Source organism: Massilia eburnea (assembly GCF_009720745.1).
Classification (GTDB): domain Bacteria; phylum Pseudomonadota; class Gammaproteobacteria; order Burkholderiales; family Burkholderiaceae_D; genus Rugamonas; species Rugamonas eburnea.
This window is the reverse complement of the sequence record NZ_WNKX01000033.1, coordinates 1-47377: the sequence shown is the minus strand read 5'-3', so window position 1 is coordinate 47377 and position 47377 is coordinate 1. Positions and strand designations below refer to the sequence as shown.

Sequence of the window (47377 nt, the reverse complement as noted above, 5' to 3'; positions counted from 1 at the left end):
GGCGCCGCGGCGGCCGCGCCCAGGACGCTGTGCCGCGTGGCGCCCGCTGTTGCAGCCGGCCGCGGGTCGACCTGGTTGCGCAGGACCAGCGACAGCGTGCCCACGCTGCGCGCCAGGTCCAGCCTTTCGGCCTGGTCGGGCGTGACTTCCAGCGTGACGGCGTTCACCACGCGCGGCTTGGTGTCGTCGCGCGCCACTTCCTGCGCCACGGCCAGCACCAGGATGCGTTCCAGCACGATCTTGGACAAGGCCGGTTCGCCGGCGCTATTTCCCTGTCCCGGCGCATGCACCAGGATGTCGACGAAGTTGCCCGGCAAGGCAAAGCCGGCCACCCCGACCACATCGTTGACGCGCACGGTGATGGCGCGCTTGCCTTCCGCGATCAGGGCCGACAGGCCGCCCAGGGTGCCGGCCGGCGCCAGCTTGGACGCCGTCACAGGTTCGCCGCGCTGCACGCTGGTTTTCAGCACCCGGCCGGCCAGCGGCGCCAGCTCGCGCAGCGCGCCCGCCGGCAAGTGGCTGCCAGGCCAGTCGGCCAGCGCCAGCATGTCCGGCGCCAGTCGCTGGCCCAGGCCGACATCGGCCGCCGCTACCGCAATGCGCACGGTGGACGGCGCCGATTGGCGCGCCAGCCAGCGCGATGCCAGCAGCACGGCCGCCAGGCCCAGTACTGCCGCCAGGCCCAGCATCAGCAAGCTGCGCCGGCCTTTCATGCGGCACCATCGGCGAAGATGCTGGACCAGGCCTGGTCCAGCGTGGCCGGATTCAGGCTTGGCACGGTGCCGGCGAAGCCCGCGAATTCCGCCACCCGCGCCACGATCTCGCGCGGCAGGCTGGCCAGCAGCGGCTGGCCGCTGCCGCGGTGCAGTTCGCCCACCAGGTAGGCCAGCGCGCCCTCGTCGGCATCGATGCCGCGGGCACGGCATTGCTGGCGCAGCAGGCTGCGGTAGCTCGCTTCCGGCAGCGGGCCCAGCGCCACCTTGTAGCCGATGCGGCGCAGCGCAGCGCCATCGAGCAGCGTGTGCGGCGCCATATTGGTGGCAAAGGCCAGCGCCGCCTGGCAAGGAACGCTGAAGGCATGGCCGCCCGGCAACGCCAGCTGGTCGGTACCGGTGTCCAGCAATTGCGACAGCCGGTTCAGCAGGGCGTTGGCCGGCAGGCGCTGGCGTCCCAGGTCATCGATGATCAGCAGGCCATGGCTTGCCTTCAGCTGCGGCGGCGCCAGGTAGCAGCCGCCGGCAGGGTCATGGCGCAAGTCCAGCATGGCGCTTTCCAGCTCAGCCCCCAGCTGCACCATGGGACGTTGGCACAGCAGCCAGCGCGTGTCGCCGCCGCGCGCGCCGGACAGGCGGCCCGGCAAAGACGGCGGCGCCAGGTGCACCGCCGCGTCATACAGCTGGATGATGGCGCTGCCCACCGCCACGGCATACGGCACGGCCACCTGGCCCTGCAGCAGGCGCCCCAGCTTGCGCGCCAGGGTGCTCTTGCCGCTGCCGGACGGACCGTACAGGCAGACCGCACGGCCGGCGTGCATGGCCGCGCCGACCAGCTCATGGATGCGCGGCGGCAGGCAATCGTCGGAAAATACCGCAGCCACGTCGGAGGCCAGCACCGGCGGCAACTGCAGCGCCTGCCGCTGCAACTGGGCGCGCCAGGCTTCCAGCGGCACCGGCGCCGGGCCGATATACGGTGCGCGCTGCAGCCATTCGGTGGCGCGCTGGCGGCCGATGCCCGTCAACTGGTACTGCACATCGACGTCCGAATCGCCGCGCCATGCCACTTCCACCACCTGATCGCGCTGCAGGCCATCAAGCACTTCGCGCAGCACATTGATCGACAGGCGCAGGCGGCCGGTCAGCACCGACAGATGGCATTTGCCCGCGCCCAGGAAAGTCTTGCCGGCCAGTTGCGCCAGCATGGCCGGCTCCAGCCCGGTGTCCTGCACGCTGCGCGGCGGGGCGGGCAACAAAGGCTGCTCATCGTCTGCAAAATCGATCATGGTGACCTCCTTGTTGGAAACGATGATAGCCATGGGTTTCCAGATGGATATTGAGGCGGAGCAAATGTCAGCGATGCGCCAACGCAACGCTAGCAATCGTGCCGGCGGCGATCGCCACCGCATACGGCATGCCGTCAGCCTTGCCGCCGCGCCAGCGCGCCAGCTGCAGGCAAACCAGGGCCAATACCCCGCCCGCCATGGCGCTCAGCAAGGCGACCTGCAATGCCTGCCACGGTCCGACAAAGCTGCCGGCCATCGCCAGCAGCTTGACGTCGCCGCCCGCCATCCCGCCCAGCGCATACAGGGGCAGGAACAGCAGCAGGCCAATGCTGGCGCCGGCCAGGCCTTGCGCCAGCAAGGCGCCGGCACCGCCGAGCCGCCAATGGAGCGCCAGCGCGAGCAGCATGCCTGTCAGCACCAGCACGTTAGGGACGCGGCGCCAGGCCAGGTCGGAAGCCGCCGCCTGGAAAACCAGGCACAGCAAGATGATCTCGAGTCCGCTCATGGTGAAATGGCCAGCGGCCCGGCCGCCACCGGACCGCCGGCCGCCCGCTTAGCCCTGCAAGGCAGTCTTGACCGCGTCGAACACGGTCTCGAGCGCCCCCTTGACGGGGGTCAAGGCGGTCGCCACCGCCACTGCAATCACGGAAGCGATCAAGCCATACTCGATGGCTGTCACGCCTCGCTCATCCCGGATGAAACGCCTTACTGCCGAAAGTGCTGTCATGATGGATCTCCTTGGCTAGGAAAAGTCTGATGCCTGTGCAGCGCATCATTGGCTTTACTATAGGAGCCATTCCTACGGGCAAGTTGACATTGCGCAAGCTTTCCGCACAGAACTTTTCCTCGCTGTGCCGTGTTCTATGTCAAACTGGCGTTACGGGAAGTGTGTTGCAATGAGGTCGCGTTTTACATGAAATTGCGCAAAGTTAATTGCCGAGAAAACAAAAAAGATTTATGCTGATCAGCTATCCTTAAGAAAGCCCCTTTGCTTTGCCACTGAGCGCCTAGTTATCGGACACTCACATGGATTCCCTACTGAAACATATGGTGGACATGACCGGCCACCGCGATCACACGATGCTCGACATCTCGGTGATCTCGGCGGTAGCGGAATTGGCGTCCGCCACGCAGGCACGTGTGCTGAGCATCGTCAATGTACGAGGCCAGCTGTACGTGCGTCCGCGCGCCGTGATCGAGCGCGGCCGTCCTGCGCGCATGGAAGAGTATGCGGACCTGGCAATGCCCGGCGATCCGGTCAGCATGTTCCCCGCCCTGGCGCGCTGCCTGGCCCACCATGAATCGAGCGCCGACTACATGTCGCCCGATGGTGAGCACACACTCTGGCTGCCGATCTGGATGGGCGACAAGGCGGATACCTGCCTGGAAATCATCAATCCCACCCCTTATACCAGCGATACCATCCACATCATTGGTGGCATCGTCAGCGTGTACCGGAATTTCCAGAACCTGCTGGACTACAGCGAACGCGATTCGCTGACCGGCCTGCTGAACCGCAAGACTTTCGACGACCAGCTGGCCAAGATGCTGCAAGCGACCATTGAGCACGACATGCTGGCCGTGCCGCCCGATGGCCTGGAGCGCCGCTCCCCCCACGAGCAGGAAAAGCAATGGCTGGCCGTGGTCGACGTCGACCATTTCAAGGCCGTCAACGACAAATTCGGCCACCTGTATGGCGACGAAGTGCTGATCCTGATCGCCAACCTGCTGCAATCGTCCTTCCGCGCCCAGGACCGTGTGTTCCGTTTCGGCGGCGAAGAATTCGTAGTGCTGCTGCGCTCGTCCACGCTGGAAAATGCCAAGAAGATCATCGAACGCTTCCGCATGAACGTGGAACAGCACGAATTCCCGCAAGTGGGACGGGTCACGGTGAGCGTCGGCTTCGTCAGCATCAGCGCCTATGAAGCGCCGGTGATCATCCTCGGCCGCGCCGACCAGGCGCTGTACTACGCCAAGAGCCACGGCCGCAATATGGCCTGCCACTACGACGAACTGGTCAGCGGCGGCCAGCTGCAGACCGTCGAGTCCAACGATACCGCCGAATTCTTCTGAGTCCTTGGCTGTCCTTTTGGATGAACATTGTTTAACAATGTTATCCTAGGGCATTATGGAACTTCGTCAACTGCGTTACTTCGTCGCCATCGTCGACCATGGATCACTGTCGCGTGCGGCACTCGTATTGCATGTGGCCCAGCCAGCTCTTACCCAGCAGCTGCGCCAGCTGGAGGAAGAACTGGGCGCACAGCTGCTGCATCGCAGCGCGCAAGGCGTGGTCAGTACCGATGCCGGCAAGGTGTTTTACGACCACGCCCAGGCCATCCTGAAGCAGGTTGCCGATGCCCGCTCCGCGGTGACCCACTCCGCCCGGCCTTCCGGCAGCGTGACCATGGGCCTGCCGCACAGTATTTCGGGCGCACTCGCGCTGCCGCTGCTGACCGCCGCACGCGAGCAATATCCCGACATTACGCTGCAGTTGACCGAAGAACTGACCGGGAACCTGGCAGAACAGCTCAAAAGCGGCCGCGTCAACCTGGCCGTGCTGTTTGACGACGGCCAACTGACCCCGTTTGCCACCACCCCGCTGGCCGAAGAAGAACTGCGCTTCATCTGCCGCCACGACGCGATCTGGTTCAGCGACCGCAACACCGTATCGCTGCAACAAGCCCTGAACACCACGCTGATCCTGCCCGGCCTGCAGCACGGCGTGCGGCCACGCATTGAAGCCATGGCGCGTGCCGCCGGCCTGGTGATCGGCAACGTCATCGAAATCAACTCGATCGCGATTCTGAAGTCCGCCATCATGGCCGGCATGGGCGCGACGATATTGCCGGTCGCCCCCGTGCTGCCGGAAATCGAGCATGGCCAGATGCGCAGCGTGCGCATCAACAGCCCCGCCATCAGCCGCACCGTCGTGCTGTGCGCCTCGCGCAACATCCCCCTGACTAATGCCGCCAACGCCATCGCCGCCTTGACCCAGCAAGTCGCCGCCGACCTCTGCCGCGCCGGAACCTGGCCCGGCGCCCGCCTCCTCTCCACCTGACCGGTTGAGCCCGTGTCCCACCTTGGGGTCACACCCGAAATGAGACACGGCCTCAGCCATCACAGTAGAGGCCGTGTCCCGTTTCGGGTGTGACCCCAGGGTGGGACACGGGCTGGGCAGTCGGGCGGTCATCACTTTTTCTTATACCCCCATCCCCAAACCGTATTTCCGTATACGTAAAGTAAAACGTAGACTTCGAGCTTGAAAAGGCCTGCACATCCGCAGGCGTTGTGACTTAGGCAAGGACGCGCTTACCCGGCGCTCACCAATGCCAGGCACGCACCGAATCATGAATTTTGGAGACAGCCACCATGCCAGACGGCAGCAACTCGCCCGTACTCAACGACGTCAGCCTCGACGACAAATACACTTCCACCACCGGTAAAGTCTTCCTGTCCGGCATCCAGGCGCTGGTGCGCTTGCCAATGATGCAACAGATGCGCGATGCGCGCGATGGCCTGAATACCGGCGGTTTCATCTCCGGCTACCGCGGTTCGCCGCTGGGCGGCCTGGACGAAACCCTGTGGAAGGCGCAGAAGCACCTGGAAAAGCACAATGTGCAGTTCGTACCCGGCGTGAACGAGGACCTGGCGGCGACCGCCGTCTGGGGTTCGCAGCAGGTTGACCTGATCGGCCCGGCCAAGTATGACGGCGTGTTCGCCATGTGGTACGGCAAGGGCCCGGGCGTGGACCGTTGCGGCGACGTCTTCAAGCACATGAACCATGCCGGTACGTCGAAGAACGGCGGCATCCTGCTGGTGGCCGGCGACGACCACGGCGCTTACTCTTCTACCCTGCCGCACCAGTCGGACCACATCTTCTCCGCCTGCATGATCCCGGTCCTGTATCCATGCAATGTGCAGGAATACATCGACCTCGGTATCCACGGCTGGGCCATGTCGCGCTTCTCCGGCTGCGCCGTTGCCTTCAAGGCGCTGGCTGACACCGTGGAGTCGAGCGCTTCGATCGACGCCGATCCGTTCCGGGTCGAAGTGAAGATCCCGCAGGACTTCGTGATGCCGGAAGGCGGCCTGAATGCCCGCCTGTCGTCGATTCCCCTGGGCCAGCAAGCGCGCAACCAGGAAGCGCTGATGCAGGACTATAAGATCTACGCGGCCCTGGCTTACGCCCGCGAAAACAAGCTGAATCACACCACCATCGATTCCAAGGACGCCAAACTGGGCATCATCGCCTCCGGCAAATCCTACCTGGACGTGCTGGAAGCGCTGGAAGAACTGGGCATCGATGAAGCCATGGCCGCCAAGGTTGGCCTGCGCCTGTTCAAAGTCTCGATGCCATGGCCGCTGGAGCCGGACTCGGTGCGCGAATTCGCGCAAGGCCTGGATGAAATCCTGGTGGTGGAGGAAAAGCGCCAGTTTGTCGAGTACCAGTTGAAGGAACAGCTGTACAACTGGCGCGACGACGTGCGTCCTCACATCATCGGCAAGTTCGACGACAAGGGCGAGTGGGTTGCGCCGCGCGGCGAATGGCTGCTGCCGCCGAAGGCTGACTTCTCCGTGTCGCAGGTGGCGCGCGTGATCGCGGGCCGCGTGGCCCGCTACATCGCAGACACCAATATCCAGGACCAGATCAAGGCCCGCCTGGCCTTCCTGGAAGCCAAGGATGCAGTGCTGAAGAAGGCGATCGAAACGCCGTTCCGTCCGGCTTTCTACTGCTCCGGCTGCCCGCACAACACGTCGACCAAGGTGCCTGAAGGCTCCTTCGCGCTGGCCGGCATCGGCTGCCACGTGATGGCGACCTCGATCTACCCTGAAATGAACAAGCTGACCACCCATATGGGCGGCGAAGGCACGCCTTGGATCGGCCAGGCTGCATTCAGCAAAGTGCCGCACGTGTTCCAGAACCTGGGCGACGGTACCTACTTCCACTCCGGCTACCTGGCGATCCGCGCGGCCGTTGCTGCGAAGGTCAACATCACCTACAAGATCCTGTACAACGACGCCGTGGCGATGACCGGCGGCCAGCCAGTCGACGGCACCGTCTCCGTGCCGATGATCGCGCAGCAGATGGCGGCCGAAGGCATCAAGCGCATCGCACTGGTGACTGAAGACCTGTCGCGCTACACCGACCGTTCCGCCCTGCCTAACATCGTTTCCCTGCACGACCGCAAGGAGATGGATGCCGTACAGCGCGAAATGCGTGAACTGCCTGGCTGCACCGTGATCATTTACGACCAGACCTGCGCCGCCGAGAAGCGCCGCCGCCGCAAGAAGGGCGAGTTCCCTGACCCTGCAAAACGCATGGTCATCAACGAAGCAGTGTGCGAAGGCTGCGGCGATTGCGGCATCCAGTCCAACTGCGTCTCGATCCTGCCGAAGGAGACTGAATTCGGCCGCAAGCGCACCATCGACCAATCGAGCTGCAACAAGGACTTCTCCTGCACCAAGGGTTTCTGCCCATCCTTCGTCACCGTTGAAGGCGGCACGCTGAAGAAGACCAAGACCGGCACCGCGAAGACCGACGACTGGGGCGATATCCCGGCGCCGGTGCTGCCAAGCATTGAGCAGCCATACAACATCCTGATCAACGGCATCGGCGGCACCGGCGTGATTACCGTCGGCGCGTTGATGGGCATGGCCGCGCACCTGGAAGGCAAAGGCGCTTCCGTGCTGGACATGACCGGCATGTCGCAGAAGAACGGCTCCGTGACTTCCCACGTCAAAGTGGCGAAGACCCCGGCCCACCTGCGTGCGCAGCGTATCGCCACCGGCGAAGCAGACCTGATCCTGGGCTGCGACATGCTGACTTCGGGTGCTTACGACGCCGTGTCGAAGATGCGCCCAGGCCGTACTTTCGCCATCGTCAACCAGCACGAGCAGCCGCCAGGCACCTTTGCGCAGAACGCCGACTGGCAGTACCCGGCTGAAAGCGTGGAAGCGCTGATCACCGAATCCGTCGGCGGCGCCCAGTCGGTGGACTTCATCAACGCCACCAGGCTGGCGACCGCGCTGATGGGCGATTCGATTGCCTCCAACCTGTTCATGATGGGTTACGCCTGGCAGAAGGGCCGCATCCCACTGAGCGAAGCCGCGCTGCTGCGCGCGATCGAGCTGAATGGTGTGGCTGTTGAATCGAACAAGCGCTCCTTCCAGTGGGGCCGCCGCGCCGCTGTGGACTTCAAGCGCGTCGAGAAGACTGCGACACCGACCCAAGCTGTCGTGGTGCAGATGCCACAGTCGCTGGAGACCGTGATCAAGAAGCGCGTGGAATTCCTGACCGGCTACCAGGATGCTGCGTATGCCGCCTCCTACGAGGCGCTGGTGGCCGAAGTGCGCGCCAAGGAAACCTCGCTGGGCCTGGGCAACAAGCTGTCGACGGCGATTGCCAAATCGCTGTTCAAGCTGATGTCCTATAAAGATGAATATGAAGTAGCGCGCCTGTACACGGACGGCCGGTTCGTTGAGCAGCTGAAGACCCAGTTTGAAGGTGACTTCTCGCTGAAATTCAACCTGGCGCCGCCGCTGTTCGCAAAGAAGGATGCCAAGGGCCACCTGGTCAAGGCGGAATACGGTTCGTGGATGTGGAAGGCGTTCCAGCTGCTGGCCAAGTTCAAGGGCCTGCGCGGCGGTGCGTTCGATATCTTCGGCTACACCGAGGAGCGTAAGATGGAACGCGCGCTGATCACCGAGTACCGCGCCGTTGTGGCTGAGCTGATGGCTGGGTTGTCGGCTGGCAACCACGAGCAGGCGGTGGCGATTGCTGCCCTGCCGGAGAAGATCCGCGGCTTTGGCCATGTGAAGGAAAAGGCTGTGGCCGAGTACAAGATGGCTAAGGGCAAGATGATGGCGGCGTTTAAGAGCGGCGCTCACGCGCAGGCTGCCTAAACCCGGTAAACCTGGGTCAGACCCGAGGGTCTGACCCTGTCTACTGAGCCGGTAATGGATGGGTCTGACCCTTGGGTCTGACCCTGGTTTACCGGGTTTAAGAATTGCTTGACTTGACGTTAACGTAAACGTCATATAATCAAAAATCCTCCGTTCCAAGGAACAAAACATGAACGACATCGCCAACGCCAAGAAACTGTCCGCCGAGCCGGAGCAGGCCAAGACCGCGAACAAAGTCCGCTTTGTCACCGCCGCGTCCCTGTTCGACGGCCACGACGCCTCGATCAACATCATGCGCCGCATCCTGCAATCGCAGGGCGCCGAAGTGATCCACCTGGGTCACAACCGCTCGGTGGACGAAGTGGTCACCGCGGCCCTGACCGAAGACGTGCAAGGCATCGCCATCTCCTCCTACCAGGGCGGCCACGTCGAATACTTCAAATACATGATCGACCTGCTGCGCCAGCGCGGCGGTTCGCACATCAAGGTCTTTGGCGGCGGCGGCGGCGTGATCGTCCCGAGCGAAATCGCCGACCTGCACGACTACGGCGTGACCCGCATCTTCTCCCCTGAAGACGGCCAGCGTATGGGGCTGGTCGGCATGATCCAGTGGATGGTGCAGCAATGCGACGTCGACCTGTCCACCTACTCGCCGACCCAGCTGGACGCTATCCGTCAAGGCGACATCGAACAGCGCCACCGCCCGCTGGCCCAGCTGATCACCGCGCTGGAAAACGGCAAGGCCTCCGACAAGCTGCGCGCCGAACTGACCGCTGCGGCGAAAACCATGACTGCCCCGACCCTGGGCATCACCGGCACCGGCGGCGCAGGCAAGTCCTCGCTGACCGATGAACTGATCCGCCGCATCCGCCTGGACCAGGGCGATGCGCTGAACATCGCCGTCATCTCGATCGACCCGTCGCGCCGCAAGTCCGGCGGCGCGCTGCTGGGCGACCGTATCCGCATGAACGCGATCAACCCCTGGAACGGCAAGACGCGCGTCTTCATGCGCTCGCTGGCGACCCGTGAAGCCGGTTCCGAAATTTCCCAGGCGTTGCCTGACGTGATCGCAGCCTGCAAAGTAGCGGGCTTCGACATGGTAATCGTGGAAACCTCCGGCATCGGCCAGGGCGACGCCGCGATCGTGCCGCACGTCGATGTCTCCATGTATGTGATGACGCCGGAATTCGGCGCCGCATCGCAGCTTGAAAAGATCGACATGCTAGACTTCGCCGACTTCATCGCGATCAACAAATTCGACCGCAAGGGCGCGCAGGATGCGCTGCGCGACGTGGCAAAGCAGTACCAGCGCAACCGCGAACTGTGGACCAAGCGTCCGGAAGAAATGCCGGTATTCGGTACCCAGGCTTCCCGCTTCAATGACGACGGCGTAACCGCGCTGTATCAAGGCCTGCTGCCGAAGCTGGCCGAAAAGGGCCTGAACACCAAGCCAGGCCTGCTGGGCAAGACCGATGTGCGCTTCAGCTCCGGCAAGAACGTGATCGTGCCGCCGGCACGCGCGCGCTACCTGGCCGAGATCTCCGACACCGTGCGCGGCTATCACAAGAAAGCACAAGCACAAGCCAAGCTGGCGCGCGAGCGCCAGCAGCTGCAGGAATCCAAGCGCATGATGGCGGTCGCCGGCAAATCGGTTGCCGACTTCGATGACTTGATCATCGAGCGCGACCACGCCATGGACGGCGCTTCCAAAAAGCTGCTGGCCCAGTGGCCGGACATGCAGGCTGCCTACGCGGGCGACGAATACGTCGTGAAAATCCGCGACAAGGAAATCCGTACCGGCCTGGTACAGCACACCCTGTCCGGCACCAAGATCCGCAAGGTCTCGCTGCCGAAGTACGAAGACCACGGCGAGCTGCTGCGCTGGCTGATGCTGGAAAACGTCCCCGGCTCCTACCCGTTCACCGCGGGCGTGTTCGCGTTCAAGCGTGAAGGCGAAGATCCAACCCGTATGTTTGCGGGCGAAGGCGATGCATTCCGTACCAACCGCCGCTTCAAGCTGGTTTCCACCGGCATGGATGCGAAACGCCTGTCGACTGCATTCGACTCCGTCACCCTGTACGGCGCTGATCCTGCGATCCGTCCCGACATCTACGGCAAGATCGGCAACTCCGGCGTGTCCATCGCGACCCTGGACGACATGAAAGTGCTGTACGACGGCTTCGACCTGTGCAACCCGAGCACTTCGGTCTCGATGACCATCAACGGCCCGGCGCCTGCGATCCTGGCGATGTTCATGAACACAGCCATCGACCAGCAGATCGCCAAGTTCGTCGAAGAGAACAAGCGCCAGCCGTCCGAAGACGAGTACCAGAAGATCAAGGACTGGGTGCTGATGAACGTGCGCGGCACCGTGCAGGCCGACATCCTGAAGGAAGACCAGGGCCAGAACACCTGCATCTTCTCGACCGAGTTCTCGCTGAAGGTGATGGGCGACATCCAGGAATATTTCGTGCACCACCAGGTGCGCAATTTCTACTCGGTGTCGATTTCGGGCTACCACATCGCGGAAGCGGGCGCGAACCCGATCTCGCAGCTGGCCTTCACGCTGTCCAACGGCTTCACTTTCGTGGAAGCCTACCTGGCGCGCGGCATGCACATCGACGATTTCGCACCGAACCTGTCGTTCTTCTTCTCCAACGGCATGGACCCGGAATACACGGTCCTGGGCCGCGTGGCACGCCGCCTGTGGGCAGTGGCCATGAAAGAGAAATACGGCGCCAACGACCGCTCGCAGAAGCTGAAGTACCACATCCAGACTTCCGGTCGCTCGCTGCACGCACAGGAAATCGACTTCAACGACATCCGCACCACGCTTCAGGCGCTGATCGCGATTTACGACAACTGCAACTCGCTGCACACCAACGCCTACGACGAAGCGATCACCACGCCGACCGACGAATCCGTCCGCCGCGCACTGGCGATCCAGCTGATCATCAACCGCGAATGGGGCCTGGCGAAGAACGAAAACCCGAACCAGGGCGCCTTCATCATCGAAGAACTGACCGACCTGGTGGAAGAAGCCGTCCTGCAGGAATTCGAACGCATCGCCGAACGCGGCGGCGTGCTGGGCGCGATGGAAACCGGCTACCAGCGCGGCAAGATTCAAGAGGAATCGCTGCTGTACGAGCACAAGAAGCACGACGGCTCGCTGCCTATCATCGGCGTGAACACTTTCCGTAACCCGAAAGGTTCGGAAGCCCCGGCCACCATCGAACTGGCGCGTTCCACCGACGATGAAAAGCAATCGCAGCTGACCCGCCTGGCGGACTTCCACGCCCGCAACGCGGATGCAGCACCAGCCGCCCTGGCCGCACTGCAAAAGGCCGCCATCGACAACGAAAACGTGTTCGCCAAGCTGATGGACGCAGCCCGCGTCTGCTCCTTGGGCCAGATCACGACCGCGCTGTTCGAAGTCGGCGGCCAATACCGCCGCAACATGTAATCGAAGGAAGGTGTCAGGCCCCGTGGGTCTGACACCGGTTTACCGGTTTAATGGAAGAACAGGTAAATCAGCAGCAGCACAATCCCCGGCACCCCCAACAGCCAAGCCAAGAAATACTTTCCCATAGCAGCCTCCTGTAATGAATAGGTCTACAGGCTACAGGCTAGAGCCCGCACTGCAGGCCGTCAGTTATCCAAAGCACCAATCCGCGATATTATTTACTGTTTAATAATATCGAAAGGCTTGGCAATGGCAGTAGTCTTAGGTCCCATCCTGAAGTTCTGCGGGTGCAGCAATGGAAAATGGAGCGTCAGCGCGCTGGCCGTCTGGTCAGGCGACGACGCCCCCCAGTCAATGCCGCAATACTGCCTGGCGCCACTGCCGAGGCATCCCAACTGGCGATCACCTCGCGCCGCTTGCGCACCCGCCTGCACAAACGCGCCCTGCACACAGTCGAGCGCTGGCAATTCGACATCGACCAGCACGCGACGCGCGAGCTGCAGGTCCAATACAGCGTCGACGGACAGCCCTACTCCTTCACCGTCCCGGCCCGCGGCAACGCCCCTACCTGCGCCTATACCTCCTGCAACGGCTTCTCCGACTACAAGAAGATGAAGGACATCCCGCAGGATCCGGTCTGGAACAAGATGCGCGACAACCACGCACAGCGCCCCTACCACCTGCTGCTGATGGGGGGCGACCAGATCTACAGCGACGCCATGTGGACCACTACCGCCCTGCACGACTGGGCCGCCGCACCGAATGACAAAAAGCTTGCCAACAAACCGGTCACCAAGGCCCTGCAAACCGACATCGACGACTTCTTCTTCGGAAACTACCTGAAGGTCTGGGCCTATCCGCACGTGGCGCGCATGCTGGCCACCATCCCCACCGTGATGATGTGGGATGACCACGACATCATCGATGGCTGGGGTTCCTACCCGGACAAATTCCAGCAATCGCCCGTTTTCAAGGCGATCTTCAATGTGGCGCGCGACTACTTCCTGCTGTTCCAGCAGCACTGCGCTTCGGAAGCGGAGGTGCCGATGCGATTGCCGATGCAGCCGGCCTTCACGCAAGCTGCGCGCTTTGGCGATTACGGCCTGCTGGCTCTGGACCTGCGCAGCGAGCGCACGCCCGACGTGGTAATGGGCGAGCAATCCTGGCAGGCCGCCTACGCCTGGCTGGATGCCCAGAACGATTGCAAGCACCTCCTGATCATGTCCAGCATCCCCGTGGTGCATCCCGACTTCAGCACGCTGGAAATGCTGCTGTGCGCCCTGCCCGGCCAGCAGGAGCTGGAAGACGACCTGAAAGACCACTGGCTAAGCCGCACCCACCAATGGGAGCGCCTGCGCCTGATCCACCGCCTGCAGGAATGGTCGCAGCGCACCGGCGGCCGCGTGACCATCCTTTCCGGCGACGTGCACGTCGGCGCGATCGGCGCCATTGAATCGAATCAGAAGCACTACGCTGGGAAGCCAATCACCATCCACCAGCTGACCTCCTCCGGCGTGGTGCACCCGCCGCCACCGGCAATGGCGCTGTTCTATCTCGAACACGTGGGCGACAAGGTGGAGCAGCTGGAAGGCGGCATCACGACTGCGATGTACAAATTCCCCGGCACCTCGCACCGCTACATCGGCGCCCGTAATTACCTGAGCCTGGAACCCGACCGCGCCGAGGACGGCCGCTCCCGCAACCGCCTGTGGGCCAACTGGCACGTCGAAAACGAAGCGCAGCCCTATCGCCAGGCTATCCTGCCTTTAGCGGACTAGCGCGCGGCAGGCCCCATGGTCGCGCCGGACAGCAACTCCGGCTGCCACAGCTCTTGCAGGCTGGCGGCGGGTTTGCCATTGATCAGGGCGAGCAGCATGTCGGCCATTTTTGCACCGGCGGCGCGGGCGTTGGGCTGGTCGATGGTGGTGACGTCGATGTCCGCCAGGGTGTCGGCCATGCTGCCCCAGACGATGAGGGAAACCTCGCGGCCAATGGCAATACCCGCATCGAGAAGAGCGCGCACGGCGCCGACGCCGGACAGGTGGTTGTCGACCACGATCGCGCTTGGACGCGGGGATGCAGCCAGCAATGCTTGCACTGCGCTGTATCCGGCGCGGCGGTCGATGCAGTCGTCGACCAGGTAGCGCGGGTCGACGGCAAGGCCGGCGCTGGACATCGCTGCAAAGAAGCTGGCGCGGCGCTGCGTGGCGAAGTTCATGGCCAACGGTGCGCTGATCATGGCGATGCGCTGGTGGCCCAGCGACAGCAAGCGCTCCACCGCCATCCGGATGCCGGCCTGGTTGTCATAGTCGAACCACGCATAGGGCGCGTCGAGCTGGGTGCGGCCATGGGCAATGAAGGGGAAACCGACGCGCGCCAGGTATGCAATGCGCTCGTCATGCACCTGCGTGCGGCTTACCACCAGTCCGTCGACTCGGCGCCCGCGCACCATCTGTTCATATGACGGCATTTCGTTGGCCTGCGACACCGGGGCGATGATGAAGTTCATGCGCTGCCGCTCCAGCGCTTCCGACATGCCGCCCACTACTTCCAGGAACATGGCGTCGCCGAGGTCGGCCGGCAGCAGCGGATAAATCGTGCCGAGCACATTGCTGCGTCCCACCGCCAGGCTGCGCGCCATGGGATTGGCTTCGTAACCCGCCTCGCGCGCAGCGCGCAACACGCGCTCGCGCGTCAACTCACTGACTTCGGGATAGCCGTTCAGCGCGCGGCTGACGGTTGTCTTCGACATGCCGAGTTTGTCGGCGAGGTTCTTCAGATTCATTGCGAAATTATAGCTGGTGCCTCCAGGCCGCCGTCACTTCCGTCCACCGCACGTTTGAAGAAGTACAGCGTGACCAGCACGATCGCAATCGGCACCAGCGTCAAATAAAACGCAAAGTGCCCGCTGAAGGCGCCGAACACATAGCCGGTGATCAGCGAGCCCGTGGTTCCGCCCAGCGCCGAGAAGATCACCAGCAGGCCGGTCATGGCCGAATGCTGGTGCTTGGGCAAAGAGCTGAGCATCACCGAATTGATGCCCGGGTAGACCGGCGCCATGAACAGGCCAATCAGCGGGAACAGGAAGGCCGCCAGAGGCGCGTCGCGCCATCCCGCTCCTGGAGCGACAACCACATCATGCGTCATTGGCAAAGCGATCAGGACCACCGCCCCCATGCCGAGCAAACAGGCGTTCATCACTGGATACCAGTTCAGGCGCCGCATCAGCACACCCGCCGACAGGCGGCCCGCCGCCAGGCAGGCGGCGAAGATGCTCGTGACCTGCACGCTCATTGCGGCAGGCAGGTGCAGGATCTCGTTATTGAAGGTCGGCAGCCAGGTGCCTACGCTCTGTTCGATCAGCACATACAGGAAGGCAGTCAGCACGAATACGCACACCAGCGGCTTGAAGAACAACTTGAGCATGGCCGCGAATTCCTGGGGCAAGCTGCGCGCTTCCGGCGGCGCCGCCAGCCGCTCATCAAACGGCGTGGCGAGCAGCAGCACAAAAGTCAGCGCGCACAGGCCTGCCAGCACCCAATAGACGTGCAGCCAGCTTTGCGAGCGCGGATCGGCCGAATCGATGAAGAAGCTGAATACCCAATAGGCGCACAGCACACCCACCATGAAGAAACCTTCCAGGGTATTCATGATCCCTGCGTGCTGGCGGCGGTCGGCGGCGACCAGGCCAAGCGTGGAGTAGACCGACACCTTGACCAGCGCGAATGAGATGCCGACGCACAGGAACAGCACCTTGGTGGTGGCAAACGATGGCAATAGCGGCATCGCCAGCGCGGCGCCGGTCACGATGGCGAGCCCGGTCAGCATCGCCTTCTTGTACCCGATGCGCGGCAGGAAGCTCGCCACCAGGAAGGACACCACGGCAATCGGCAAATCCTTGAAGCCTTCCAGCACGCTGGCGGCGGATTTGCTGACACCGTAGTTGTTGATGACCTGCAGGATCACCGTGCCAACGCTGTTGAGCAGGATGGCGAAGGTGAAATAGATCAGGAACAGGACCCAGATGATGCGCCGGTTTTGCATAGTGTCTCCATCATATTTTTGAATTGTTCCAGCCCCGGGATCACCGTGTCCGCCTGCCACAGGGTGGCCGGCTGGCCTACTCCAATGGCAAACATGCCGGCCGCCTTGATGGCGGTGACGCCGGCAGCGGCGTCCTCCACGCCAACGCAATCGGCCGGGTCTACGCCCAGTTCCGACGCGGCGCGCAGGAAGATTTCGGGATCGGGCTTGCCGCGCGCGATCGTCGCCGCGTCTACGACATAGTCGAATTTGTCAGTGATGCCGAGGCTTTCCAGCACCGTGAAGGCGTTTTTGCTGACCGACGCAAGGCCCACCTTCAAGCCCTGCGCACGGCACCAGTCCAGCGCAGCCACCGCACCGGGCAGCAGGTCGGCTGGCGACATTTCGGCGATCAGCGTCTTATAGTGCGCGTTCTTGCTGTCGGCCAGCGCCAGCTTCTCGGCGTCGCTATAGCTGCGCGATGCACCGGCCAGTATCAGTTCCAGTGAGCCCATGCGGTCGATGCCCTTCAGGTTTTCATTGAAGGCTTCGTCGAAATGCACGTCCTGTGATTGCGCCAGTTTTTGCCAGGCGAGGAAATGGTAGTGGGCGGTATCGGTAATCACGCCATCGAGGTCGAAGATAACGGCTTTCATGCGAACTCCTTGACCGGCGCTGCCGGGCTGACGGTGACGGGTGTGCCACGGTGCTGGAAGGCCAGCGCTTCGCCGCGCAGCAGCGTGTACTGCGTTCCGGCCGCGCTGACGCGGACCTGCAGCAGGCTGCCGTGCAGGTGGATGCGGAACTGGTAGTGCTGCCACTGCTTCGGCAGCGTCGGTGCGAAGCGTACTTCTCCGTTCACCACGCGCATGCCGCCGAAACCGTAGGCCACGCCGAGCCAGGTGCCGGCCATGGCGGCGGTGTGTACGCCGTAGTGCGTGTTGCCGTGCGTGTCGTCCAGGTCCAGGCGCGCGGTTTCCATGAAGTAGTCGTAGGCCTTGTCCTGGTAGCCCACTTCCGAAGCGATGATGCTGAAGATGCAGGAGGACAGCGAGGAGTCGTGCGTCGTTACCGCCTCGTAGTAATCGAAGTCGCGCTTCTTGTCTTCCAGCGTGAACTGCTCGCTCAGCAGCAGAAGCGCGAGCACCACGTCAGCCTGTTTGCACACCTGGTGGCGGTAAATGACCATCGGGTGATAGTTAAGCAGGAGCGGGTATTTGTCGTCCGGCGTACCGGCAAAATCCCACACTTTCTTGTCGAGGAAGCTGTCGTCTTGCGGGTGGATGCCAAGCGTTGCGTCGTAGGGCAGCAACATTGCAGCGGCGGCGCGGCGGAATTCTTCCAGCTCGCCGTCGGCCAGCGCCACCGCGGCCGAGATGCGCGCCCATTCCAGCGGCTGTTCGCGGGCGATGCGCTCGGCTACCGAAGCGGCGAACTGCATATGCAGCTTGGCCATCGCGTTGGTGTAGTAGTTATTATTCACCAGCGCCGTGTATTCATCCGGTCCCGTCACCTCGTTGATCACGAAGGCGCCGGCGCGGTTATAGCTGCCGATCCCAAGCCAGATACGCGCGGTTTCAAGCAGGATCTCGGCGCCGTATTGCAGCAGGTAGGCATCGTCGCCCGTTGCGTCCATGTACTGCTTGATCGAATAGGCCACGTCGGCGTTGATGTGGTACTGCGCGGTGCCGGCCGGGAAGTAGGCCGAGCATTCTTCGCCGGCGATGGTGCGCCACGGGTAGAGCGCACCCTTGGCGTGCGCCATCTGGCGCGCACGTTCGCGCGCGGCGGGCAGGCCGGCATAGCGGTATTCCAGCAACTTGCGTGCGATCTCGGGCTTGTTGTACAGGAAGAAGGGGAAGATGTAGATCTCCGTATCCCAGAAATAATGGCCTTCGTAGCCTTCGCCCGTCACGCCTTTGGCGGAGATATTGGTCTTGCCGTCGCGGCCCACCGATTGCAGCAGGTGGAACTGGTTGAAGCGGATCCCTTGCTGGAGCGCGTCGTCGCCCGCTACTTCCACGTCGGCTTGCGCCCAGAAGTCTGCCAGGTAAGTCTCCTGCTGGGCGGCCAGCTGGTCGAAGCCCAGGCCGCGCGCCGCTTCAAGTTCGGCGCGGGCGCGCGTCAGCAGTTCGTCGGCCGCGTAATCGCGCGAACTGTAATAGCAGCCGTACTTCACCAGGCGCACCGGCTGGCCTGCCTGTACGGGCACGGTGTAGGACTGCACCAGGCGGTAACCGTCCTGGCCAAGCTCCTGCGTGTGCGCGGCATCCAGCACTTGGGTTGCGGCGCTGACCAGCGTGAAACCGCTGTTGTGGGTGCGTTGCTGCAGGGCCGCGAAGTGCGGCGCCAGCTCGGTGCCTTCCAGCTTCAGCGCAGGACCGGTCGTGGCCGATCCCACGCGCGGATCGTCGCCCGCTTGCTGGTTGCGCACTTCGCCATCCACGGTGCAATCAAACCGCAGCACGGCGTCGGAGCCCAAAGGCGTCGCAGTGAATTCAATCGCGAACAGGTGCTTGCTGGCGAAGCTGACCAGGCGGCGGCTGCGCAGCTGCACGCGGCGGCCCGACGGCGCTTGCCACACAACGTCGCGTTCGAGCAGGCCGGTGCGGAAGTCCAGGCGGCGCGCATAGCTCTCCACCCGGCCTTGCAGCAGGTCGAAGCGCTCGTCGCCCAGCCACAGTGCGATGCCCTTTGCATTCGGCACGTTCAGCATGAACTGGTTATTGCGCGCCAGGCCAAAAGCGTTTTCGGGATACTGGATCGGCTCCGATTCGTAGAAGCCGTTCAGGTAGCTGCCATCGAGCGAGGTGCCGGCCGGGCCGGCATAGCCTTCTTCCGGCGTGCCGCGCAGGCCGATATAGCCATTGCCCAGCGCGAACAGTGTCTCATCCAGGAAATTCGACGCCGCATCGAAGGATGTTTCGCGGATACACCAGGCGTCGAGAGGGTAAGTGTGCTGCATCTTCATCCTTCTTTTTCATTCAAACCGGTTTGGATTCGGTATAAAAAATTTTTTAAGTATGTCGTACGATCAAGGCGGTCGGCAGGGTTTCGGAAGCTACTGGGCGCCCCTCCAGCAAATCCAGCATCTTCTTAGCCAACAGCACGCCGCCATCGCGCAAGTACTGGTGCACGCTGGACAGCGGCGGCACGAAACTCACGGCGCCCGGCGTATCGTCGTAGCCAATGACCGACACCTGCTCCGGCACGCGCACGTCGCGCTCGGCCAGCGCGCGGATCGCGCCCATCGCCAGCAAGTCGCTGGCGGCAAACACGCCGTCGAACGACAAGCCCTTCTTCTTCAGCAGGGAATCCACACAATCAAAGCCGGCCTCGAAAGTGAATGCCTTCGGCCGCATGATGTGCACACTGCCCTGCCCTCCCAGCGCATCGATAAAGCCTGCGCAGCGTTCCTGCACCTCGGCATGGTCCACGTCGCCGAGGAACAACACCTTCTTGCGCCCCAGGTCGATGAAGCGCTGGGCGACGCTGGCGCCGCCCTTGCGGTTGTCACTGCCGACCACTACGGTGTCCGCGCCCGCTTCCGGCGCGCCCCACACCACCAGCGGCTGGCTGCGCTTTTTGAGCGCAGTGACCGCTTCGCCATGCGAACCCTGGCCCAGCAGGATCAAGCCGTCGGCGCCTTGCACCGGGGCCGTATCGAGCAGCTGGCGCGAGGTCAGCACCACGCTGTAGCCGGCCGTCGTCAGCTCCTGCGTGATCCCGCCCAACAGTTCCAGCGGGTAGGGGTCGGACATGGGCCGACCCTTCTCGGGTGTCATTTCCACCACAACCGCCACCGAATACGAACGCCCCATGCGCAGGTTGCGTGCGCTCACGTTCAGGCGGTAGCCCTGGGCTTCCGCGATCTGGCGCACTTTCTCCCGCGTTTCTTCCGTCACGAGGGGACTGCCACGCAGGGCGCGCGACACGGTAATTTTCGAAACCCCTGCCAGCTTGGCGAGGTCTTCCATAGTTTTATTGACAGCCATGCGGGGCATTATGACAGATTTCCAAACGGCGCAACAACAAAATGACATCGATAACATTTAGATTGACATCGATATCATTTCTTGTTTCAATGGTCAGGCCTTGGAAGCCGAATCACCATAAAACGAAAGAAGAGACAGTATGAAAAACCATCGGAAGTTCCTGTTGTCGTCCATCTCCATCGCTGTACTGACCCTGATCGGCCAGGCCCAGGCCGCTGGACAGGAAGCCGCGCCAGCCGCTGCGCCAAGCGACGCTGTACAGAAAGAAATCCAGCAGGTTGTCGTGACCGGCGTCGCCTCCGCGCGCGGCGTGCGCAAGCTGGACTCCGCCTTCTCCATCACCACCGCCTCGGAAGAACAGCTGAAACAAGCCGCCCCGATCAGCACCGCCGACGTCATGAAGCTGGTGCCGGGCGCTTTTGCCGAATCGACCGGCGGCCAGTCGGGCGCCAATATCCAGGTGCGCGGCTTCCCTTCCGGCTCCGACTCGCCGTTCGTCTCGGTGCAAATGCAGGGCAACCCGCTGTACCCGGTCTCGACCCTGTCCTTCTTCGAAGGCTCTTCCGCCTTCCGCCTGGATGACACCATCGAGCGCGTTGAAGTGCTGCGTGGTGGACCGAGCACCATCTTCTCCAGCGGCCAGCCTGGCGCGACGATGAACTTCATCCTGAAAAAAGGTACGGATACTCCGGAAGGCTCGGTGCGCTTCACCACCGGCACGGGCGAACTGCGCCGCGTTGACGTCTTCTACGGCGGCAAGATCTCAGACGGCTGGTACGGCACTATCGGTGGCTTCTACCGCAACACCCATGGCGTGCGCGATTCCGGCTTCCCTTCGGATGACGGCGGCCAGATTACCGCCACCCTGACCAAAAAGCTGGACCAGGGCGAAGCCACCTTCTATGTGCGCCGTACCGATGACAAGAACGCCTTCTACACTGGCGTTCCCCTGATCTCCAGCAATGGCGGCCACACCATCAGCGAATTCCCCGGCTTCGATCCGCTCAAGGGTACGCTGATGAGCAATGAAATGCGCCGCTTCACCATCGAGGCAGCGCCAGGCAAGACCCTGAACTATGACCTGGGCGATGGCCGCGGCCTGAATTCGACCGTACTGGGCATGGAATTCGACCAGAACTTCAATGGCTGGAACGTGTCCAACAAGTTCAACCACTTCGATGGCAAGCTCAATACCATCGCCATGTTCACCGGTAACAACCCGCTGAGCATGGCGGACTACAACAGCGCCGCGCTGGCAACCAACGGCGGCACTACCGCCACCGCGACCTACCTCGACGGCACCCCTGTTGCGGCCAATCAGCAAGTGGTTCAGGCCGGCCTGTGGGCAGTAGAAAAGAAACTGAAGTCCTTCACCGACGAGATCCGCGTCAGCAAGGAATGGATCCAGGACAACACCCTGACCGTGGGCGGCTACTTCGCCAATTACTCGTCGGATGACGTGTGGTACCTCGGTAACAGCCACCTGATGACTGCCGTTCCGAATGCCCGCCTGATCAATGTGACGCTGGACAACGGCGTCATCGTCTCCAAGAACGGCACCGATGGCAGCGTGTTCTACGCGCCGATCGCTTCCTATGACGGCAGCAATACTGCACTCTTCGTTGCCAACGAATGGAAGGTCAACGACAAGATCAAGATCGACGGCGGCGTGCGCCGCGAGCGCCAGAAGCTCGATGCCACCATCTCCAACCTGGCTACCGGCGACACGGACAACAACCCGCTGACCGTGTACAACAACAATACCTCGATGCCGACCGGCTCCAACACGGCGCTCAACCGCACCGATTCCGCCACCAGCTTCACCCTGGGCGGCAACTACAAGCTGGCCAAGGACATGAGCGTGTTTGCCCGTGCCAATATGGGCCACACCTTCATCGCCTTCGACGACTTGCGCAATGCCGGCACCCAGGCCAAGGTCGACGACCGCAACTTCCTGCCGACGCCGAAGATCAAGCAATACGAAGTGGGCTTCAAGACTGCCGGCCAGCTGTACAGCGCCTACATCAACTACTTCCACACCGACTTTGAAGGCATCGCTTTCCAGCAGATCCTGTCCAATGGCACCATCCTGAATTCCGTGTCCGGCTCCAAGGGCGATGGCGTGGAAGTGGAACTGGCCGTGCGCCCGATCCGCGACCTGTCGCTGAGCCTGTCCGGCAACTGGCAGGATTCCAAGTACAAGGACAATCCGCTGACCGAAGGCAAACTGGTGCAGCGCCAGCCGAAGCTGCAGTACCGCTTCACGCCGACTTACCGCATCCCGTTCGGCGAAGGCAATTCGCTCAAGCTGTACGGCACCTACACCCATGTGGGCGACCGCTGGGCTGACCAGGCCAACCTGCAGTACCTGCCTTCCTATAACACTGTGGACCTGGGCGCACTGTTCACCATCGGCGAGAAGATCGAGATCCGCCTGAGCGGCAACAACATCACCAACGAGCTCGGCCTGACCGAAGGCAACTCGCGCCTGACCACCGGCGGCAGCGGCCCGATCAACGCCCGCCCACTGTTCGGCCGCAGCTGGGAGCTGTCGCTGGCCTACCGCTTCTGACAGTTGAGTTGTAACCCTCCCTTGTAGTTCCCCTCCGGGCGTCGCAGGATTTTCCAAGGCTGCGGCGCCCTTTTTTTGCCTTTCCTCAAGCCGGCCCACGCTCGCCCATCAGCATGGCCGCCAGGCCGCGAGCTTTGTCGTGTTAGCCGGAAACAAGCTAGCCGCGTTATCAAAACCACATGAAGCTCTAGCATTCGAACATGTTTTCGCCTAACCTGACGTTGGTGCCTCAACGAAAGGTTGCTTCGTGGTTTCCCTGAATTCCATCAATTCGCTGCACACTGCCGTGGCCTCTGCCGAACGCAAGGTGCAGCAGGATCGCGACCAGGTCGCGCAGGACGAAGACCGCCTCGATGCCAGCCGCTCCCAGCTTCAACTCGACAACCAGGCCCTGGCCAAATCCCAACAGGACAGCACCCGTGCCCAAGCCGCCGCCGCGCCCACGCCTAAAACGCCACGCCTCGACAATGCGATCGAACAGCGCGTCCCTGCCGGCCTGCTGCCCAAACCGCCTACCGTGAACACGCTAGGCCAAACAATCGGCAAGCTGATCAATGTGGAAGCTTGAGGAGCGCATCCTTCGCCGGTTCATAACCGCCGGCGGCTGAACGCTCGTACAAGGCGCGCGCTTTGGCAAGGTCCTTGGGCAACAGTTCGCCTTTTTCATAGAGATAAGCGAGGTCGTACTGCGCACTGCGGTCCTGTGCTTCCGCCGCGTCGATGACCAAGCGAAGGCCGCGCTGCTTGTCGCCGTCATCGACATGAATCAGCAGCATCCCGAGCAAGTCTTTGCCTTCTGCGTCGCCTTGCGCTACCGCCTTTTCCAGCATGTCGAACATCAGCTCATCATCATGAAATTCTTCGTCTGCTTCGAACAGAATCCTGGCGAGGTTTACCTGCGCGCCAGACTCTCCCTGCGCCGCAGATTTTTTTGCCCACGCAATCGCTTGCGCCATATCCTTGTCGACGAAACGACCGGCCGCAAGCACAATCGACAGCGCCGCCTGCGCCTGCGCGTATCCCAGTTCTGCAGACTTGCGCAACAAACTCAGCGCTTCAGGCACGTTCTTTTCGACCGTCTCGTCACCGGCAATATAGAGCCAGCTTAATTTGTAAAGCGCTTCGCGGTCACCGGCAGCGGCGCGGGCCTGTGTTTCTTCCAGCCGAGTCTTTGCCTCTTCAGGCGTCTCACCGCCTTCCAGGGTCCAGACATACATCATCTTGGTCCACGTCGGTTCGCTCATGCCAATCGTTTCGGGCGATGCGAACAGGCATTTGGCAAGTCCGTCCTGCGCTGCCAGGTCCAGCAGTGGGTGGCCGCTGGATTTCTCTACTTTCGATTCGACGACCCTGCCATCCAGGTTAATCAGGAAGGCCAGGACGACCGAGCCCTCCTCCCCGCGCCGCAGCGACTCAGCTGGCCAGACGGGCTTGGCGCATGTGTTGACCTTGGAGCTCAGCTGGGCGAGCGCATGGTTCCCGGCGGTCGCAGCGTCAGCAAACGTGGGAAGGCTGAGCAGGCAAGCCAGCGTGAGGGGCAGGAATTTCGGTGAACGCATCAGGCCAATTATCAGGAAGCAAATATTTCCCGACTGTATCACCATCGCTTTGCGGAGCCAAGGGCACTGGATCGGGCAAAGACCACATCTTCAGGAATTGCTGGTACGGTTTCACGGCATCCTCCACCAGGCGCCCGTGGCCTGCGGCTGGGCGATATTGAGGGCTTCGCCGATCATCGGCGTTGCCAGGGTTTGGCCGCGGGCGGCGGCCAGGGCGGTAATTTGCTCGAACGGGTCGTCCCAGCTGTGCATGGCCAGGTCAAAGGTGCCGTTGTGAATCGGCAGCAACACTTTGCCGCGCAAGTCGATGTGGGCCTGCATGGTTTCCCTCGGCTGCATATGGATGTCCGGCCATTTCGGGTCATAGGCGCCGGTTTCCATCAGGGTCAGGTCGAAGGGGCCGAACTTGTCGCCGATTTCCTTGAAGCCCTTGAAGTAGCCGGTGTCACCGCTGAAGAACACGCGCAGGCCGCCGCTTTCGATCACCCACGATGCCCACAGCGTCTTGTTGCCGTCCCACAGGGTGCGGCCTGAGAAATGCTGGGCCGGAGTGGCGGTCAGCTTCAGGCTGCCCGCAGACACCGACTCCCACCAGCCGAGCTGCCGGACTTTGTCCACCGGCACGCCCCAGGACACCAGGGTGTCGCCCACGCCCAGCGGCGCGAGGAAGAGTTCCGTCTTGTCCGCCAGCTGGCGGATCGCGGCGTAATCGAGGTGATCGTAGTGGTTATGCGACAGGATCACACCCTTGATCGGCGGCAGTTCGGCGATGCCGATCGGTGGCGCATGGAAGCGCGCCGGACCGGCCCATTGCACCGGCGAAGCGCGCTTGGAAAATACCGGGTCGGTCAGCCAGAACTCGCCATTGAGCTTCATCAGGAGGGTCGAATGCCCCAGGCGGTACAGGGTATTTTCTGGCGCAGCAAGCAATTGCGCCAGAGTGAGCACTTGCACCGGCAATGCCTGGTCCGGCACGGTATCGGCCGGTTTATTGAATGTGAAGTCCCAGAAAATCTTCAACGCCTTGAGGAAGCCAGGCTGCTTGCGGGGCGCTTCGTTACGGTAGGCGGGACGGGTGTCGGTAGCGGTGAAGGACATGGCAAGCAGGCTCCAGGTGGATGAATTACACTACACAGTGTAGTTTCTGTTTTGGGAAAAGTAAACTACCCGGTGTAAAATATTCTTTATGAACCAACCCGACAAACTCACCGACCGCAAGCGCGCCGCCATCATCACGGCCGCCATCGCCGAATTCCGTGCGCGCGGTTTCGAGGCCACCAGCATGGACCGCATTGCCGCCGCGGCTGGCGTTTCCAAGCGCACGGTCTACAACCATTTCCCCAGCAAGGACGACCTGTTCGAGCAGATCCTGCAAGAGCTGTGGGATTGCAGCGCGGCCCTGAACGCCATCGGCTACCAGCAAGGCAAGCCGCTCAAGCCGCAGCTGATGGAATTGATGCGCCAGAAAATGGCCATGCTGCGCGACGAGTACTTCCTCGACCTGGTGCGGGTGGCGATCGCCGAAGCGATCCACGCGCCGCAGCGCGCTGGCGACATGATGACCAAGCTGGGGAAAAAGGAAGAAGGCGTGGCAAGCTTCCTGCGGGCGGCTCAGGAAGACAAGGTGCTGAAGGCCGGCGACCCGGGCTTCATGTCCCACATGCTGCAAGGGCAGCTGAAATCATTCGCCCTCTGGCCGCAAGTGGCCATGGGCAAGGCGCCTTTGACGCCGCAGGAACAGGAGGCGGTCATCACCTCCACCGTCGACATGTTCCTGGCCTTTTACGGCATTTAAGCGAAGCGCACGGCGTACACCGGCGGCAGCGTGGTGGAAATGGTTTGCCAGTGCTCGCCGCTGTTGGTGGAGAGCCAGCAGCCGCCCGTGGTGGAGGCCATCAGCAGGGTCTTGCCATCGTCGGCCACCGCCAGTCCGTGGCGGTACACCAGGTCGTAGCAGTGCTCTTGCGGCAGTCCGCCGCGCAGGGTGCTGAAACTCGCGCCGCCATCGGCCGTGCGGTTGACGGCCAGCGCCGCTTCCAGCGGCACCCGCTGCTGGTCGGCCACGGCCGGCACAAACCAGGCAGTCCTGCCGTCGCGCGGATGCACGGCCACCGCAAAGCCGAAACTGGAGAGCGGCGCCGTCACTTCTTCCCAGGTCTCCGCGTTGTTGCGGGACTGCCAGATGCCGTTATGGTGCTGGCACCACAGCACGTCCGGCTCGGCCGCGCAGCGCACGATGCGGTGCGGATCCTGCACGGCGCCCACATCCTGCATGTCCGGTGGCATGTAGCGCGCCGCCATGCCCTTGGTGCGCAGCTGCCAGCTGGCGCCGCCATCGCGCGTCAGCCATGCCCCGCCGCAGGAGACGCCCACCAGCACCGACTTGCTGTCGCGCGGGTCGACGCAAATGCTGTGGATGCCCGGCACGTCGTAGCCCCCGCCAAACCATTGCGTGCGTTCGGGGACGTTCCACAACGACGCCACCAGTTGCCAGCTTTCGCCGCGGTCGCTGGAACGGAACAGGCCGCCAGGCAGGGTGCCGGCCCACAGCACGCCGGGTTGATCGGGGCCGCCCGCTTCCAGCGACCAGATTTGCTTGAGAGTCCAGTCGATCTTGTCGCTGCTCTCTGCCGGCTTGGCGGGATAGGCTGGCACGGCGATTTCCTGCCACTCCTGGCTGCCGGCGTCGCGCCGGTGCATCTTGGCGCCGAAGTGTCCCAGGTTCAGGCAGGCATAGGTGGCGCCATCGCGCGCATCATGCAGCACCATGGATACCGGGTCGCCGTAGAAGGATTTGCGGTCATCCAGCTGCCATTCGCCATTGCGGCAGGCTAGTTCGAACAGGCCCTTGCGGGTTGCAATATAAGCGCGGTCTGCCATGTCATCCTCCGGATAGGGCTTGCAGCACGTAGATCCTTGAATCAGGACGCAGCGGCGCATCAAGCTCGCTGCGCTTGCCATCGATAAACACCACCACATTGGCGCGCAGGCGCCCCTGCTCGTCCAGCACGTAGGCGCCCAGGCGCGGATTGGCGGCAAAAGCCCCGTCCAGCGCGGCGCGCAAACTGGCCGCTGCCGTCTCGAGCGTGGGAACCGGCAGGAAGCGCGCCAGCTGCTGGGTGAAGATGATCTGGGCCATGGGAAAGCTATTCTAGCGCGCTTTGGCCTACAATTAAGCCGTGTGCATAACCGGAGCCACACATGGGTATCACCCCGCAGGAACTCGAGCTGTTGATGCATGAAGTAGAGCAGGAAGACCCGATCGATTTCGCCGACCTGCCTTTTGATGAACAGGCGTTGCGCGAACTGGTGGCCAACCACCTGTGCGAAATGGCCGACGCCATGGAACGGTTCAGCGAGGAGGACCGCCGGCTGACTTTACTGGCGGTGGCGGCCAAGCTGGTGCTGGAAAACCTGGTGCTGCATGTGCAGCTGCTGCGGCGCCATGGCCTGCCGCTGAACGAGCAAACCGCCGCCCTGCTTTCACGGCTGAGAAAAGACCAGGGCTAGAGCGTGCGGCGTGGCCCGGATTTCCTCTATTTCGGAGCCGACGCTTTCCGAATACGGCGCCGCGCCAGCAAATCGAACAGCGGATCGGCCGGACCGCCGGTCCAGGCCGCCGGGTCGCGGTACAGCTCACGTACGTCGACCGGCATGGCATGGAAGCCCTGCCGTTCCACCTGGCGGCGTAAGGCTTGCATCTGGAATTTGCGCATGCTGTAGCGGATACGGCGGTTCCAGTAGAGGCGCCAATCGGCCGGCTTCAGCGCCGACAGCGATTCGAAGGCAAAGCCGCTCCCCTCGCACGACACAATGCGGCTATCGTCCCAGCCGCGCGCCGGGTCCAGGTCGTACTTGGCAAAGGCGCCCACCAGGCTATCCTCGCCAATGAAGCCGCGCGGCATGGCGATCCGCTGCGCCCGCAGGCGCCGCACGAAATCGCCGCTCAGCGCGTACAGGTTGCCGGCCAGGTCGCGGTTGCTCACCATGCGGCGCCGCGTCTCCGCCATGGCCCGCCCCGATACCGGCAGCGCGGCGGCGGCATTGGCCTGCGGCGCTGCCGCCAGCGCTTGCGCCAGCGGCAACAAGGCGCCGGCGCAAGCCTGCACGTCGCCGTCGATAAAGAAGTGCACCTCGCTCTCCGGCGCCACCTCGTGCACGTACACATTCCAGGCATTGGCTTTGTCGCCGATGCTGATGCTATGCAGGCGCACCGATGGTTCGCTGGCGGCCAGGCGCGCCACCACGGTTTCCGTGCCGTCGCTGCAGGCGTTGGCCAGCACATGCACTTCCAGCGCAATGCCGGGCTGGCGGTTGTCCAGCAGGCTGCGCACGCAAGCCTCTATGCAGTCCTCTTCGTTATGGGCAAATACCGCAACGGGCCAGCGCCCGGATTCCTGTTTCATTGTCCGGCTCCTACGATTTCAGCAGGCGTGCTCAGATTGCGCATCAGGCGCAACAGGAATTTGCGGCGCTGACGGTCCCATGGCGTAAAGCGCGGCAGCTGGAAAAAGTCCGGCGTGCGGCTGGCGCCCCAGGCAGTCGACACCGCCGCCTCGAAACCCAGCTCGCGCACGATTTCGACGTGTTCCGCCTGATAGTCGGTGCCCGGTTTGCCGTTCGGGTAAGCGAACAGTGTCACTGGCGCCCCGATCATGTGTTCGAGCGAGGCCTTGCCGGCGGCGATTTCCGCACGCGCCTCTTCAGCCGGCAAGCGTGCCAGGATCGGGTGGTTGAGCGTATGGCCGCCGATGCCCATGCCGGCGCGGTGCAGTTGGCGCACCTGCTCGTCATCCATCATCAGCCGGTCCGGCAAGGGGCCGCCGGCCAGTTGCGCCAATTGGTCCACCTGCTGCTGGCGCTCGGCCATCGGCAGGTATTTGAGCTGGCCGATCAGGGCGCCGATCGCCGCGCGCCGTTCTTCCAGCGTGTTGACTGGATGGCTGCCCAGGCCCAGGTGGCGCGCATCGAGCATGCCGGCCGGCGCCATGCGCACGGTTTCGATCACGCTGTCATTCCACATGCGGCCGCCGTTCAGGAAGCCGGTGGCGATGAAGAAGGTGGCGTGCAGGCCATGCTGCTGCAGCAGCGGCAGCGCGACTTCCGCGTTGTCGGCATAGCCGTCGTCGAAAGTGATGCAGGCCGCGCGCGGCGGCAGGCGCCCGGCGCGCGCCAGGCGCACCGCTTCCAGCAGCGGCAGGACGGTGAAGCGCGATTTCAGGAGCGCCAGCTGCTTGTCGAATTCCATGCGGTCCACCTCGCCCGGGAACAGCGGGTCGGGCTGCGGCAGCACGCGGTGATAAATCAGGATCGACAGGCCATGCGCGCCGCCCGGCGACAGCCAGTCCAGCAGGCGGCGCTCCAGCGGGCCGGCCAGGACATCAAGCCACCGCATCGGCTACTTCCTTGACCGCGGCCTTATCGCTGCGCTGCGCCAGCTCTTTTTCAACCAGCAGGCGCACCGCCACCAGCGCCGCCATCAGGTAATACGGCACGTCGAAATACGCCAGGCTAAGGAAGGCGCCGCCCACCATGAATCCCAGCAGCGACACCTGGATCATGCGCACCATATCGCACGCCCACTGCAACTCGTCCACATAGCGCGCGTGGTTCAGCACCCAGCTGCCGGCGCGCCACGTCAGGAAGCCGAGCAGAAGATACAGTCCAAAGCCCACCCAGCCATGTTCACCCAGCACCTGGAAATAAATCGAGTGCGCCGCGTGCACGTCGTCAGGAACCGGGGCATAGCGCGAGAATATTTCCCTGTTGTAGATCTCGAAACTGCCGCCGAACATGGGACGGTCATTGGCCAGGTTGAACGCCATCTTCCAGGCGTTGATGCGGCCCATGGCCGACGCATCCTGCTCGTAACTGTTGAGGGTATCGAGGCGGGTATGCCATTGCTCCGGCATGAAGACCAGCGCCAGCGGCACCACGATCAGCAGCACCAGGCCCAATTTGATCTTGTGCTTGCCCTTCAGCCACATGAATACCAGCATGGCGCCCAGGGCCAGCGCGGCGCCGCGCGAATAGGAGCCCAGCGCTGCAATGGCGCACAGGCCGATCGACGCCAGCATGGCGCGCTTGCCCCACTTGTTTTCGATCCGGTCTATCAGGTAGTACATGAGGGGAATGCACATTACCAGCGCCAGCGCGACTTCGTTATTGCCGTCGATGAAGGTGCCGCTGGGACCCCAGACGCGGTAGGCGCCGCCCGTGACCAGGGTGAAGATACCGCCCTTCACGCCATAGAAGCCGAGCGACAGCACCACGGTCCAGATCAGCCAGTCGACGTGCTCGCGCTTCTTCAGCAGCATCAGCACGACCAGCGACATGCCCATGATCTTCAGTACCTTGATCAACTGCTCGCCCACCATGCCTGGATAGAAGGCGAACAGCGTACCGACCGACATCCAGGCCACGAAGGCAAGGAAGGTTATGACCACTCCGGTCATCGGCAAACGGTAGCGTTCTCGGTTGACCAGCATGGCCAGCATGGTCACCGCTGCGATGATGGCGGCGTACGGCGCGGTGCGCGCAAAGCCCCAGCCCTGCATGTGCGGGTTCATGACGGAAATCCAGATCCAGGCCGCCATGCCATACGACGGGTTGCGGAAGATGAATGGCAGCGCGCCGAACACCATCAGCGTAATGATTACGTCCCTCATGCTGCCACCTTACTGATTACGTAGCGGAACTTGCCCGATTTTTCCGGCGCGATCTGCGCCACCTGTTCGACCGTGACGTCAACGCCGGCGCCAAGGCGGGCGCGGAACCCGGCCACGATCTTGCCGCGCAGCGCATCATCCAGGGCGCCCTCCAGTACCACCTGCACGGTGGTGTGCTGCAGGCTTTCCTGCACAATCTTGAAAGCCTTTACCTGCGGCAGGTCGCGCAGGATGTAGATCAGCGCCAGGCCGTGCATCACGGTGCCGTCCTGCGCCACCAGGAAGTCGGTGGAGCGGCCCTGGATTTCCTTCAGCAGCGGCAAACCGCGGCCGCAGCGGCATGGTTCGGTGCCGAGTACGCCGACGTCGCCGGTGCGGTAGCGGATGAAGGGGAAATCGCCGGTGGCCAGGTGGGTCACCACGATCTCGCCCGGCGTGCCGCGCGCCACCGGCTGGCCGTCGGCGCCGATGGTTTCCACGATGATGTCTTCGGCCGTGATGTGCATGCCGCCCTCCGGGCACTGGTGGGCGATGAAGCCCGCGTCGCGCCCGCCGTAGCCGTTGGCCACCGGGCAGCCGAACGTCTGCTCGATCTGCTGCCGCTGCTCGTCGTACAGGCGTTCCGAGGTGACGAAAGCCACCTTCACGCCCAGGTCGTCCATGCGCTGGCCCTTGCCGCGCGCATGGCGCGCAATGTGCGACAGCGCCGACGGATAGCCGAACAGCATGCGCGGACGGCGCGCACGGATCGCGTCGACAAAGCCGTCCAGCTTGGGGCCCGACATTTCAAAGGCCGGCAGCAGGCGGGTGCGCATCACGCGGTCGCGCCAGGCGCGCATGCGGTCCTGCGCGCCCAGTTCGATGGGCGAGCCCCACACAACGATTTCGGGATCGCCGATATCCACCCCCCACCAGCGCGTGGCGCGCCACTTGGCCGCCACGTCATGGCTGACGCGCTCCTTGCCGATGAAGAAAATCAGCGGCTCGCCGCTGGAGCCGCCGGTGTTGAAGCGCGCCAGGCCCACTGCGTCTTCGGCTTTCATGCGTTCGCCGGCCTGGCGGATGGTCGCCTTGTCGGTCAGCGGCAGGCGGCGCAGGTCGTCCAGCGACTGCAGGTCGCGCAGCGGTTCGAAGCCCAGTTCGCGGAACAGGTCGCGGTAATACGGCACCTTGGCCTGCACCCGCTGCAGCAGGTTGCGCAGGCGCTCCAGCTGCAGCTCGCGCAGGCGCGCTTCGGGCCAGTACTGGGATTGCTCCATCTGGCGCCGCACGGACACGCTGCGGTGCTGCTTGAAGCGCTCCTGCAGCGGGAAGATCAGGTTCGATACGAGGGCGGTGTACATCATGTCGGGCTCATTACGCTGCGATAGACGTCCAGCAGGCGCGGACGCACGTTATGCCAGGTATATTGCTGCACCTGGCGCAGCCCGGCTTCGCGCAGGCTGGCGGCCAGCGCCGGCTCGGCGCACAGGCGCAGCACGGCTTGCGCCATCTGCTCGGGCGCGGCGGCCGGCACCAGCAGCGCGGTGCGGCCGTCCTCCACCAAATAGGGCACGCCGCCGACATTGGTGCTGACCACCGGTACGCCGCAGGCCAGCGATTCCAGCACGGAATTGGGCATATTGTCGACCAGGCTGCAGTTCAGCATCATGTCGGCGTTGCGGTACAGCTGCGCCATGGCGTGGTTGTCGACGCGGCCGGTGAAGGTCACGCCATCGGCCACGCCCAGCTCGCGCGCCAGCGCTTCCAGCTCCGCGCGCTGCGGCCCGGAGCCGGCGATCACCAGGCTGGCGAGCGGATGGACCGCGCGCACCAGGGCGAAGGCGCGCAGCGCCGTGGCGTTGTCATAGATCGGCTCCAGGTTGCGCGCCACCAGCAGGCGCGGGCCCGCGCCCGCCGCGGCAGGCGCATGGCTGAAGCGCTCCAGGTTGATGATGTTGGGGACCACGCGCGCGGCAAAGCCGTATTTGCCGAACACCGCTTCCAGGAAGCCGGACGGCACGATCAGCGCATCGGCGCGCGCCAGGCTGGCCCCCACGGCGCGCCGCGAACGCGACAGGAAAGCATCGGCCTCGCCGCCCCGGTAGTTGATCACCACCGGCTTGCCGCGCAGGCGCGCGATCCAGATCGCCGGCGCCGCGAACAAATGCCAGGACCAGCCGGAGTTGGCCATCACATGGAAGACCTGCACGCGGCCGGCGGCCGACCACAGCGCACCCAGGTAGGGCAGCATGCGGAACAGCGCACGTACACCTTTCAGCCTGGCCGCCCAGGCCGGCTTGTAGGGAGCATTGACCTGGATGGTTTCCACGTCCACGCCTTCACTGCGCAGCAGCGAGGCCAGCTGCAAGGTCTGGTTGGCCATGCCGCCCGAAGGCGGCGGCAGCGGCCCCACCAGCCCGATTTTCAGGCTGTTGTGGGTTGCGCCGCCGCAGGACTGGCCATCCATGCCCGTGTCCCTCATGCCGCCACCGCGTCGCGCGCGGCGCCGGCGCCAAGCACGCTGCCGTAGACATGGCGGTAGCGCGCCACGCTGGCGGCCCAGTTGCGCTCCGTTTCCACGAAGCGGCGCCCCTGCAGGCGGAATTCCTGCCACTTGTGCGGCGCGTCCAGCAGCGCCAGCACCTTGCCGGCCAGCGCCTGCGGATCCTCCGCGGTGAACAGCACCCCGGTGCGGCCATCCTCGATCAATTCCTTGTGGCCGCCCACATCGGAAGCCGCCATCAGGCGCCCTTGCGCCATGGCCTCCAGCGGCTTGAGCGGCGTCACCAGGTCGGTCAGGCGCATCTTGTGGCGCGGGTAGCACAGCACGTCGACCAGGTCGTAGTAGCGCTGCACTTCGCTGTGCGGAACGCGGCCGGTGAACACCACCTGGCCGGCGATGCCGAGGCGTTCGGCCTGGGCGCGCAAGGCCTGTTCCTGCGGACCGCCGCCAACCAGCAGCACGCGCAGTTCCGGGCGTTTCGCCAGCATGGCCGGTACCGCATCGAGCAGCAGGTCAAGGCCTTCGTAGGCATAGAAGGAGCCGATGAAGCCCAGCACCGTCTTGCCGTCCAGGCCAAGGCTGGCCGCCAGCTGCGGGTCGGCCTGGCCGCCCACCGAGAAATCGGCGATGTCGACCGCGTTCGGGATGACTTCGATCTTGCTGGCCGGGATGCCGCGCGTACCGGCGATTTCCGCACGCAGGCCTTCGCAAATCGTGGTGGCGAAGTCCACCCGCTGCAGGGCCCAGGTTTCCAGCGCGCGCGTCATGCGGTAGCGCAGGCCCCATTCCTTGCTGGTGCCGTGGTCCACCGCGGCGTCTTCCCAGAAGGCGCGGATTTCGTACACCACCGGGATGCCCAGCTTGCGGCCCACGCGCAGCGCGGCGACCGCGTTCAATGCCGGGGAATGGGCGTGCAGCACATCCGGCTTGACCTCTTTCGCCACCTCCAGCAGGCGCGCGGCCAAAGCGTCAATCACGGCCACCTGGTTCAGCACCGGCAGCCTGGACATCAACCCCGTGGCCGGCGGCGTGCGGAAGAATTCCAGGCCGTCCACGGTTTCGCGCAGCGCGTCCACCTTGCCCTGTTTCGGCCCGGTGATGTGGAAAGTCTGCCAGCCCAGCGCGCGCTGCTCGCGCAGGATGGAGCGCGTGCGGAAGGTATAGCCGCTGTGCAGCGGGATCGAGTGATCCAGGACGTGAAGGATGCGGATGCTCATGCCGCCATTTCCTTGCGCAGGAAAGCTTCGAACATCAGCACCGTCCAGATCGGGGCGCTGTAGTCGCGCCGGCCGCTCAGGTGCTGCTCCACCATATGGCGCAGGAAGTCCTGGTTGAAGATACCGGTGGCGGCCAGGTTAGGGCCCAGCAATGCTTGCTGCACCCGCTCGCGCAGCGGGCCGCGGAACCAGGCCGCCAGCGGCACGGCGAAGCCTTGCTTCTTGCGGTACAGGATGTCTTCCGGCAGGTACTTCTCCATCGATTTCTTGAAGATGTATTTGCCCTCGCTGCCGCGCAGCTTCATCTCTGGCGGCAAGCCGGAGATCCACTCCACCAGCTTGTGGTCCAGCAGCGGCACCCGCACCTCCAGCGCGTGCGCCATCGAAGCGCGGTCCACCTTGGTCAGGATGTCGCCCGGCAGGTAGGTCTTCATGTCCAGGTACTGGATCATCGACAGCGGGTCGTCGGTCGGCGCGTTGGCGGCATGGCCGCGCATCACGTCGATGGCGCGGTAGCCTTGCAGCTGCTGGCGGAACTTGTCCGAGAACAGCTGCGCGCGCATGGCGTCGGTCATGATCGACACGCCGTGGAAATAGCCTTCCACCAGGTCGCGCGACAATGCTTCGAAGGTGGTCTTGGCGCGGAACACGCGCGGCGCCCAGTCGGCCTTCGGATACAGCCGGCCCAGGGTGCCGAACACCGGCTTGCGCAGGCCCAGCGGAATGCGGCCGCGCACGCTTTCCTCCGCCATCGCATAGCGGTAGCGGCGGTAGCCGGCCAGGTTTTCGTCGCCGCCGTCGCCCGACAGCGCCACCGTGACGCGCTTGCGCGCCAGCTCGCACACGCGGTAGGTCGGGATGGCGGAGCTGTCGGCATACGGCTCGTCGTACAGGCCGGCCAGGGTATCGAGCAGGCCGTAGTCGTCGGTGTCGACGGTTTCCACGAAGTGGTCGGTCTTGTACTGCTGCGCCACCTTCTGCGCGTATTCCGATTCGTCGAAAGCCTTGTCCTTGAAAGCGATGGAGCAGGTGTGCACCGGGCCGTCGGATTCGCCGGCCATCATCGCCACCACGGCCGAGGAATCGACGCCGCCGGAGAGGAAGGCGCCCAGCGGCACTTCGGCCACCAGGCGGATCTTCACCGCCTCGCGCAGGCGCTCCACCAGCTCGCCCTGGGCGTCGCTCTCGGTCATTTTCTGGTGCAGCTTGAACGGCACGTCCCAGAACTGTTCGGGCTGGGCCAGGGGCGCGCCGACCTTCTGCGTCAGGCGGAAGCCAGGCGAGAGCTTGAGCGCGCCTTTGTAGATGGTCTTCGGCTCCGGCACATAGCCGTAGGCGAAATAGTCTTCCACCGCACGCGGATCGATCTCGCGCGGCAGCGACGGGTGCATGCGCAGCGCCTTCAGTTCCGAGCTGAAGGCGAACCAGCCGTCCGGCGTCATGGCGTAGTACAGCGGTTTCACGCCCATGCGGTCGCGCGCCAGGAACATCACCTGCTTGTTGCGGTCCCACAGGCCGATGGCGAACATGCCGCGGAAGTGGTGTACGCAGTCCTCGCCCCACTGTTCCCAGGCGTGCACAATCACTTCAGTGTCGCTCTTTGTCTTGAAGGTGTGGCCCAGCTCTTTCAGCTCCGCGGTCAGTTCGCGGTAGTTATAGATCTCGCCGTTGTAGCAGACCATGACGCTGCCGTCCTCGTTGCCGAGCGGCTGCTGGCCCATGGCGATGTCGATCACCGACAGGCGGCGGTGGCCGAAGCCGATGCCCGGTTCGATATAGGTATCGCCCTCGTCCGGCCCGCGATGGTGCTGGGTGTCGTTCATGCGGCGCAGCAGCGCCTCGTCCACCGCGCGCCCGCCGCGCGCATCCATGATCCCTGTTATTCCGCACATGATGGTACTGGCCTTCTGATTTTGAGCTTGCGTTCGCACAAGCTGTCGTACATGTCCTGGTAGGCGGCCACCATGGCCGGCATGCTGTACTTGCGCAGCACCTTGTCGCGGCCCGCCTGGCCGTGGCGGCGCGCCAGCGCCGGGGCCTCCACATAATGCTTGAGCGCGGAGGCCATGGCTGCCGCGTTCGATGGCGGCACCAGCTGGCCGGTAATGCCATTGTCGATCACTTCGGGAATGCCGCCCACGCGCGTGCCGACCACCGGCAGGCCGCTGGCCATGGCTTCCAGCGCGGAGCCCGGCGTGCCTTCGGCGATTGAGGACATGGCGAAGATGTCGAAGCTGCGCAGGATGTCCGGCACGTCGTTGCGCGCGCCCGGCAGCCACACCGCATCGGCGGCGCCGGCGGCAGCCACCTTGTCGCGCAGCGCCTGCAGCAGCGGGCCGTCGCCGACGATCGCCAGGCGCAGGCGCTCGCGGTACTGCGGCGTCAGCTCGCGCAGCAGCAGGAAAGCGTCCACCAGGGTGGCGTGGTCCTTCACGTCTTGCGCCCGGCCCACGGTGCCGATCACCACTTCGCCGTTATTGAAGAAGGGGCGCGCCTCGTCTTCGCGGCGGGCGCGGAAACGCTCGGCGTCGGTGCCGTTGGCCAGCATGCGGCTCTTGTCCTTTGGCACCCCGATCACATCGCGGTTCCATTTTTCCATGGCCGCCGAATTGGCATAGCACACGTCATAGAACGGCAGCATCAGGCGGCGCAGGAAATTGTGCTTGCGGTTGGTGCCGTCCGGGTCGGTGTGGTCGCGGCCGTGGGCGCCATTGACGCGCACCGGCACCCCGGCCAGCAGCGCCGCCGGCGCATATTCGATGGCGGAGAAGTTATAGCTATGCAGGACTGTCGGCTGCAGCTCGCGCAGCAGGCGCCACAGTGCGCCATGGGTGGCGAGCGACAGGCCGGGCTGCTTGTTCAGGCTCAGCACCGTCACGCCGGGGCGGCTGATGCGCTTGACGAATTCCGGGTTGCTGCGCGTCAGGCAGACGATGGCGTGGCGGTAGCGCTCGGCCGGCATGCGATTGATGCGCTCGACCATGAGGTTCTCCATGCCGCCAAAATCAAGCGTATACGTCAGGTGGACGATGAGGGGAATGTCGTTCATGGCAAGGAATCAGGGACGCTGGGTGCTGGCCAAGGCTTGGTCCAGCGGCTTGAGGTTGCTATCCAGGAAGGCGCGCATGGCACTGCGCGCCACAGCTGGGTCTTCATCGTAGGGCGAGAATACCATCACGGCGGCGCCATCACCGCTGCCATGGGTCAATTTCGCCTGCGCCTGTAACAATTTGCCAACATAGTTGCTGCTAGTCATGTTGCCGTTGACCCAGTACCACTGCCACACCAGCAAGCGGCGCCCTTCGACACCGAGCAGGGCTTCGCGCACCGCGGTATGGCGGCCGGCAAAGCTTTCGTCGCGCAGGCTGCTGCGGTTTTCGCGGTATTCGCCCTTGTCCATGCCGATGCGGTTGGTGGAGCTGATCAGCTTGGGGCCGCCCGGGGTATCGCGGTAGAACAACACGGTGACGCCGACCGGCGGCTTGCCGCCGAAGGACTGGCGCAGGGTCGCCGTCGCCGGCGCGAAGTCCGGCTCCCAGCGCGTGAATTCTTCAGCGGCCGGTGCAGGCGAAGCCAGCGCCAGATTGACCGCTGCGGTCTGCGGGCTGGACTGGTCTACCCGTGCCGCCAATGCTGGCCAGACTGCCAGCACGGCCAGCACCGCAAGCGCAACGCCTGCCATGGAACGCGCCGGCAGGGGCTGCTGGGCGAGCGCCGCGGCGGCAGCGGCAGCGGCCTGCTGGTCTTCGCGCCAGAAGCTGCCGATCCAGAACAGCAGCAGCATCACGATGCCGAAGAATACCCAGCCATAAATCAAGTGGTCGACGCCGACCGCCATGGTCATGCCGCTCAGGTGGCCCATCATCACGATCATGTAGGCGCGCAGGCCATTGGCCGCCAGCGGCACCAGCACCGAAGCCAGGACAAAGGCGGCGCGGCGCCATGCGGTGCGGTAGCTCAGGTAGGCGAACAGGCAGCCCAGGGTGATGGAAGAAATCAGGTAGCGCAGGCCGCTGCAGGCTTCCACCACCGACCAGGTGCCGGTGGGAATGGAGAAGCTGTTGCCGTCGCGCAGCACCGGAATGCCCGTCATGCGCAGCGCATCGATGGTGAAGTTGGCGGTCAGGTCGATCAGCGGCGGAATCAGTCCCTCGCCCACCGGCACCGCAAACAGGATGAAGAACAAGGGGAACAGCAGGGCGCCGGCAATGCGCTTGCCCAGCACGGCCAGCACGGTCAGCGGCAGCATCAGCGCCAGCGCATACTGGCGCACAATGCCGACTTCGACCAGGTCGGCCAGCAGCCATGCCGCGCCGCACGCAGCCAGGGCCAGCAGCCCAGGCCAGCAGGGCTTAAGCGGCAGCGGCGCCAGTGCGGCGCGCTGGCGCCACACCAGCCACAGGCTGATCGGCAGGATCAGGAAACCATGGGCGAAGGTTTCGGAGCGCTGCCAGATGCCGGCCAGCTCCAGCGCCGTTGTATGGAACACCAGCAGCGGCAGCAGCATCACCAGCGCTACCAGCAATGCATTGCGCGCGCCTGCTTGCGGCACGGGAGCGGCGGCTGCCGACGCGGCAGGTCCGGGGGATGGTAGGGTATTCATGCGGTCGTCCACAGGGCTTGGGCTGGCGCAGAAGCTGGCGCAGCCTGGGTTTCGATCATGCGGTCCAAGGGCGCCAGCCGGGCGTCCCAGCTGTATGCCGACAGCACGCGCTCGCGTGCAGCTTGCCCGAGCGCCTCCAGCGCGGCGGGCGGACCGGCCAATGCCTTGGACGCGGCCGCTATCCATTGCGGCGCGTCTTCGGCCAGCAGCAGTTCGCTGCCGACTTCGGCCTCGATGCCTTCCAGCGCTTGCGGCGTCACCAGGACCGGGCGCGCCATGGCCATCGCTTCCAGCACCTTGTTCTGGATGCCGCGCGCCACGCGCAGCGGCGCCACCGACAAGGCGGCGTGCGCTACATAGGCCCGCACATCGGGCACGGTGCCGGTGACGGTGATGCCGGGCTGGCTGGCCAGCGCCTGCACCTCGGCCGTGGGGCGGGCGCCGACGATCACGAAGCGCACGGCCGGATCGCGCGCACGCAGGGCCGGCAGCACTTCGGCGGCGAACCATTGCACGGCATCGATATTCGGCCAGTAATCCATGGCGCCGCAGAACACCAGCGCTTTTTCACCGGGCGCATGGGGATTGGCGAAGTCGCCCGGTGCGAAGAATGCCGTGTCGACGCCGTTGCTGAACCAGCCGGTGCGCGCGGCGCTTTCCGGGGCCAGGGTCTTGAACAGCTCCGCTTCCGGCGCCGAGACGAACAGCGATGCATCGAAGCTGGTCGCAATCTGGCGCTCGTAGCGCAGCAGGCGGCTCGCTTCATAGCCGAATACCAGGCTTGCCGGCCACGGCTTGCGCTCGGCGTACTGGCGCCATTTATCGGAATCGACGTCGCAGAAGTCGATCACACGGCGCGCCTGCGGCCAGGCTTCTGCGTACTGCGCCATCGGCGAGGAGAAGACCACGATACGGCGGATGCCGTGCTGGCGCATGGCATCATCGACCCAGGTTTGCAGCTTCGCATTGCGGTAATAGTCGTAGGACAGGGAACGGTTGCGCAGCACCGCGCCCAGGCTGCGCACGCGCGCCGCGCGCGGCGCCAGCGGCTCGAAGCGGCTGGAGGCGCAAACCGCCTGCACCGCCGGCACATGCTGCCAGTCATCCGGATCGTCGACGAACGTCGCCAGGTGCACGCGGTAGCGCTGCGCCAGGTGCTTGAGCAGATGCCAGGAGCGGATCTTGTCGCCCTTGTTGGGCGGATAGGGCATGCGATGCACCAGTAACAGCAGGTCTTCCACGATTTACCCCAGATGCTTGACGATGAAGGGGCCGAGCACATTGGCCAGCGGCACCGGCATCATTTTCCACAGCTTGATGAAAAGCTGGAATTTCGGATTCAGCGGGTTCACATCCGGCATGGTGTCGGCGGCGAACAACTGGTATTCGTAAGGGATCGGCTGGGCGGTGAAGCCCCAGTTCTTCTTGAAGTCGAAAGCGCCGGTGCCCTTCTTGCTGCGGCCGAAGTCGAAAATCCGGTAACCCTTGGCGGCGGACGCCTGCATCAGGTTCCAGTACATGAAATCGTTGCCGGCCACTTCGCGCGCGAGGTCCATGCCGCCGCCGTAATACGGCAGCACTTCATCGCGGAAGAAGAAACTCAGCACGCCCGCTACCAGCTTGCCGTCCTGCAGGATGACGCGCACTTCGCAGTCATCCTTGAATACTTCCTTCAGCATGGCGAAGTATTTTTTCGGGAACACCGGCGTGCCGAGGCGGTGCACGCTGTGCGCGTAGGCCGTGAACATGCGGTCGACGTTGGCGTCCACTACGCCCTCCAGGCCCAGCTTGATGCCCTTGCGTACCATGGCGCGCTGTTTGCGCGGGATGGCGTTCATATTGGCTTCGTCGTCGGCGCTGATCTCCTTGCGGAAGGTGTAGTACAGGTCCTTGCCTTGCCACTTCGGATCGCCGGGATGGACGGGCGCGTAGTTGCGGTATTCCAGGTGGCCGACGTTCAGCGCGGCGGCCAGTTCTTCGGCAGCCTGGTCGAGCAGCTTGCGCGCGGTGTCGGTGCTTGCTGCCACGCCGCCGTAGACGCAGAAGGGCAAGGAGGCGAGGTAGTGGCCGAACATGCGGCTTTGCATGCGCGCCAGCGGCAGCACGCCGGTGATCATGCCGCCTTCTTCCACGTAGAAGAACCAGGTTTGCTTGCCGTAGCATTGTTCGAGCACGGTCTGCCAGCCGGCGCGGTGAAAGAAGGTGGCTTCGGGGCAGGTCTGGACGAAGACGTCCCAGCGGGCGCGTTCTTCTTCGCCGGTTCCCAGCAGCTGCACCAGTGGCTGCGGCGTGAAGCCCGGCAAGGCCGGGTCAGACCCAAGGGTCTGACCCAAGTCGGCGGCGGCCGCGTGCAGAGGGTCAGACCCTTGGGTCTGACCCAGGTTTACCGGGTGTCCGGCAGCGACAGCCAAAGCAGTCGCCGCTTCGGCTTCCGCCTTCGCCCGCGCCGCGCGGCGCTCGGCCGCAGCTTCAATAATCGACGTCATTGCTGCCCCAGGAAAATGCGGTCCATGCGGTCCCACGCGAAATCGCGCGTCAGGGCCCTGATGCGCGACTCCATGCGGTGCAGGTTGACGTAATGCCGGAAGCGCGTCTTCAGCCCCAGCCCCTCAGGCCGTGGCTGGCCCGGATCCAGCTCCCAGGGGTGGCAGTAGAAAATCGCCGCCTGCCCGTCTTCCCTGTTCACGCGCCGCATCATGGCGCGCGACAGCGCATAGGGCAGCAAACGGAAATAACCGCCGCCGCCTGCCGGCAGGTTGCGCTGGCCGATGCGCACCGTGGTGATCGGCACTTCCAGCAAACCCTGCTCGCCATTCGGATGGAAGGCGAAGCGCGGCGCATCCGGCATGCCGTAATGGTCATGCGCAATCGGATAGATCGAGGAACTGTATTGGTAGCCCGCCTCCTGCAGCGCATCCAGCGCCCACAGGTTGCCGGGGCCGATCGAGAAGCTCGGCGCGCGGTAGCCTTTCACCTGCTGGCCGCCGATGTCTTCCAGGATCTTCTTGCTGCTGGAGATATCCTGCATGAACTGCTCGCGCGACTGGTCCGACGCGCGCAGGTGCCCGTAGCCGTGGCTGGCCAGCTCGTGCCCGCCCGCTACGATGCGCCTGACCATCTCGGGGTAGCGCTCGGCGATCCAGCCCAGGGTGAAGAAGGTGCCCTTGGCGTTGCCCGCTTCCAGCAGTTGCAGTACGCGGTCGATGTTCGCTTCCACGCGGCATTCGCGCTGCGGCCAGCTTTCGCGGCTGATGTGCGGCGCGAACGCCGACACCTGGAAGTAGTCTTCCACATCGATGGTCATCGCATTGCGTACTGCCGCTCCCATGTTCAGCTCCGCGCCTTCAGCCAATCCAGCACGATGGCGGCAATGCGTTCGGCGGCGCGGCCATCCCAGAAATGCGGGATGCGGCCGGCCTTGCCGGCGCCGGCCAGCTGCGCCTTGTACGCTGCCATGATGTGCGCCGGGTCATTGCCGGCGATGGTGTTGGTGCCTTCGTCGACTGTGATCGGGCGCTCGGTGTTGTTGCGCAGCGTGATGCACGGGGTGCCCAGCGCCGTCGTCTCTTCCTGGATGCCGCCGGAATCGGTCAGCACCACGCGCGCGTCCTTCATCAGGCCCAGCATCTCCAGGTAGCCCATGGGCGGCAACAGCAGCACTTCCGGGCGGTCGAGCAGGTGGCTCAGGCCGAATTTTTCGATCGTGGCGCGGGTGCGCGGGTGCACCGGGAACAGCACCGGGGTGCTGGCGGAAATGTTGGCGACGGTTTCCAGCAAGCCTTGCAGCACGGCCTTGTCGTCCACATTCGATGGCCGGTGCAGGGTCAGCACGGCGTACTCGCCCTTGCCGGCCTTGAAGTCGGGACGTCCCGCGTCGGCGGCGATCCTGGCGGCCGGGACGGCGCGCGCCAGGTTGGCGCGCAGGGTATCGATCATCACGTTGCCGACGAAGTGCACACGCTCGCCGCCAATGCCTTCCTTGGCCAGGTTCTCGGCGCCGCTCTCCTCGGTGGTGAACAGCAGGTCCGACAGCTGGTCGGTCAGCAGGCGGTTGATTTCTTCCGGCATGGCGCGGTCGAAGCTGCGCAGGCCCGCTTCCACGTGGATCACCGGCACGCCCTTCTTGGCGGCCACCAGGGCGCAGGCGATGGTGGAATTGACGTCGCCCACCACCAGCACGGCAGCCGGCTGCACCTCGTCCATCGCCGGCTCGAAGCGCTTCATCACTTCAGCGGTTTGCTGGGCGTGGCTGCCGGAGCCGACTTCCAGGTTGATGTCCGGGCTCGGAATGCCGAGCGCGTCGAAATACTGCTGGTTCATGGCCACGTCGTAATGCTGGCCGGTGTGCACCAGCAGCGCTTCCACTTGCGGCTTGAGCTGGGCGAAGGCGGCCATGATCGGCGCCATCTTCATGAAATTCGGCCGTGCGCCGACCACGCACAGGATACGGAAGGCGCTCATTCGTTGCTGTCCTGGTGGATGTTATAGGACGACGGCGAACGCACGATCTTCTTCAGGATCGACAGCACCGACGTCAGGGATTTTTCGACGCGCATCATGCGCTCGTCCAGCACGGCCGGATACTGGCTGCTGAACATCAGGTCCGGCTCCTGGCCCGCATGTGCCGCGCCGTTGTGGCCCGCTTCGGCCGGCGCCGCATCGGCGGAGGGCGGCGGCGGCTGGAATTCCTGCGCGATGTCGCGGATCACGGTGTCGACATCGGCATCGGTAAATTCCGTCATCTCTTCCAGGAAGCCCATCAGCAAGAGGCGGTCCATCAAGTGGTTGGTCTTGCGCGGGATGCCGCCGGTGTATTCGAACACGGCGGCATAGGCGGCCGGCGTCAGGTGCGGGTTGCCGGTCCAGCCCACCGTGCGCATGCGGTGCTCGATATAGGCCTGGCTTTCCGTGCTGTCCATCGGACCCAGGTGGTAGGTCGCGATCACGCGCTGGCGCAGCTGCGACATGCCCGGGCTGTGCAGGGTGGCGCGGAACTCCGGCTGCCCCAGCAGGAAAGTCTGCAGCAGCGATTTGTCGTCGGTCTGGAAATTGGACAGCATGCGCAATTCTTCCACCACTTTGGGCGTCAGGTTCTGCGCTTCGTCAACCACCAGCAGCGCGCGCCGGCCGTCCTGCTCGCACTGGCGCAGGAAGACTTCCAGCCGCCCGAGCAAGGTGGTCTTGCTGGCCGTGTCTTCGCAAGGCAGGCCGAAGCCGCCCACCACGCCGCGCAGCACGTCGTCCGAATCGAGGTGGGTATTGACCAGGTGGCAGGTGACGATCTTGTCCGACTCGATCTGGTTGAACAGGTTGCGCACCAGGGTGGTCTTGCCGGCCCCGACCTCGCCAGTGATGACGATGAAGCCCTCGCCCTGCGACAGGCCGTATTCCAGGTAAGCCATGGCCCGCTTGTGGCCCTTGCTGCCGTAGAAGAAGTGCGGGTCGGGCCGCAGGCGGAAGGGCTTGTCGCTCAGCCCATAGTAACTTTCATACATGAGACACCTTGCGGCTTAGAATTTGGATGACAGCGTCGCCGACACGGCATTTTCCGTGTAGCGCAGACCGCCCAGGCCGGAATTGCCCTTGACGTGGCGCAGTTCCACGCTGCCGGTCAGGCGCGTGCTATAGGTATGCGCCAGGTTCAGGCGTACGTCGCGCTGCTTGCCGGTACGGTCGTCGGTCAGCGATTTGACGTTGGAGGCATTGCCGGTCAGGGTCAGCACCGATTGCGCACCGGGCTTGTAGCTGACCGAGACCAGCGCGCCGGTCTGCTCGGTGTTGTCGTTGAGCGAGAGCAGCGAGCTGCCCAGCAAGACACTGTCGGCCTGCTGGCTGGAGAGCATTTCGCGCTTGTTCTTGTACAGGCTGAAGGTGCTGGTGGTGCGCGACAATTGCCAGCCGACCGAGGCATTGAGCTGCTTGACAAGGGAATAGCGGTTGCTCAGGAAATTGACGCTGTTGGCCAGCGTCGGCGGCAAGCCGGTCTTCTGGATATAGGCTTGCACGAAAGCGGCGCGCAGCAGCGGGTCGCTGATCTGGGCGCGGAACAGCCGGTCCAGCATGGACGCGGTATCGATGGCCTGCGGCAGCAGGAACTGGCTGCGCGAGGTGCTCACCGCATCGCTATACAGTACATTCCAGACCGTCGCGCGGCTGCGGTGCTGCAGGTTCAGGCTGTAGCTTGGGCCATAGAAGCGGTGGCCGGCCGACGCTTCGAGCGAGGTGCGCCCGGACGGCGTCCACGCCAGGTTGGCGCCGTAGGCCGCGCCCGACTGGGCGCCGCCCAGGCCGCTGAATTCATAGTCGTCATAGCCGCCGAACACGCCCACGTTCAGCTGCGGCGTGGCGACATAGCGCAAGCCGACATTGGCGTTCCTGGAACTGCTCGTTTGCGCATCCACGCCGCCGCCGGTGACCGGGATGTCTTCGTTGTAGACGGCGCGCGCCAGGCTGAGATCCCAGCCGAAGCGGCGGAAGCCGGGCCCGCTGGTCAGGCTGCCGCTGATGGTGTTGCCGTCGCTGCTGCGCATGCCCAGGTTGTTGCTGCTGACCCGGTCGCGCGTGTAGCGCAGCTCGCCATTGGCGAAGGCGCCGAAGCGGTGCACCAGGTAGGGGCTGAGGCGGATGGTGCGCACCTCATTCTGGTTGTTGCTGACGTAGCCGTTGCCGGACCGGGGGCCGAAAGCCGACGTCGCCTGCTGGTGCACGGAAGCCTGGGCATCCATATACAGCAGCTCTTCCACCAGGCGCGCCTTGAGCGCGCTGTCCAGGTCCTGGCTGTGGCGCTGGGTGCCGCTGGGGCGGCCGCCGGCATACTGGTACAAGTTGAGCATATAGCTCATCTTGAAATCGAAACGCTGCGAATGGTTGACCAGCTCAAAGCCCGGCGTCAGCTGCAGCACGAAACCGCTCTTGGCGTTCTCGTCGGACTGCAGTCCGATATTGTCCGAATACGTGGCGCGGGCGGTGGCCATCGGTGAAAAATCCCATGCAGCATGGGCTGGAAAAGCCGCACACAGGCCCGCCGCCAGTGGCAGCAGGGCCAGGCGGCGGCTCTTAGCCATAGTGATAGTCATAAGTTTCGGTACCCGGGAATTCGCGCGACTTGTTGTAGATCAGGTTGACGTTGCTCAAACCGTCCAACTGGCGCAGCGACTCCTTGACCGCGTGCTGGGTGGTGCGTTCCGATTCCACCACCAGCACGATCTGGCCCATATTCGAGGCCAGCACGTGCGATTCCGACGTCAGCAGCAGCGGCGGCGAGTCGAAGATCACGATACGGTCCGGGTAGCGGTTCGCGATCTCGGTCACCAGGTTCTTCATCATGTGCGAGGCCAGCAGCTCGGTCGCGCGCGGCGAGCTGGTGCCGGCCGGCAGGATCGACAGCGTGTTCACATTGGTGCGCAGCATGACGTCGGCCATGTCGAGCTTGTCGTCCAGCAGGATGTCCATCAGGCCGCGCTGGGCCGGCAGTCCCAGCGTGCGCAGCACGGACGGGCGCGCCACGTCGGCGTCGACCAGCAGCACCGTGTGGTCCAGTTCCATGGCAATGCTCATCGCCAGGTTGATCGAGCAGAAGGTCTTGCCTTCGCCGGGCAGCGAACTGGTGATCATGATCAGGTTGCCCGGGTTGTCGCCTGGCTTGCGGGCGCCGAAGGCACGCTTGATCAGCGGGCGCTTGATGATGCGGAAGTCTTCCACCAGCGAGGTGCGGCCGCCGGCGGCGGTGACCAGGCCGGCTTCATGCATGCGCATCAGGTCCAGTTCCACGGTGTGGGTGGTGCGGCGGCTGCTGTCGCCATGCGGCTGCAGCGTGGCCAGTGTGGGCGCCACGGCTTCGGCCGCAACGGCTGCGGCTGGAGCGGCTGGCGCCGGGGCAGGCGCGGC

Annotated in this window: 38 protein-coding genes; 9 read left to right on the top strand and 29 right to left on the bottom strand. The window is 64.1% G+C overall.

All coding sequences use genetic code 11. The features are described 5' to 3' along the window. The 4 genes from cpaB to GM658_RS26120 all read right to left on the bottom strand — a co-directional run. A partial coding sequence (gene cpaB, locus GM658_RS26135) for a Flp pilus assembly protein CpaB (RefSeq protein WP_155457023.1) occupies window positions 1–713 on the bottom strand: 713 nt, incomplete at its 3' end. Beyond that, window positions 710–1999, bottom strand: coding sequence for a DUF8689 domain-containing protein (locus GM658_RS26130; protein ID WP_155457033.1), 1290 nt, complete (start codon window positions 1997–1999; stop codon window positions 710–712). The genes cpaB and GM658_RS26130, both read right to left, overlap by 4 nt. 67 nt (window positions 2000–2066) lie before the next feature. Next, the gene (locus GM658_RS26125; RefSeq protein WP_155457021.1) at window positions 2067–2504 is read right to left on the bottom strand and encodes an A24 family peptidase; all 438 of its coding nucleotides are present in this window, start codon (window positions 2502–2504) and stop codon (window positions 2067–2069) included. Between the two features lie 48 nt (window positions 2505–2552). Further along, window positions 2553–2726, bottom strand: coding sequence for a Flp family type IVb pilin (locus GM658_RS26120; RefSeq protein WP_155457019.1), 174 nt, complete (start codon window positions 2724–2726; stop codon window positions 2553–2555). Between the two features lie 299 nt (window positions 2727–3025). On the opposite strand from GM658_RS26120, the gene GM658_RS26115 reads away from it, so the two are divergent. The 5 genes from GM658_RS26115 (at window position 3026) to GM658_RS26095 (ending at window position 14146) form a co-directional block, all read left to right on the top strand. Beyond that, a complete protein-coding gene (locus tag GM658_RS26115; RefSeq protein ID WP_155457017.1) occupies window positions 3026–4072 on the top strand; it encodes a GGDEF domain-containing protein in 1047 nt (348 codons plus the stop codon). Window positions 4073–4127: 55 nt separating this feature from the next. Further along, the gene (locus GM658_RS26110) at window positions 4128–5060 is read left to right on the top strand and encodes a LysR substrate-binding domain-containing protein (RefSeq protein WP_155457016.1); all 933 of its coding nucleotides are present in this window, start codon (window positions 4128–4130) and stop codon (window positions 5058–5060) included. 311 nt (window positions 5061–5371) lie between these two features. After that, window positions 5372–8905 (top strand): indolepyruvate ferredoxin oxidoreductase family protein, encoded by a 3534-nt coding sequence (locus tag GM658_RS26105; RefSeq protein WP_155457014.1) that lies wholly within the window; start codon window positions 5372–5374, stop codon window positions 8903–8905. Between the two features lie 169 nt (window positions 8906–9074). Further along, window positions 9075–12368, top strand: a complete 3294-nt coding sequence (icmF, locus tag GM658_RS26100) for a fused isobutyryl-CoA mutase/GTPase IcmF (RefSeq protein WP_155457013.1) — start codon at window positions 9075–9077, stop codon at window positions 12366–12368. Between the two features lie 302 nt (window positions 12369–12670). Continuing rightward, the gene (locus GM658_RS26095) at window positions 12671–14146 is read left to right on the top strand and encodes an alkaline phosphatase D family protein (protein WP_155457011.1); all 1476 of its coding nucleotides are present in this window, start codon (window positions 12671–12673) and stop codon (window positions 14144–14146) included. Here GM658_RS26095 and GM658_RS26090 read toward each other — a convergent pair. Genes GM658_RS26090 through GM658_RS26070 form a run of 5 tightly spaced genes read right to left on the bottom strand, consistent with a single transcriptional unit; the run spans window position 14143 to window position 20386 of the window. Beyond that, on the bottom strand, window positions 14143–15153 hold the full coding sequence (locus GM658_RS26090; protein WP_155457009.1) for a substrate-binding domain-containing protein: 1011 nt from the start codon (window positions 15151–15153) through the stop codon (window positions 14143–14145). The genes GM658_RS26095 and GM658_RS26090 overlap by 4 nt on opposite strands. After that, window positions 15150–16412, bottom strand: a complete 1263-nt coding sequence (locus GM658_RS26085) for an MFS transporter (RefSeq protein ID WP_155457008.1) — start codon at window positions 16410–16412, stop codon at window positions 15150–15152. The genes GM658_RS26090 and GM658_RS26085 overlap by 4 nt, the downstream gene beginning before the upstream one ends. Beyond that, window positions 16376–17047 carry a beta-phosphoglucomutase gene (gene pgmB, locus GM658_RS26080; protein ID WP_155457006.1) on the bottom strand — a complete coding sequence of 224 codons (672 nt, stop codon included), beginning with the start codon at window positions 17045–17047 and terminating at the stop codon, window positions 16376–16378. Before pgmB ends, GM658_RS26085 begins: the two co-directional genes overlap by 37 nt. Next, window positions 17044–19356 carry a glycoside hydrolase family 65 protein gene (locus tag GM658_RS26075; protein WP_155457004.1) on the bottom strand — a complete coding sequence of 771 codons (2313 nt, stop codon included), beginning with the start codon at window positions 19354–19356 and terminating at the stop codon, window positions 17044–17046. Before GM658_RS26075 ends, pgmB begins: the two co-directional genes overlap by 4 nt. A gap of 52 nt (window positions 19357–19408) precedes the next feature. After that, the gene (locus GM658_RS26070) at window positions 19409–20386 is read right to left on the bottom strand and encodes a LacI family DNA-binding transcriptional regulator (RefSeq protein ID WP_229417076.1); all 978 of its coding nucleotides are present in this window, start codon (window positions 20384–20386) and stop codon (window positions 19409–19411) included. Window positions 20387–20525: 139 nt separating this feature from the next. Between GM658_RS26070 and GM658_RS26065 the strand changes: the two genes are divergently transcribed. Together GM658_RS26065 and GM658_RS26060 are read left to right on the top strand one after the other, a co-directional pair. Beyond that, on the top strand, window positions 20526–22958 hold the full coding sequence (locus GM658_RS26065) for a TonB-dependent siderophore receptor (protein ID WP_155457001.1): 2433 nt from the start codon (window positions 20526–20528) through the stop codon (window positions 22956–22958). Between the two features lie 247 nt (window positions 22959–23205). After that, window positions 23206–23526, top strand: coding sequence for a hypothetical protein (locus tag GM658_RS26060; protein WP_155456999.1), 321 nt, complete (start codon window positions 23206–23208; stop codon window positions 23524–23526). On the opposite strand, the gene GM658_RS26055 is transcribed toward GM658_RS26060, so the two are convergent. Then, the gene (locus tag GM658_RS26055; protein WP_155456997.1) at window positions 23510–24517 is read right to left on the bottom strand and encodes a TonB family protein; all 1008 of its coding nucleotides are present in this window, start codon (window positions 24515–24517) and stop codon (window positions 23510–23512) included. The genes GM658_RS26060 and GM658_RS26055 overlap by 17 nt on opposite strands. A 111-nt stretch (window positions 24518–24628) precedes the next feature. Further along, window positions 24629–25615, bottom strand: coding sequence for an MBL fold metallo-hydrolase (locus tag GM658_RS26050; protein ID WP_155456995.1), 987 nt, complete (start codon window positions 25613–25615; stop codon window positions 24629–24631). An 88-nt stretch (window positions 25616–25703) separates the two neighbouring features. Between GM658_RS26050 and GM658_RS26045 the strand changes: the two genes are divergently transcribed. Further along, window positions 25704–26312, top strand: coding sequence for a TetR/AcrR family transcriptional regulator (locus tag GM658_RS26045; protein ID WP_155456993.1), 609 nt, complete (start codon window positions 25704–25706; stop codon window positions 26310–26312). On the opposite strand, the gene GM658_RS26040 is transcribed toward GM658_RS26045, so the two are convergent. Both GM658_RS26040 and GM658_RS26035 read right to left on the bottom strand, forming a co-directional pair. After that, window positions 26309–27397 (bottom strand): WD40/YVTN/BNR-like repeat-containing protein, encoded by a 1089-nt coding sequence (locus GM658_RS26040; protein ID WP_155456991.1) that lies wholly within the window; start codon window positions 27395–27397, stop codon window positions 26309–26311. The genes GM658_RS26045 and GM658_RS26040 overlap by 4 nt on opposite strands. A 1-nt stretch (window position 27398) precedes the next feature. Next, complete coding sequence (locus GM658_RS26035) at window positions 27399–27656, bottom strand: MoaD/ThiS family protein (RefSeq protein WP_155456990.1); 258 nt, start codon at window positions 27654–27656, stop codon at window positions 27399–27401. A gap of 62 nt (window positions 27657–27718) precedes the next feature. Between GM658_RS26035 and GM658_RS26030 the strand changes: the two genes are divergently transcribed. Further along, window positions 27719–28027: a hypothetical protein gene (locus tag GM658_RS26030; RefSeq protein ID WP_155456988.1), complete on the top strand. Its 309-nt coding sequence runs from the start codon at window positions 27719–27721 to the stop codon at window positions 28025–28027. A 26-nt stretch (window positions 28028–28053) separates the two neighbouring features. Here GM658_RS26030 and GM658_RS26025 read toward each other — a convergent pair whose 3' ends face one another. From GM658_RS26025 to GM658_RS25950, 16 genes are all read right to left on the bottom strand, one after another. Continuing rightward, the gene (locus GM658_RS26025; RefSeq protein ID WP_155456986.1) at window positions 28054–28923 is read right to left on the bottom strand and encodes a glycosyltransferase family 2 protein; all 870 of its coding nucleotides are present in this window, start codon (window positions 28921–28923) and stop codon (window positions 28054–28056) included. After that, window positions 28920–29912 (bottom strand): polysaccharide deacetylase family protein, encoded by a 993-nt coding sequence (locus tag GM658_RS26020; RefSeq protein WP_155456984.1) that lies wholly within the window; start codon window positions 29910–29912, stop codon window positions 28920–28922. Before GM658_RS26020 ends, GM658_RS26025 begins: the two co-directional genes overlap by 4 nt. Continuing rightward, a complete protein-coding gene (locus GM658_RS26015; protein ID WP_155456983.1) occupies window positions 29899–31185 on the bottom strand; it encodes a putative O-glycosylation ligase, exosortase A system-associated in 1287 nt (428 codons plus the stop codon). Before GM658_RS26015 ends, GM658_RS26020 begins: the two co-directional genes overlap by 14 nt. Further along, a complete protein-coding gene (locus GM658_RS26010) occupies window positions 31182–32531 on the bottom strand; it encodes a phenylacetate--CoA ligase family protein (protein WP_155456981.1) in 1350 nt (449 codons plus the stop codon). The genes GM658_RS26015 and GM658_RS26010 overlap by 4 nt, the downstream gene beginning before the upstream one ends. Beyond that, window positions 32528–33649 (bottom strand): glycosyltransferase family 4 protein, encoded by a 1122-nt coding sequence (locus tag GM658_RS26005; RefSeq protein ID WP_229417075.1) that lies wholly within the window; start codon window positions 33647–33649, stop codon window positions 32528–32530. The genes GM658_RS26010 and GM658_RS26005 overlap by 4 nt, the downstream gene beginning before the upstream one ends. Further along, on the bottom strand, window positions 33646–34881 hold the full coding sequence (locus GM658_RS26000) for a TIGR04063 family PEP-CTERM/XrtA system glycosyltransferase (RefSeq protein ID WP_170298987.1): 1236 nt from the start codon (window positions 34879–34881) through the stop codon (window positions 33646–33648). The genes GM658_RS26005 and GM658_RS26000 overlap by 4 nt, the downstream gene beginning before the upstream one ends. 2 nt (window positions 34882–34883) lie before the next feature. After that, complete coding sequence (locus tag GM658_RS25995; protein ID WP_155456979.1) at window positions 34884–36779, bottom strand: XrtA/PEP-CTERM system amidotransferase; 1896 nt, start codon at window positions 36777–36779, stop codon at window positions 34884–34886. Beyond that, window positions 36767–37936 (bottom strand): TIGR03088 family PEP-CTERM/XrtA system glycosyltransferase, encoded by a 1170-nt coding sequence (locus GM658_RS25990; protein ID WP_155456978.1) that lies wholly within the window; start codon window positions 37934–37936, stop codon window positions 36767–36769. The genes GM658_RS25995 and GM658_RS25990 overlap by 13 nt, the downstream gene beginning before the upstream one ends. 9 nt (window positions 37937–37945) lie before the next feature. Beyond that, window positions 37946–39490, bottom strand: a complete 1545-nt coding sequence (gene xrtA, locus GM658_RS25985; RefSeq protein WP_155456977.1) for an exosortase A — start codon at window positions 39488–39490, stop codon at window positions 37946–37948. Then, window positions 39487–40731: a TIGR03087 family PEP-CTERM/XrtA system glycosyltransferase gene (locus GM658_RS25980; protein WP_170298985.1), complete on the bottom strand. Its 1245-nt coding sequence runs from the start codon at window positions 40729–40731 to the stop codon at window positions 39487–39489. Before GM658_RS25980 ends, xrtA begins: the two co-directional genes overlap by 4 nt. A 3-nt stretch (window positions 40732–40734) precedes the next feature. After that, complete coding sequence (locus GM658_RS25975) at window positions 40735–41976, bottom strand: FemAB family XrtA/PEP-CTERM system-associated protein (RefSeq protein WP_155456976.1); 1242 nt, start codon at window positions 41974–41976, stop codon at window positions 40735–40737. Next, window positions 41973–42818: an XrtA system polysaccharide deacetylase gene (locus GM658_RS25970; protein ID WP_211841941.1), complete on the bottom strand. Its 846-nt coding sequence runs from the start codon at window positions 42816–42818 to the stop codon at window positions 41973–41975. The genes GM658_RS25975 and GM658_RS25970 overlap by 4 nt, the downstream gene beginning before the upstream one ends. 2 nt (window positions 42819–42820) lie before the next feature. Then, window positions 42821–43951, bottom strand: coding sequence for a non-hydrolyzing UDP-N-acetylglucosamine 2-epimerase (wecB, locus tag GM658_RS25965; protein ID WP_155456975.1), 1131 nt, complete (start codon window positions 43949–43951; stop codon window positions 42821–42823). Continuing rightward, window positions 43948–44985 carry an XrtA/PEP-CTERM system-associated ATPase gene (locus GM658_RS25960; protein ID WP_155456974.1) on the bottom strand — a complete coding sequence of 346 codons (1038 nt, stop codon included), beginning with the start codon at window positions 44983–44985 and terminating at the stop codon, window positions 43948–43950. The genes wecB and GM658_RS25960 overlap by 4 nt, the downstream gene beginning before the upstream one ends. A gap of 15 nt (window positions 44986–45000) precedes the next feature. Then, the gene (locus GM658_RS25955; protein ID WP_170298984.1) at window positions 45001–46554 is read right to left on the bottom strand and encodes a TIGR03016 family PEP-CTERM system-associated outer membrane protein; all 1554 of its coding nucleotides are present in this window, start codon (window positions 46552–46554) and stop codon (window positions 45001–45003) included. Next, on the bottom strand, window positions 46547–47377 hold an 831-nt coding region (locus tag GM658_RS25950; protein WP_371865285.1), incomplete at its 5' end, for an XrtA-associated tyrosine autokinase. The genes GM658_RS25955 and GM658_RS25950, both read right to left, overlap by 8 nt.

Excerpts from the sequence above, each read along its gene's own strand:
- GM658_RS26045 (WP_155456993.1), top strand. The coding sequence starts at position 25,704 with ATGAACCAACCCGACAAACTCACCGACCGCAAGCGCGCCGCCATCATC.
- GM658_RS26040 (WP_155456991.1), bottom strand. The coding sequence starts at position 27,397 with ATGGCAGACCGCGCTTATATTGCAACCCGCAAGGGCCTGTTCGAACTA.
- GM658_RS25995 (WP_155456979.1), bottom strand. The coding sequence starts at position 36,779 with ATGTGCGGAATAACAGGGATCATGGATGCGCGCGGCGGGCGCGCGGTG.
- GM658_RS26130 (WP_155457033.1), bottom strand. The coding sequence starts at position 1,999 with ATGATCGATTTTGCAGACGATGAGCAGCCTTTGTTGCCCGCCCCGCCG.
- GM658_RS25960 (WP_155456974.1), bottom strand. The coding sequence starts at position 44,985 with ATGTATGAAAGTTACTATGGGCTGAGCGACAAGCCCTTCCGCCTGCGG.
- GM658_RS26055 (WP_155456997.1), bottom strand. The coding sequence starts at position 24,517 with ATGCGTTCACCGAAATTCCTGCCCCTCACGCTGGCTTGCCTGCTCAGC.
- GM658_RS26075 (WP_155457004.1), bottom strand. The coding sequence starts at position 19,356 with ATGCAGCACACTTACCCTCTCGACGCCTGGTGTATCCGCGAAACATCC.
- GM658_RS26105 (WP_155457014.1), top strand. The coding sequence starts at position 5,372 with ATGCCAGACGGCAGCAACTCGCCCGTACTCAACGACGTCAGCCTCGAC.
- GM658_RS26095 (WP_155457011.1), top strand. The coding sequence starts at position 12,671 with ATGGAGCGTCAGCGCGCTGGCCGTCTGGTCAGGCGACGACGCCCCCCA.
- GM658_RS26065 (WP_155457001.1), top strand. The coding sequence starts at position 20,526 with ATGAAAAACCATCGGAAGTTCCTGTTGTCGTCCATCTCCATCGCTGTA.
- GM658_RS26010 (WP_155456981.1), bottom strand. The coding sequence starts at position 32,531 with ATGATGTACACCGCCCTCGTATCGAACCTGATCTTCCCGCTGCAGGAG.
- GM658_RS26025 (WP_155456986.1), bottom strand. The coding sequence starts at position 28,923 with ATGAAACAGGAATCCGGGCGCTGGCCCGTTGCGGTATTTGCCCATAAC.
- GM658_RS26115 (WP_155457017.1), top strand. The coding sequence starts at position 3,026 with ATGGATTCCCTACTGAAACATATGGTGGACATGACCGGCCACCGCGAT.
- GM658_RS25970 (WP_211841941.1), bottom strand. The coding sequence starts at position 42,818 with ATGGGAGCGGCAGTACGCAATGCGATGACCATCGATGTGGAAGACTAC.
- GM658_RS26070 (WP_229417076.1), bottom strand. The coding sequence starts at position 20,386 with ATGGCTGTCAATAAAACTATGGAAGACCTCGCCAAGCTGGCAGGGGTT.
- pgmB (WP_155457006.1), bottom strand. The coding sequence starts at position 17,047 with ATGAAAGCCGTTATCTTCGACCTCGATGGCGTGATTACCGATACCGCC.
- GM658_RS26090 (WP_155457009.1), bottom strand. The coding sequence starts at position 15,153 with ATGAATCTGAAGAACCTCGCCGACAAACTCGGCATGTCGAAGACAACC.
- GM658_RS26005 (WP_229417075.1), bottom strand. The coding sequence starts at position 33,649 with ATGAGGGACACGGGCATGGATGGCCAGTCCTGCGGCGGCGCAACCCAC.
- icmF (WP_155457013.1), top strand. The coding sequence starts at position 9,075 with ATGAACGACATCGCCAACGCCAAGAAACTGTCCGCCGAGCCGGAGCAG.
- GM658_RS25955 (WP_170298984.1), bottom strand. The coding sequence starts at position 46,554 with ATGGCTAAGAGCCGCCGCCTGGCCCTGCTGCCACTGGCGGCGGGCCTG.
- GM658_RS25975 (WP_155456976.1), bottom strand. The coding sequence starts at position 41,976 with ATGACGTCGATTATTGAAGCTGCGGCCGAGCGCCGCGCGGCGCGGGCG.
- GM658_RS26020 (WP_155456984.1), bottom strand. The coding sequence starts at position 29,912 with ATGCGGTGGCTTGATGTCCTGGCCGGCCCGCTGGAGCGCCGCCTGCTG.
- wecB (WP_155456975.1), bottom strand. The coding sequence starts at position 43,951 with ATGAGCGCCTTCCGTATCCTGTGCGTGGTCGGCGCACGGCCGAATTTC.
- GM658_RS26125 (WP_155457021.1), bottom strand. The coding sequence starts at position 2,504 with ATGAGCGGACTCGAGATCATCTTGCTGTGCCTGGTTTTCCAGGCGGCG.
- xrtA (WP_155456977.1), bottom strand. The coding sequence starts at position 39,490 with ATGAATACCCTACCATCCCCCGGACCTGCCGCGTCGGCAGCCGCCGCT.
- GM658_RS26035 (WP_155456990.1), bottom strand. The coding sequence starts at position 27,656 with ATGGCCCAGATCATCTTCACCCAGCAGCTGGCGCGCTTCCTGCCGGTT.
- GM658_RS26120 (WP_155457019.1), bottom strand. The coding sequence starts at position 2,726 with ATGACAGCACTTTCGGCAGTAAGGCGTTTCATCCGGGATGAGCGAGGC.
- GM658_RS26015 (WP_155456983.1), bottom strand. The coding sequence starts at position 31,185 with ATGAGGGACGTAATCATTACGCTGATGGTGTTCGGCGCGCTGCCATTC.
- GM658_RS25990 (WP_155456978.1), bottom strand. The coding sequence starts at position 37,936 with ATGAACGACATTCCCCTCATCGTCCACCTGACGTATACGCTTGATTTT.
- GM658_RS26030 (WP_155456988.1), top strand. The coding sequence starts at position 27,719 with ATGGGTATCACCCCGCAGGAACTCGAGCTGTTGATGCATGAAGTAGAG.
- GM658_RS26110 (WP_155457016.1), top strand. The coding sequence starts at position 4,128 with ATGGAACTTCGTCAACTGCGTTACTTCGTCGCCATCGTCGACCATGGA.
- GM658_RS26050 (WP_155456995.1), bottom strand. The coding sequence starts at position 25,615 with ATGTCCTTCACCGCTACCGACACCCGTCCCGCCTACCGTAACGAAGCG.
- GM658_RS26085 (WP_155457008.1), bottom strand. The coding sequence starts at position 16,412 with ATGCAAAACCGGCGCATCATCTGGGTCCTGTTCCTGATCTATTTCACC.